This is a genomic window from Streptomyces sp. NPDC002853 (genome assembly GCF_053591915.1).
This window is the reverse complement of the sequence record NZ_JBSFUS010000004.1, coordinates 163,943-219,718: the sequence shown is the minus strand read 5'-3', so window position 1 is coordinate 219,718 and position 55,776 is coordinate 163,943. Positions and strand designations below refer to the sequence as shown.

Sequence of the window (55,776 nt, the reverse complement as noted above, 5' to 3'; positions counted from 1 at the left end):
CGCCTCCGCAGCCGTATCCGTACCCGCCGCAGCCCGTCCGCCGACGGCGTTCCGGGTGCGCGCTCTTCTTCGTCTCCCCGCTCATCCCCTTCATCCGCTCTGCCCGCCGCCGCGCCGAGGCGATCTTCAACCAGCCCGGCGCCGGCCACGTCGCGGACCCGCTCGTGTCGAAGGTGCAGCTGGGGCGCGCGATCGTCGGTGCGGCCGCCAGCTTCGGCCTGATCTACGTCTACGGCGCTGACGACGGCTGGAGCGGCGTCGCCAACGACGGCGTCGCGAAGCTGATCCTCGCCCCGCTGCTGCTGATCTTCACCGGTCCGCTGGTCATCCTCGGCTTCATCCGCTACGCGCCCGCCGAGCAGCGGCGTGTGCTCCGCTCCCGGCTGCGTGCGCCGCTCAAGGCCGTGGCCTGGTACGTCGGCATTCTGGCGGGGGTGGGCCTCGTACTGGCGGGCAGCACCGTGGTACTCAAGCAGAACCACGGCACGCTCGTGAACGGCCTCATCGCGCTCGCGCTGCTCATCGGCCTCGTCTGGCTGCTGCCGTTCCTGCTCTTCGCCTCCGCGTACGCCGCCCGCTACGCCTTCAACACGTCCAACGTGCACGCCGCTCTCCCGGCCGCGCTCACCGTCGTACTCGTCTGGGAGCTGATGCTCTTCAGCATCGCGCTCGACGGCGGACTGCCGCACGGGCCGCCGGCCGCGCAGTGGTGCGCGGTCCTCGGCGGCCCCGTGACCGTGACCGCTGTGGCCCTGTGGGAACTGCGCCGCATGCGCGTCCGCCACGGCGTGCGCATCCGCCACTGAGGACGCGTCGGTCAACGGCCGTCCGGGTGGAGGACCATCTCGCGCTCCCTCTTGGAGGGATCGCCCTTCATCGGGACGGTCACCCCGGAGGGCACGAATCCGTAGCGCCGGTAGAAACGCTCGGCCCGCGCGTTGTCCTCATGCACGTACAGGCGCACCCGCGCAACGTCCGGCACCGACCATGCCCACTCGACCGCCGTCGTGAAGAGCGCGTCGATCACTCCGCTGCCGCGGTGCTCGGGGCGGACGAAGACTCCGATGACATGCGCCTGGCGCTGCTCGATCGCCCCGCCGAACACGTCCTCGCTGTCCGCGTCCTCGATCAGCACGGTCACCGTGCCGCCCCAGGTCCCGTCCCCGGCCTCGGCCACGAACTGGCGCAATCGCGTTCCGTCGGACGCCCCCTCGGCCCGCTTCCGCCAGTAGGAGTCCGGTTCGGCGGCGGCCTGTTCATACGTGTCGAGGAAGGCGATCGGAGCCACCGGGTCCTTGAGTGCTCGGAGCCGCAGCTCCTTGACCTTGGCCCACTCGTCGGCGCGTATCGGACGGACGGCGTCACCGGAAACCTGATTCATGTCGCCGCACCCTACGCGACCTCGCTCGGGCCGGCCTCTTTATTTCCGCAGGTCACCGCTTTGTGGGCACCGTTATCGGTTGGAGTTGCGAGGGCTGTCGTACTGCTCGTCGCTGACGGGTTCCGCCCACTGGGTCTCGGGGGTGTCGTCTCCGGTGCCCTCCCACATGGCGATGTGCTCCATGAACCGGTCGGGCGCCGAGCCGTGCCAGTGCTCCTCGTCGGGCGGGCAGCTGACCGTCTCCCCGGGGTGAGCCTCCAGGACGGTGCCGTCGCGGGTGCCGATCAGGGCGACACCGGAGACCACGTGCAGGGTCTGGCCCACGGCGTGGGAGTGCCAGTTCGTGCGGGCGCCGGGGGAGAAGCGGACAAGGTTCGCGCGCATTCGCGACGGTTCCTGACCGGCGACGATGACGTCCCACCAGACGTCTCCGGTGAACCACTCGGCCGGTGCCTTGCTGGTGGCCTGGGGCTTGATGAATTCCATGGGGCTTCCTGTCGATTCGATGGCGGCGTGACGGCGGAGAGAGGGCGCGGACGCGGCCGGCGTCACGGCTTGAGGAGTGCCTTGATCGCGCGACGCTCGTCCATGGCCTGGTAGCCCTCGGCGACCTGGTCGAGGGGGAGGGTGAGGTCGAAGACCTTGCCGGGGTCGATGCCGCCGGTCAGGACGCGGTCGATCAGGTCGGGCAGGTAGCGGCGCACGGGGGCGGGGCCGCCCCGCAGTCCGACGTGCGAGAAGAAGAGCTCCTGGCCGTCGACGGCGACGTCGTGCGGGACGCCGACGAATCCGACGTTGCCGCCGGGCCGGGCCGTGTGCAGGGCCTGCCGCATCGCCTGGGCGGTGCCGACGCACTCCAGGACGCTGTCGGCGCCGATGCCGTTCGTGAGATCCTTGACGCGGGCGACGCCCTCGTCGCCACGCTCGGTGACGATGTCGGTGGCGCCGAATTCCACGGCGAGCCTCTGCCGGGACTCATGGCGGCTCATCGCGATGATCCGCTCCGCGCCCATCTCCTTCGCGGCGATGACGCCGCACAGGCCGACCGCGCCGTCGCCGACGACGACGGCGGTGGAGCCGGGCCTGACCTCGGCCGCGTCGGCGGCCCACCAGCCGGTGCCCATGACGTCGGAGACGGCGAGCAGACCGGGCCAGAACGCCTCGTCGGGCGTCTCATCGGTGGCCACGAGGGTGCCCTGGGCGTTGGGGATGCGCACGTGGTCGGCCTGGCAGGTGCTCATGAACTCGCGGTGCAGGCAGTTGGACTGGAAGCCGTTCAGGCAGTTGGGGCAGGTGTTGTCCGAGGTGGCGAACGAGCCGACGACGAACTGGCCCGGCCGTACCGAGGTGACCTCGCTGCCGACCTCCTCCACGAAGCCGACGTACTCGTGACCCATCGGGTGCGGGTCACCGATCGGCTCCGCGCCGCGGTAGGGCCACAGGTCGGAGCCGCACACACAGGTGACGGCCGTGCGGATGATCGCGTCGGTGGGCTTGAGGATCTTCGGGTCGTCGAGCGTCTCGAAGCGTACGTCGCCGGGGGCGTGGATCACTGCGCCGCGCATGAGGGTGGTTCCTAACGTGCTGAGGGGCGGGCTGTTCGAGCCCGTCCGCGGTCGGCTCGGGCCGACCCCGGGTCGCCGGGGTGTGCCACGTCTTCCAGGGAACCCCGCATTCCGGCGCGCAGCGAGTTACGGACGAGAGGTGTACCGGCAGTACATCGCTCTGGCGACCCCCGCGCCGTACGGTCGGTGCATGGACAACCGTGATGAGGTCCGCGAGTTCCTGACCTCGCGGCGGGCCAAGATCAGCCCGGAGCGGGCGGGGCTGCCCGCGGGCCCGCGGCGCCGTGTGCCGGGCCTGCGGCGCAGCGAGGTCGCGGCCCTGGCAGACATGAGCGTCGAGTACTACGCCAAACTCGAGCGCGGCAACCTCGCGGGCGTCTCTCCGGGCGTCCTCGAAGCGGTGGCCCGGGTGTTGCAACTGGACGAGGCCGAACGCGCCCACCTGCAGAATCTGGCGCAGGCCGCCGACGGCTCCGACGCCCTGGCCCGCCCACGGCGCCGCCGGGGAGCCAAGGACCAGTGGAAGCCGCACCGCAGCCTGCAGTGGACGCTGGACGCGATCACGGCGGGGCCCGCGTTCGTACGCAACGGCCGCACGGACATCGTCGCGAGCAACCGCCTTGCCCGCGTTTTCTACCGCGACCTCTACGCCGCTCCGGGGAACCAGGTGAATCTCGCACGCTTCCAGTTCCTCGATCCCGCTTCGCGGCGCTTCTACCCCGACTGGGAGCGGTTCGCCGACGTGTCCGTCGCCATTCTGCGCACCGAGGCCGGGCGCAATCCGTACGACAAGGACCTGCACGACCTGGTCGGTGAACTGTCCACCCGCAGCGAGGAGTTCCGCACCCGCTGGGGCGCCCACGACGTCCGCCACCACGGAACCGGCACCAAGCGCTTCCGCCACGAGATGGTCGGCGAGCTCACCCTTGCCTTCGAGGGCCTGGAGTTGGCCGCCGAACCAGGTCTGACCCTGACCATCTACGCCGCCGAGCCCGGCTCCCCGTCCGAAGAGGGCCTGCGGCTACTGGCCTCCTGGACCGCAACGGACGGGACCCCGACCCCTTCACAACAGCCCACGCCAAGCTGACGCCCTCGCGATGACGCGGCGAACCTCGGTGCGAGACTGGGGCCATGTTCGTTCAGCTTCTCGCGGCGACCGGTGTGCTCGCCGTGCTGACCATGGTTCCCGGCCCGGACATGGCCGTAGTGACGAAACGGGCCATCGCCGCCGGGTGGCGGGACGGCCTGCGTACGGTCGGGGGCATCACCGCGGGGCTGCTCATCTGGGGCGTGCTGACCGTGGTCGGCCTGGCCGCGGTCCTGGCGGCGTCCGCCACGGCGTACACGATCGTCAAGCTCGCCGGCGCCCTCTACCTCGGGTTCCTGGGCGTCCAGGCGCTTCTGCAGAGTCGGCGCAACCGGTCGGCGGCTTCGGCGGCAACCGACTCCTCGCTTCCGTCCCCGTCCGGCAATCCCTGGCGCACGGGGCTGGTCAGCAATGTCTTCAACCCGAAGATCGCGGTCTTCTACACCGGCCTGCTGCCCACGCTCGCGCCGTCCGACGTATCGCCGCACCTCGGGATGGCCCTGCTTGTCCTGATCCACGCGGTCCTCACGCTCGTCTGGCTCGGCAGCTACGTGCTCGTGCTTGCCAAGGCGCGGGCGTTCTTCGAGAAGCCTGCCGTGCGGCGCGGAATGGACCGTGTCACCGGTGTCGTCCTGATCGGTTTCGGGGTCAAGGTCGCCACTTCGCACCCCTGAGGCGCGGCCCGCCCGACGCCAGGTGATCGCCTGACCCCGGAATCAGGCGACCTTCCAGGCCGCCTCGATCATCCGGAAGATCTCGTCCACCGCGGCCTCCGGCTCGGCCGCCTCGCGGGCCACCGCGTGGGCGTCGATCACGAACCTCGCGATCGCCCTGCAGGCCGTCGTGGTCCGTGCCAGGTCGGGATCCGCGGCGATGGCCGTCGCCAGCGACTCCGCGTGGCGCAGCCTCATCGACTCCTCGTACTCCCGCAGGGCGGGCGATCCCTCGATCATGCGCCACAAGGTGGCGGAACCGTCCGCCGTGCAATGCCGCACCAGGGCCAGGACCTCGCGGCGCAGTGCGGGGATCAGCGGGTCGTTCGGCGCCCGGTCGGTGACCGCGCGCGTGAGGCGCTGCTCGAAGTCCTCGTCCTGCTCGAACACCAGGGCCTCTTTCGAGGCGAAGTGGGAGAAGAGCGTGGTGACGGCCACGTCGGCCTCGGCTGCCACGTCACGGATGCCCACCGCGTCGTATCCGCGCTCCAGGAACAGCCGCAGGGCGGCGTCAGCGATCTTCTGGCGGGTCGCTGCTTTCTTGCGCTCACGGCGTCCGGACGGCTCGGTCATGACCTGACGCTATCAAATACAAAGCCGTAATCGCTTCTAAAAGCTAACAGTGCTGAAACACTAACGGTTAGTGTTACGGTCTGCCGCATGAAGAAAGTGAGCTTCGCCGAGTTCGGCGGCCCCGAGGTCCTGCAACTCCTGGATGCCGAGGAGCCCCACGCGGGCCCCGGCCAGATACGTGTCGCCGTGCGCGCGGCGGGGGTGAACCCCGTCGACTGGAGGATTCGCGAGGGCCAGGTCCTGGGGGCGCATCCGACCGCGTTGCCCTCCGGCGTTGGGCTCGACGCGGCGGGGGTGGTGGACGAGGTCGGTGAGGGAGTCGAAGAGGTCGCGGTCGGCGACCATGTGTTCGGCGAAGGATCGAGCACATACGCCGAATTCGCCGTCCTTTCGGCCTGGGCCCGTATGCCCGAGGGCCTGACCTTCGAGGAAGCGGTCGGGTATCCCTCCGTCGTGGAGACCGCGCTGCGCGTCGTCAGCGAGGTCGGCGTGCGGCCCGGTCAGACGCTGCTGGTCAGCGGCGCGTCCGGGGGAGTCGGCTCAGCGGTCCTGCAGATCGCCCGCGAGCGCGGCATCACGGTGATCGGCACGGCTGGAGCCGCGAACCAGGACTATCTGCGTGGCCTGGGTGCGCACGCCACGACGTACGGCGCCGGCTGGGTCGAGCGGGTGCGGCAGCTCGGCCCGGTCGACGCGGCACTCGATCTGGCGGGCTCCGGCGTGCTCCGGGAACTCGTCGAGCTGACCGGAGACCCGGACAGGGTGATCTCCATCGCGGATCTCGGTGCGCCCGCGTTCGGTGTCCGGTTCTCCGGCGTGGCAGGCAGCGTGCCGGAAGCGCTGGCCGAGGCCGCCGCCCTCATCTCGGGAGGCAAGCTGCACATCCCGGTCGAGAAGTCGTACACGCTCGCCGAGGCCGCTGCGGCGCACATCGACAGCCGCGCGGGGCATTCGCGGGGGCGGCGGGTCATCGTCATCTGACCCGCGACCCTCTGGCCCTCTGGCCCCGCGATTTTTCAGGTGATGGTCAACGCGGTCAGAGAACCCCCGGTGCGGGCGGTGACCCGCAGGGCCACATAGCGTGCCGTGCGGTCGACGCGCAGGGTGCCGCGCGTCGACAGCCGGGCGGAGCCGTCGTACGTACGGCCGTCCAGGCTGAACTCCACCTGGGAGGCCGGGGCGTGGCCTCCGCGCCACCGGCTGCGGATCTCGCTGACGCGCCGCTCGGCGCCGAGGTCGACGACCATGCGGTCGTCCTGCCCGGCCTGCCACGCGCTCGTCTCGTCGCCGTCCACCGCGGCCCGCGGGTCCGTCATGCCGGGTGGCAGCGGCGAGGTGGGGAAGGTGTCGCGGCCCAGCGCCAGGTCGAGGCGAGGATACGGCGTGGCGCGAGGCACGGTGACCGTGGTCGTTCGCCCGGCCCGTACCGTGGCGCCGACCCGTCTGCCCTGCGCCGAGACCGTGACCCGGCAGGCGGGACCGCTCAGTCGCACGGTGCCGCCGTCGACGACCTCGGCCCGCAGGCCCACGGGAAGGCGGTGCGCGGACAGGGTGATGCGGGGCGGCGCCAACACGGCTGAGGCGGCGGGGAGTTCGATGCGCAGGGCCGTGCCGGAATTCGTGAGGGTCTGCGTGCCCTCGTAGAGCCGGACCTCCCGGGACAAGGGTGCGCGAGCGATCTGCACCGTTGTGCTCACGGCCTCGGCGGAGAGGTTGAAGAGGCTCAGGTGGTGCTCGGTGAGGGCCACCTTGACGTCCGCGGAGTCCGTCGAGGGCGACGTGCGGGCGGCCGCCGCGCGCAGTTGGTCCGTCGTCGCGCCCGGGAGCCCTTCGATCAGCAGGCTTTCGGCCGGGCCGTCCGAGAGGACGACCGTGTCGCCGTAGACCGCGATGGGGTGGGCTCCGCCGCGCACGACGAGTCCGGCGCGGCCGTCGATGTCCAGCCACTGCCCGCGGCTGGTCAGATCCGGTCGCGGCCAGGCGATCAGGTCACTCCACTCCTGTCCGTCGGCCGACCCCTGGAGCCGGTAGGCACGCCCCGCCGCGGCCTCCCAGCGCAGCGTCACGCGGTCCACGGACCGGGAGGAACCGAGATCTACGGCGATCCAGCTGTCGGCCCGTGGCCGATCCGCGCGCGACACCGCCCAGCGGCTCGTACCGTCGCCGTCGATCGTGCGCGCGGGCTCCCTGCCCGGCTCGAAGGAGGAGGCGGACGCCTTGGCCCCACCGCTGCGGGCCAGGTTGTCGCCCGAGGCCCCGTCGCGTATCTCGAAGGCGTACAGCGAGTATCCGTACGAGGGATCGGGGCGCACCCCCAGCATGCGCAAGTGCCGGAACTGCCCGCGCGGGAAGCTGAGTTCGTCGGTACGCGCCCCGGCCGGCGACTGGTCCCCGGTCTTCGCCTTGACGGTGGTGCTTCCCTCGGCGGCGCGATAGGTACGGCTGCCGTCAAGACCCGGTACGCCGTCCATGGACAGGTTGCGCACCTCCAGGTGGCCCTCGCCGTCCGCGGTGCCGGACGTCGCGTAGACCACGGCGCCCGACGGCAGCGTGGTGAACCCCGCGAAGCCGTGGTCCAGCGTCAGCAGGCTCGCGCTGCCGTCGAAGCCGTCCCGCAGGCGCGTGTAGGTGACCGCGGAGCGTTCGACGACCTTCGCCCGCGTGCTGGGCAGGAACATGGGTGTCGGGCCGCTGAGTGCGAACAGCCAGTCGTCGTGGGCCGGTTGCCAGGCGAACTTCACGAAGCCCGGTTTGGTGACGGTGCCGGCCCAGGCGCCGGGGGACTGGTGCGAGACCAAGCCGGGGCCCACGCCGTGGTCGGTGACCCCGGCGGCGTGCTCGAAGAGCTCGGCCGGGGAAAGGGGGCGGGTGCGGCCCTGCCCGGACCGGTCCCGCCACTCGTGCAGGAGGTAGCTGATGGCCAGCTCGGCACGTGCCTCGGGCTCGTACTTTGGCTCGCCGGAGAACTTCGCGATGCGGTACTGCGGCGGATACTGCTGATACCCCTCGAGGCGTTCGGCGAGCGCGCGTTCGCAGGCGGCCGCGGCCCGGTCGCCGACGACCTGGGCCAGGAAGGCGAGGGGGATGATGTCGCGGCCGTAGAGGTGTTCGCGGTCCGCGACCATCGGCATCAGGGGCTCACCCGCGTCGCTCATCACGCCGAGCAGCGTGCGCCACAGCGGGGCGGCGTTGGGCTGGGCGGTCAGCACTTCGGGCAGGTCCTGACCCGCCGCGAGGAAGTGGGCGGAGTTGCGGCCGGACGTGCGCCAGAGCTCTTCCTGGTAGTGAGGGCCGAAGGACCCGTGGTTCTCGACGATGAAGGTGTCGTACAGGTTCTGCGCGGTGTTCTCGCTGACGGCGACGCCGTCCACCCGGGCGGGGTTCGCGAGATCGGCCGCGGGCAGCCCCGCCTCGTTGCGGCTCCACCGGCCGAAGGCCGCGCGCCACGCGTCCTGCCGCCGGTCGTCGCTCGCCCAGGCCAGGGCCGGGGCGAGCGCCTGGGCGTAGATGCCCATCTCCTCGAGTTTGGTGTCGCCCTTGAAGCCGCCGGTGAGCCCGTGCGGAGACCAGTCGCCGGAGTCAGGGTCGTCGTCCGTGCCCAACGCCTCGGTGTACTGGGCCTGTTCGCGGACGATCGTGTCGACGTTCTGCCGCGTCGCCTCGTCGAGGTCGTCCCAGAGCAGACGCGCCGCCAGGACGAAGTAGGACTGGAAGGTGGTGTCGAAGAACAGCTTTCGACCCCACTGGGCGCCGCCCGTCAACCGGTTCGAGGCCGCGAAGTGCTTCAGCGTGGCGAGCGTACGGGTGCGCAGCGTGTCCTTGGAGACTCCGGCGCGCTGGGCGTCGTAGGGGCCGCGGGTCAACAGCACCGCGTTGCCGAGCACGACGGCGAAGCCGAAGTCCTTGCTGGTGTAGTGGCCTTGGGCGGCGTCCCACTGGGTCTCGGACCAGCGCGTGTGGGAGAGCAGGACACGGTAGTACGTGTCCGCGACGGCGTTCGCCTCCGCCTTTGCCGGACCCTCCGCGGCAGCCGCCGCCGGTCCCGGGCCGAGGCTGAGCGGGAAGGCCGCCGCGGCACCGGACACCCCGAGCAGCTGCAGAGCTTGACGGCGTGTGGTTCCCCAGGCGTGCTGCGGCATCGTGCGCGACCTTCCCGTCGACAACGTTGTCAGAGTGCGCTCATTCTTCGGGCGCCCCACGGGCACGTCAAGGGTTGTGCTGCGAGCTGCCGGCTGGGAGCTGATAGCTGCGAGCTGGTAGCTGTTGAGGAACCGAGCTGTTCAGGAACCGAGTTGCTCAGTAGCCGAGCTGCTCAGTAACCGAGGGGCGGCGAATCGGTAGGCGCGCCGTCCGAGCGGGGTGCGGGCGTGGGTGGCCACGTCGGGCGGTGCGCGGGCGGCAGGGTCGACAGGGCCTGGCCCACCGTGAGGTAGCGGGGGAAGATCTCCGTGCTGCCGGTCGCCGTCAGCAGGTCGGCGAGATGCCGCCCAGCTCCGGCCAGCAGCAGCTGCCCCTCACGGCGCCGCAGCAGCCACCGCACCCCGAGCAGACAGTTGAGCCCACGGGAGTCGCAGAACACCAATGCCGTCACATCGAGCACGAGATGTCGATGACCCGCCATGACGGAAGCGCCGAGGGTGCGCAGGAAGAACTTCTCGCCGCTCCGGTCGAGTTCACCGCTCACACGCAGCACAGCACATTCCTCGCACCGTGCCAGCTCGTGGATGATGAGGCGATGGGTCTGCGTCGACATCGCGCCTCCCTGAGGTCGTCGCGGAGGCCCGTGTGCATGCCGGCACACAATCTGCCTCGGTCCCGAGTCCCCCGTCCATCCCTCTCTACGCCTGGCCGCTCGCCTCATTGGCCTGACGGACCGTGTCCCAGCAGGGCGAGCACACGTCGAGCACGCGGTCGCCCGCGGGGGAGTGGACGATGACGGCGCAGTTCGCCGGGCGGCCGCAGGCCAGGCAGGGGTGGTGTTCGTCGCGGGCCCGGTGCAGCAGGATCTCGTCGGGGGTGCCGGGCGGCGCGACGGCGAGCAAGGTCGGCTCGGCGGCGATCAGGTGGAGCAGGCCGGTGGCGGCGTCGGTGTTCACGGCTGTGCCTCCCGGGCCACGTCGGTGTGCGGGGCTCTCGCCGTGGCGCCATGGCGCACCCGGCACGGCGACGCGACCTGCGTGCGGCACGGCTCCCGGCAGGGTCGATCGTAACCAGCCGGACTCGGTCACAAGGTGCGGGCCTGCTGATACGGCAGTACGGGGTGAGAAGGGTCGTCCTCGGGCCGGATCTGCCCAGAGCTCCTCGCGAAGCGGGAGCAGAACTCGACCGGCTCGTCGAAGTTGAGCGCCGTCACGGTATCCGCTCCCGGCAGGGGCGTCGCCGGTCCGACCGCGAAAGGGTGGCGGGTGACGTCGTTCACCTGCGTGGTCGACTCCACCAGGGAGAACGCCAGGGGGCCGGGTCCGTCGGCGAGTGTTCCTTCCACCATCCACTTCGCGCTCAGCTCGACGACTCCCGGCTCCGGGCACCTCCAGGCGAGGCGAGTGACACACAAAGCCTCGAAGTTGAACCACGCGCTCCAGCCCCGGCCGTCGCTGAGCAGGCCCAGTTCGGAGGCCTCCATGACGCCGTAGGAGAACGGGAGGCTGCTCCAGTGGCCGATGAGGGAGGGATCGGCGAGGGAGGGGTCGGCGAGCGAGTGGTCGACGCGTGCGTGGTCGGGGTCCATCCACGCATCTTCGCGCGACGGCTGCCGGTGTCAGCCGAGAGGGTTGTCCTTGTCGCGCAGGGCGGTCAGGGCCGGCGCGTACATACGGGCCTTGATGGTGCCGAGAGTGGGACCGGCCTTGCCGACCAGGGTCTGAGCCAACTCCATGGCGGTCCGGCGTACGGAGCCCTCGTCCACCGCCCGGTCGACCAGCGCGGCGGCCAGGGCGTCGTGGCCGCCGTACCGTCGGCCGGTCGTCATGGCCTCGTGTGCGGTCTGCGGGGTCAGCCTGGCCTGGATGAGTGCGGACATGCCCGGGGTGAAGGGGATGTTGATGTCGGCCTCCGGCAGGCACCAGAAGCCGCGGTCGGCGCGCATCACGCGGAAGTCGTGGGCCAGGGAGAGCATCGCCCCGGCCGCGAAGGTGTGCCCCTGCAGCGCGGCCACGGTGACGACCGGCAGGGACAGCACGCGCGCCAGCAGGGCTTGGACGGTGATGACGTAGTCCTGGTGCTGGTCGGCATGGGCGAAGAGCCAGTCCAGGTCGAGGCCGTTGGAGAAGAACTTCCCCGTCGCGGCGGTCACCAGGGCGCGTGGCCCGTCCGCCTTCTCCACCTCGTCGAGCGCGGCGTTGACGGAGGCGAGCCAGTCGGGGTGGAAGCGGTTCTCGCCGTCCCCGAGGTCGAGGATGAAGACGTCGTCCTGGCGGTCGAGTGTGGGCATGGTGGCTCCCTCGGGTCGATTGGGCCGACGAGCGCCGCTCTGGAGGCGGCGAAGGCGTGGCCGCGGACCGGACGACTGTCGATACTGGTCAGTAACTTATGGGTCCTGGCACCGAACAATCAAGGGGTTGCACCGCCCGGGTCCACGCGATCTCCTGCTGAGTACGTGTGACCAGGGGTGGGGCGGACTCGGCCCGCCCCACCCCGCCCCGTGCCCGCCCTGCGCCCGCCGCGCCAGGTGTCCGAAAGCAGCCGGATGATAAGATCTTCGGCGTTCGTGTGTTCCGGATCGAGGATGTAGGGAGTTGGGGCTGATGACCGCGCTCAAGGCCACTGCCAAGCGCACCGCCCGGACAGCCCTCACGTCCCGGGTCGTGGCCTGATCCCAGTCGGATTCGCCTCGCCGGGAGCGTGAGCTCGCGGGGCACCCACCCACACGAACTCACCATGAAATGGATCCTCATCCATCATGAGCAACAACACGAGCAACACCTGGATCACGCGCGCCGAGACCAGCGCTGACATCCCCGCCGTTCGCGCGGTCGTCCTCGCCGCGTTCGACACCCCCGCGGAAGCCGACCTCGTCGACGCGCTGCGCGCCGATCCCGCGTGGATCGACGGACTGTCCGTCGTGACCACCGACCAGGACGGCAGGATCGTCGGCCACGCCCTCCTGACCCGGTGTCACATCGGGGACACCCCGGCGCTGTGCCTGGCCCCCGTCGCCGTACTCCCCGAGCACCAGAAGACCGGGGCGGGTTCCGCCGCGATCCGTGCCGCGCTGGACGTGGCCAAGGACCGGGGCGAGCGCTTCGTCACCGTCCTCGGGCACCCGGTGTACTACCCGCGGTTCGGCTTCACCCGTGCCTCGGCGCACGGCATCGGCATCAGCATCGACGTCCCGGACGAGGCCATGATGGCCCTCGCCCTCGACGCCGGTCACCCGCTGCCCGCCGGCATGGTGCGTTACGCCGCGCCGTTCGGCATCTAGGGTCCTTCCCGAAGCCGGCCGTGCCGGGGCCGTCGCGGTCCCGGCACGGCCAGGCGGCCCGGAAAAGTCCGTTGCGGACCCACTCCCGGGCATCGGAGAGTGGCTTCATGACCACATCCGCCACCCTCCCGCCCGGCGTGACCGTCCGCCCCGCGACGCTCGATGACGCGGCGGCGGTGTGCGCGCTGCTCAATGAGATCGACCTCTTGCAGATCGGGCGTGCCGACACCGAACTCTCCGAGGTACAGGCCGACTTGAAGCACCCGGAAGTCGACCTGGAGCACGACTCCTGGCTGTTGTTCGATGACGGCCGGCTGATCGCGTACGGCCTGCTGTGGGATGAGTCGGGCGGCGAACAGATCGACACGGAGTACTTCACGCTGCCCGGCAGGAGCCAGGCCTCCCAGCATCTGTTCGAGCTGATGGAGGCGCGCGCCGCCGAGCGGGCCGCCGCCAACGGAGCCGGCCGGGCGGTGGTGCGCCTGCACCTCAACATCGCACCCACGGTGGACCTGGGCGCGCTGCGCGGGCGAGGCTGGACGCCGGTCCGGCGCTACAACTCGATGGTCCGCCCCCTGTCCAGGGACACGGATCAAATGCCCGAGCCGCCGCCCGGTGTGACCCTGCGGCCTTGTCTGGCCGAGGCGGACCGCAGGCGTGCCCACGCGCTGGTGCAGGAGACCTTCGCCGACCACTTCGACTTCCATCCGCGCACCTACGAGCAGTGGCTGGACGACATCGACGCCGAGCGCGCGGACTGGGCCCTGGCATGGATCGCGCATGTCGAGGGCCTGGGGGACGCTGCGGTGCTGCGCACGCGCAACGACCGCACCCCGATGGCCTGGATCGGCCACATCGGCGTGCTGCGCCAGGCTCGCGGCCACGGCCTGGGCAGCTATCTGCTGCGGCATGCCTTCGGTCACTACGCGGCGCTGGGGCGCGAGCGGATCGGTCTCGGCGTGGACACCGACAACAGCACAGGCGCGCTCGCCCTGTACGAGCGCCACGGCATGACCCTCGACTTCGCCCTCCAGGCCTGGGAGTTGATCCGCCCCAGCCACCGCTGACAAGGTGCTCCCGGATGGCTGGCTGACAAGGTGCTCCCGGACCTCTATACGGCGGCCGGGAACGTGAACCGTACGTCGGTGAGTTGCTCCGACAGCTCCCACAGGCGCCGCCCGGTCTCCTCGTCCGCCGCCACGGGGGCCAGTTGCACCCGGGTCGGCGCGCCGCGCAGCTCGGCCAGGCCGCCGGGGCCGATGAAGTGGCCGCTCTCCACGTCCGGTTCGGTCGCCGCGTACAGCTGGGGCAGCGCGCCGTCGGCCGGGCGCTGGGCGAACAGCGGGTTGCCGATGCGCCCGAGCAGCATCCGCCACAGGCCGGTCGGCGTGCCCATCTGGAGGTTGGTGGCGGTGTAGCCGGGGTGGGCGAGCACGCTGCGCACCGGGCTGCGGGACTCGGTGAGGCGGCGGTGGAGTTCCTTGCCGAAGACGGCGTTGGCGAGCTTCGACTGGTTGTAGTTGCCCATGGGCTTGTAGCCGCGCTCGCCGTGCAGGTCGTCGAAGCGGAGGCGCGCCTGGCGGTGGTTGATCGAACTCACCGTCACCACGCGGGGGTCGCTCCCGGCGGTCAGCAGGTCCAGCAGCAGGCCGGTGAGCGCGAAGTGGCCGAGGTGATTGCAGGCGAACTGCAGCTCGTGGCCCTGCTTGCTGAGCGTACGAGGCGGCGCCATCACGCCCGCGTTGTTGATGAGCACGTCGAGGCGTGGGTGGTCGGCGCGCAGTCCGTCGGCGAAGCCGCGGACCGAGTCGAGGTCGGCCAGGTCGAGGCGGCGTATCTCCAGGCTCGCGGCCGGGTGCGCGGCGGTGATCTCCGCGGCCGCCCGGCGGCCCTTCTCCTCGTCGCGCACCGCGAGGATCACGTGGCCGCCCCGCCGGGCGAGCGCCCGGGTGGTCGCCAGACCGAGGCCGCTGTTGGCTCCGGTGACGACGAACACCCGGCTGGTCTGGTCGGGGATCTGGTCGGCTGTCCAGCGCTGTTGCTGCGTCATGCGACACATGTTGTCGCTCGTGGCACTCAGTGTCAAGAGTGAATCTGAGTGCCATGCAAGGCATGGCGTGTACCATGGCTGGGTGAGTTCCCGCCCCGAAGTGACCATGGCCGAGCGCAAACGGCAGCTCGTCTCGAACGAGTTGACCGAAGCGGCGCTGCAACTCCTCGCCCGGAAGGGATTCGACGCGGTCACCATCGACGAGATCGTGACCACCGCGGGAGTCTCCCGGCGGACGTTCTTCCGGTACTTCGCGTCCAAGGAGGACGTGGTCGTCCAGTTCCTGGCCGACATGGGCGTCGGCATTCACGCGGAGCTGGCGGCTCGCCCCGCCGATGAGCGGCTCTCCGTGGCGCTGCGGCACGCGGTGTGGGTTCCGCTGGCCGCCTGTGGCGATCACGCCGAGCGGGTGCTGCCCGTGGTGCGGCTGATCCTGCGGACGCCGGCGCTGCGCGCACGCTTCCTGGAACACCAGGCGCAGTGGGGCGACGACCTGACGGGAGAGGTGGCGCGACGTGTGGGGCGTGACGCGGGCGTGGACCTTTACCCGCGGCTGGCCGCGAGCATGGCGCTGTCCGCCTTCGACGCCGTGCTGCGGCTCTGGAGCGACAGCGACGGAGTCGAGGACCCGGCCGAGCTGACCGACCGGGCCTTCGCCGTCGTCGCCCCGGCCTTGGATGCCCCGAAGGGGTAGGGCCCGATGCCGGAGGGGCGGTGGCCGCCGCGCCTCCCTAAGGCTGGCATCATCGAGGGATGTCTGACTTGATCATCGCCGCCTGTGACGGAGCCGCGAAGAAGAACCCCGGGCCCGCCGCCTGGGCCTGGGTGGTCGCCGACGCCGACGAGCGCCCGCAGCGGTGGGAGGCGGGACCGCTCGGGGACACGACCAACAACGTGGCCGAACTGACCGCTCTGGCCGAGCTGTTGGAGTCCACGGACGCCGCCGTGCCGCTGGAGGTCCGTATGGACAGCCAGTACGCGATGAACGCCGTCACCAAGTGGATCGCGTCCTGGAAGCGCAACGGCTGGCTGACCGCCGCGAAGAAGCCGGTCGCCAACAAGGAACTCGTCGTGCGCATCGACGCACTCCTGCAGGGCCGCGCGGTCACCTTCCGGCACGTCGCGGCCCACCAGGTCGACGGCGACCACCTCAACGCGATCGCCGACGTCGCGGCCAGTGACGCCGCCACGACACAGCAGCCCGCGGGAACCATCCACGGAGCGGTCGCGATCCCGGAGCCGCGCCCCGAGCGCATGACGGCCTCGCCTGCCGCCCGGCCGCGCAAGAGCTCCGGCGCGGGCAAGAGCTCCGGTGCGAAGGCGGGCAAGGGCGGCGCGGGCGGCGTCATCAAGGCCAAGTTCCCCGGCCGCTGCCACTGCCAGAAGCCCTACGCCGCCGGTGAGAAGATCGCGAAGAACCCGCACGGCTGGGGGCACGTGGAGTGTCGGGACGCCTGAAGCCCGAGGCAGAGGCCAGGGTGGGTGCGGTGAGCGTCAGGACGGATCGTCGGGCACCGCGCCGAGGAGACCGCGCACGACGGGTCCGGCCGACGCGCCGCCGGTGACGCCCTTCTCGACGACGCAGGCCATGGCGACATTGCCGCGGTAGGCGACGAACCAGCCGTTGTTGGGGGCGTCGTCGGAGACCTCGGCCGTACCCGTCTTCGCCCCCACCTCGCCGGGAAGGTCGGCAAGGACCGAGGCCGTGCCGTCGGTGACCGTGGCGCGCATCAACTCCCGCAGCTGCGTGACGACTTCTCGCGGCAACGGGGTGGTGCTTGTCGTGTCCTTGGCGCCGCCCGTCAGGCGGGGCTGATGAAAGGTGCCGGACACCGCCGTCGCGGTGACGGACGCCATGATCAGCGGGTTGGCCTGCACTCTGCCCTGCCCGATCATCGATGCGGCCTTCTCGGTCTGATCCCGCGGGGTCGGGACCGACCCGTCGTACGAGGGGATGCCGACGCCCCACTTCTGCCCGACCCCGAAGTACTTTCCGGCGACATCGCCCAGCTCCTGGTCACCGACCTTGTCGCGCAGGCTGATGAAGGCGGTGTTGCACGAGGTGGTGAAGTCCTTGCGGAAGGTGGCGCCCCGGTGCTCGGAGGTCTCCACGTTCTGGAACCGCTTGCCGACAGTGAGGTATTTGGGGCAGTCCACGACGTCGTCGGGTGCGACCGCGTCCTTGAGGAGCAGCGCGCTGGTGGTGACGATCTTCCAGGTGGAGCCCGGCGCGTAGGTGCCCGAGACGGCGCGATTGAACCCGGACGAGGGGGAGTTGGCTACGGCAAGGATCTCACCGTTGTCGATCCGCAGGGCCACGAGCGCGGCGTCCTTGCCGTCGGCCTTGGTGGCCAGGGCCTTCTCCGCCGCGGACTGCCAGGTGGCGTCGAGGGTGGTGGGCGCGGGCCGGTCGGCGGGGCGGCCGGACTTCTTGCCGAAGGAGGCCTCCGTGCCCTTGACCTCGCCGGTGGCCCGGTCGACGAGCCGCACCGCGCCGCGCGGGCCCGCGCCGCTGCCCCCGGCGATCTGGGGCAGGAGCGGGCCGAGCGAGGGGTTCGTCCTGCTCGACAGAGCGTTCCCCTCCCGGTCGTTGATCTCGGGCCCGGCGGTGTCCTCCCGCTCCAGGCGGAATTTCTCCGTGCTGCTCAGCTTCGGGTGCACCAGGGACAGCGCCCACTCCACCCTCCAGGTGCCGTCGTCCTGCTTGCGCAGAGGCACGGCGGAGGCGTATCTCCAGGTGCCGAGGCCGGTGACGGGCATCTTCGCGGTGAAGGCCACGGTCACGGTGCCGTCCTCACCGGCCTTGGCCGCACCCGGAGTCAGCTCCGGCTCACTGATGTCGAGCCCGGCGGTGAAGCTGTTCAGGACACGCTCCGCCTGCTCGGGGCGGGAGGTCAGCGCCGCCGCGCGTGACATGCGGCCCGCCTCCCAGCCGGCGAGGAACGCGTGTGCCTGCCGGGTCGCCTCCGGGTCGGGTGTCGCGGGCCCCGGGTCGAAGGGGCCGAGCTCCGCGGCGTACCCGATGCCCGCGGCCAGCGTGAGCGTCAGGCCCGCCACGACCACCACGCGGGTGGCCTTCCTGGCGGGACCTCGGCCGGGGCCGGCGGGTCTGCGTCCGTGGTCGGTGAGGGGTGCGACATCCGTCATCGAGGGCTCCTTGTGAGGGCTTTCCGCTGCGGGCAGCAGAGCGTTCGGAAGAGGGCGGGACGCGGGAGAGGGCCGGGGCGGCGGGTGGCTTCGCCGCGCCCGGCCGGCCCGGTGCTCGGTCGCCGGGGCACGCGTCGAGGGCGTACCTCTCCCGCGACCGCGAGGCGTGCTTTCGCTTACGAGCGCGAGGTGTGCGCCCCGCTAGCGCAGTGCATCGACGGTCACCGAGGCTGCTTCCGCGATCAGCTTGTCGGAGGGTTCGGCGCCCTTCGTGCCGCGGTTCGACAGGATCGCCATGACGATGGGGGCGCCGTCGGGGGGCCACACCACGGCGATGTCGTTGCGGGCGCCGTAGTAGCTTCCGGTCCCGGTCTTGTCGCCCACCACCCAGTTCTCGGGCACCCCGGCCTTGATGGTCTTGTCGCCGGTGGTGTTGGTCTTCAGCCACTTGGTGAGCTGCGCGCGTTCGCCCTTGCGCAGGACGTCCCCGAGCACGAACGCCCGCAGGTCCTTGGCCAGCGCCCGCGGTGTGGAGGTGTCCCGCTTCTCGCCGGGGACCCAGGTGCTCAGGTCGGGTTCGATGCGGTCCATCCGCGTGACGTCGTCGCCCATCCTCTCCAGTACGGCGTCCAGGCCCTTGGGGCCGCCGAGTCGGTCGAAGAGCAGGTTGGCCGCGGTGTTGTCGCTGTAGCGGACGGCGGCGTCGCACAGTTCGCCCAGCGTCATCCCGGTGTCGACGTGCTTCTCGGTCACGGGCGAATTGGCGACCAGATCGTCCTTGGAGTACGTGATCTTCTGGTCGAGGCCGCTGAGCGAGTACTTGCGCAGCACGGCTCCGGCGGCCAGTGCCTTGAACGTGGAGTTGTAGGCGAAGCGCTCCCCGGCGTTGTGGGTCACCTCGCGTCCGGTGCCGGTGTCGACGGCGTAGACGCCGAGCCGGGCGTCGAACTTGCGCTCAAGGGCCTTGAAATCGCGGGTGGCCGGCTTCGAGGCCCCAGCGGGTTCGGTTGTTCCGGCGGGCTTCGTGGTCGCCGTGGAAGGTGACGACGACGCCGAGGATTCACCGTCCGCGCAGGCCACGAGCGGGACTACGAAGAGCGTGGCGAGTGCTCCGAGAACGGAGCGACGGGCGCGGGCGCGCCGCAGACGGGCTCGGGTGTGCTGCATGGGCCAAACCTCCGGGCGCCCCGAGGGCAGGGCGCATAGGGGACGGGGCGGCACGGCTTCGTCCCGGTACGTGGTCGTGAGTGCCGCAGCCACCCTCGCCGTCGGATGCGTATGCGGTCCAATACGCTCATGCGTGGTTCCATGCTGATCTGGCATAGGATCCGGGGCGTGGATCTGGTGGGAGCGTGTCGCGCGTTCGTCAGCGTCAGCGAGTACGGCAGTTTCACCGACGGAGCGGCCGCGGCGCGGATGTCCCAGTCGGTGGCCAGCCGTCGCGTCGCCGCGCTGGAGGAACGCTTCGGCGAGCCGTTGTTCGAGCGCACGTCACGGCGCGCCGTCCTCACCCCCTTCGGGCGGGACATGCTGCCCACGGCCCGCCAGCTGGTGCAGGCGGCGGACGTGCTCATCGACGAGGCCGAGGCCGTCAAGCGCAAGCCCTGGCGGCTCGCGGTGCCCGGGATCTGCTCCACGGTCGGTCTCGCCCGCCTCGTCGCCGAGGCGCGCGGTCACGGTGTCACGCTCGACCTGCGGGTGGCCCCGCCGACGCAGCGCAGGGAACTCCTGCACGCACAGCAGGTGCGCGCCGCGCTGCTCGCGGTGCCCGCGGACGAGGCGACGTGGTCCGTGCCGCTCGGCCTCGCCGCCGCCCAGGATCCCGGCGTGCGGCGTGTCTACCTCGAGACGCTGCGGGTCGGCCGCGCCTCTCCGGGCCCGGCCCGGCGCGTCTGGATCCAGCCGGAGGACGACGTGCCGCACATCCGCGACCCCCTGACGCGCCTGCGCGACGCGCTCGGCCTGCGGCCCGCGCAGCTCGTCGCCGCGCCCGACCTGACGAGCGCGGCGGCCGAAGTCCTGTGCTCGGGCGACCTGTTGCTGTGCTCCCTCGCGCAGGCCGAGGAACTCGCCCTCACCTGGCGGCCCATCGGCGAGGTCGCGCTCGGCCGGGGGTTCGCCCTGGCCGCCGCCGCGGACGGCAATCCGCAGCACATGGAAACGCGCCTGGGCGAGGCCATCGCCCGCTGCCTGGGCGTGGGCGCTCAGGCCGGGGCCCTGGCAGGAGCGGCTCGATGATCGGGAGCGGCGCGATGATCAGGGGCGGCGCAATGATCAGGGGCGAAGGTCTCGGCATGGAGGGCGAAGGTCTCGGCATGGAGATGGGGGCGGCATGAACGGATACCTGCGCGGTGGTGTGAGCACCGAGGCCCTGCTGCGTGACCTGCGCCTGCAACTGCGCGACGGCGGCCTGCGCGGCTGTCTGCTCGTGCGGGACCTGCACACGGGGGACGAGCTGGGGATCGACGCGGACACCCACCTGCCGTCGGCCTCCCTGGTCAAGGTTCCGCTCGCGCTCGCGACGCTCGAGCGGATCCGGCGGGGCGAGCTCGACGGGGGAACGATGCTGGAGGTGCGGCCGGGGCGGGTCACCACGCCGGGCCCCACCGGGCTGAGCCGATTCCGTCACCCCGCCCGGATCGCGATCGACGATCTCCTCTACCTGAGCACCTGCCTCAGTGACGGGATGGCAGCCGACGCGCTGTTCGAACTCACCCCGCCCGCCCAAGTCGCCGCCATGCTGCAGGAGTTCGACATCCGCGGCATCGCCGTGCGGCACCGCGTGGACGAGCTGTCCGACACCCCGGTGGAACGCTTCGACGCCGACCAGGTCCACCTCGCCCACGCCCTCGCCATCGACGCGGGCACCAGCGGGCGTGGCCACCGGGTACCGCAGCTCGACACCACCCGGGCCAACACGGGCAGCGCCCGCACCTTCGTCGATCTGCTGCAGGCCCTGTGGACGCCGTCGAAGGTGCACCCCGACGTGGCCCAGCGGCTGCGCGACCTGATGGCCCACAACGTACTGAGGCACCGGCTCACCCCGGACTTCAGTTCCGACGCGAGCACCTGGTCCTCCAAGACCGGCAGTCTCCTCAATCTGCGTCACGAGATCGGCGTCGTCGAGCACTCCGACGGTCAGACCTTCGCCGTCGCGGCCCTGACCGAGTCCCTGGTGCCGGCCGGCGCGCAGCCCGGCGCCGACGCCCTCATGGCCCAGGTCGCGCGCAGCCTGCGCGACCACCTCCGGCAGCTCTGACCGCCACGCGGGTGTCTCCCTCACCTGCCGTGAGTAACTCTCCCACCAGCCAGAACAGTTGACCTCGTGACCTGTAGGGTCGGAAGATCCTTGCCGGTCGGCCCGGGGCAAGGGGCGCACCGCACGGTGAAACCGGTCAGACACGTAGGGGAGCCACGGATGACAGCAGACGACACACATGTCCCCATCGACACCAGCAGGCCGCACCCCGCGCGTGTCTACGACTGGCTTCTGGGCGGCAAGGACAACTACCTGGTCGATCAGGAGATGGGCCAGAAGCTGCCGCCCGAGGCACGTGCGAACGCGGCGCGGAACAGGGCGTTCATGCAGCGCGCCGCGGCCTGGCTCGCTGACAACGGTGTCAGGCAGTTCCTCGACATAGGCACCGGCATCCCCACGGCACCCAACCTCCACCAGATCGTGCAGGCGATCGCGCCGAGCTCCCGGGTCGTGTACGCCGACAACGACCCCATCGTGCTGCGCCACGCCGAGGCGCTGCTGGTCAGCAGCCCGGAAGGGGCCACGGACTATGTCCAGGCGGATGTGCGCCGGCCCGAGGCGATCCTGGACCACGCGCGCGAACTCCTGGACTTCGAGCAGCCCATCGCGCTCTCCCTCATCGCCCTGATGCACTTCATCACCGACGAGGAGGACCCGTACGGCCTCACGCGCACCCTGGTGAACGCTCTGCCGTCCGGGAGTTATCTGGTGCTGTCCCACGGCACCACCGACGAACACCCCAAGCTGGCGGACTCCGTCTCCGACACCTACAAGAAGGGCCAGGTGCCGCTGCGGATGCGGCGCCGCGCGGAGGTCGAGCGCTTCTTCGAGGGGTTGGAACTGGTCGAGCCCGGCCTGGTGACGGCGACGCACTGGTACAAGGGATCGCCGGCACCGAAGGCCGAGTTGAGCGGCTTCTACGTCGCGGTCGCCCGAGTGCCCTGAGCGTTGATCCAGCCCCGGCCCCAGCCCTAGGTGCGGCCCCAGATCCAGGATCAGGTCAGGAGAACAACACCGACCGCATCTTCAGTCGCTCGCTCGCGCCGCCGGTGTGGGGGCGCAGGGCGAACTGGTCGCCGGTGCAGTCGGCGTTCGTGAAGGCGATCGCGTACGAAGCGGTGCGGTTCCTGGGGGAGTGGGCCGGTGGCTGGTCGTACTCCCGGGCGGCCTCCTCGAGCATGACGCACTCGCCGCTGCGCGGGTCGTGGAGGGTGGCCTGCCCCTCTTCACCGGTGCTGTCGACGTACGTGTAGGTGAAGTCGCCCTCGGTGGCGTGCGCGGAGCCGGGCACGGTCATGAGCAGGGCGACGGCACCGGCCGCGGCGGCCAGTGAGTGACGAAGACGCATGGATCGTTTCCTTTTCTGAGCTTGCTGAGCTTCCCGGAGCTTTCCGGAACGGCGACCGGCACGTGAATGCATCCCGGCATTACCGTGCTGACCAGCAGTGATACCGGAATCGACCAGGATCGGCCGCCGTAACGACCCGCTCTCACCCGTTCGGCCCCGCCCGGGATCCGGTGCACGCCACTTGCGGCCCCCGAAACGGATTCAGCAAGCACGCAAACAGAACGCAAGAATTGCAGTATTCTTGCGCGCATGACGCGACGACTTGCTCAGGTGGCGCGGAAGGTCGGGGTCAGCGAGGCCACGGTCAGCCGGGTGCTCAACAACAAGCCGGGGGTCTCCGACGCGACCCGGCAGTCCGTGCTCTCGGCCCTGGACGTCCTCGGGTACGAGCGTCCCACGCAGCTGCGCGGCGAGCGGGCCCGGCTCGTGGGTCTGGTGCTCCCCGAGCTGCAGAACCCGATCTTCCCGGCGTTCGCGGAGGTGATCGGCGGCGCGCTCGCCCAGCAGGGGCTGACCCCCGTGCTGTGCACGCAGACCAAGGGCGGGGTCTCCGAGGCGGATTACGTCGAGTTGCTGCTGCAGCAGCAGGTGTCGGGCGTCGTGTTCGCCGGCGGGCTGTACGCGCAGGCGGACGCCCCGCACGAGCACTACAAGCGGCTCGCCGCGCGCAAGATCCCGGTGGTCCTGGTGAACGCGGCGATCGAGCGGCTCGGTTTCCCGGCGGTGTCCTGTGACGACGCGGTCGCGATCGAGCAGGCCTGGCGGCATCTGTCCACGCTCGGCCACCGCCGGATCGGCCTGGTGCTCGGTCCCGCGGACCACATGCCCTCGCAGCGCAAGCTCGCCGCCGCCCGTGCCCTCGCGGAGCAGGCCGGCGACGAGCTGCCCGAGCGGCATGTCTCGCGGGGGATGTTCTCGATCGAGGGCGGCCAGGCCGCCGCCGCGCGGCTGCTGGACGAGGGGGTCACCGGCATCGTCTGCGCGAGCGACCCCCTGGCGCTCGGCGCGGTGCGTGCCGCCCGCCGCCGCGGCCTGGGTGTCCCGCAGGACGTCTCGGTGGTCGGATACGACGACTCCGCTTTCATGACCTGCACCGATCCTCCGCTGACCACGGTGCGCCAGCCGATCGAGGCCATGGGTCGCGCGGCGGTCGAACTGCTCACGCTGCAGATCGCCGAAAGCGCGGTGCCCACCGAGGAGTTGCTCTTCGAGCCTGAGCTGGTGGTGCGGGGCTCGACGGGACAACCGCCACAGGAGTAAGCGCCCGCTCGCTCGCTCGCATGAGGGTCGGGGCCGGCCGACGGGAGATCATCGCCTTTTTCGTTGTCAATTTCTTTCAATCATCGCGCGAGATATTGCGCTGATCTGTCGACGGTGCTTGAGTAAGCGCCGCCACACAGTCCGCGCAGCTGTGGGCTTCCCAGCTCCTGCCATGCCGTCCCTGCCTCCACGGGCAGGCGGCGCTGTCCAAAGGGGTCCACCGATGAGCAGCTCCCGGATGCCACTTCGCCGTATCCGCCGCCGCACCACTCTCCGCACGACCGGCGCCCGCCGTCGTACGGGCACGATCGCCGTAGCCTCCGCGCTCGCCCTCACCGCCCTGGCCGCCTGCGGCACCAGCAGCAGCGGCGACGGCGACTCCGACGGGGACAGCGGCGCCAACGCGGCCAACGCCGCGGCCCCGCTGGACCCGAAGACCAAGGTGACGCTCACCATCGACTGCATGCCGCCGGCCGCCGAGAAGGCCGAGCTCAAGCAGTGGAAGGAGGACGTCAAGGCGTTCAACGAGAAGTACCCGAACGTCACGATCGAGGGAAAGCAGACCGACCCCTGCCTGGAGCCTCCCCGCTTCACGGCGATGCTGAAGGCGAAGTCCCAACCGGACGTCTTCTACACCTACTTCACCGATCTGCAGCAGGTCCTGGACAACGACGGAGCGCAGGACATCAGCGCGTACGTCAACGACAAGTCCATACCGGCGCTGAAGGACATGGACCCCAACGTCCTCGACGTCCTGAAGAAGGACGGCAAGCTCTACGGCCTGCCCTACAGCAACTACACGATGGGTTTGCTGATCAACCGCAAGCTCTTCGAGAAGGCCGGACTCGACCCCAACTCGCCCCCGCAGACCTGGGCCGAGGTCCGCTCGGCCGCCAAGAAGATCGCTGCCCTGGGCGACGGCGTCTCGGGATTCGGCGAGTACAGCGCGGGCAACAACGGCGGCTGGCACTTCACCGCCACCACCTACGGCCTCGGCGGCGACATCGTCAGCAAGGACGGCACCAAGGCCGCCTTCAACAACGCCACCGGCAAGCAGATCGTCGACAACCTCAAGGCCATGCGCTGGGAAGACAACAGCATGGGCAAGACCCAGCTGCTCAAGTGGGGAGACCTGCAGAAGCAGATGGCCTCCGACAAGCTCGGCATGTTCCTCGCCGCGCCCGACGACATCACGTACATGGTGCAGAACCTCGGCGCGAAGTACGACGACTTCGGGATGGGTCCGATACCCGGCCAGAAGGCCACGCTCTTCGGCGGCAACGACTACATGATCAAGAAGGGCAGCTCGCCCGACCAGATCAAGGCGGCCGTCGCGTGGATCAACTTCAAGTTCCTCAGCGTCGGAAAGGGGCAGTTCGACTGGGCCCGCACGAAGGCGGACGGCCTGCCCGTCGGCCTGCCGCAGCCGAACTTCTGGACCGGTGACAGCAAGGCCAAGGACGACAAGGCCCGCGAGGAAAGCTCGACGATGCCCGTCGAGAACTTCCAGGCCTTCACCGACAAGCCGGTCACGGGCAAGGCGGAGCCGCCCAAGGCGCAAGAGGTCTACAAGGTCCTCGACACGCTGATGTCGGCCGTCCTCACCAACGAGGACGCCGACGCGGACAAGCTCCTCAAGACCGCCGAACAGCAGGTCAACCAGGTCCTGGCCAACCAGTGATGTCCGCTCCCACCCTCTCCGAGAACAAGGCCCGGCCGTCCCTCCCGACGGACGGCCGGGCCTCCGGTCCCGAACACGGCGCGTTCCGCCGGGCGTTGAAGCGCAACCTCACCGCCCACGCGTTCCTGATCGGCGCTCTCCTGTGCTTCTCGGTCTTCTCCTGGTATCCGATGGTCAGGGAATTCATCCTGGCCTTCCAGAAGACCGAGAACGGCGAGACCGTCTGGGCCGGCTGGTCCAACCTCACCTACATCTTCAACGACCCGGCGTTCTGGCAGGCGTGGCGCAACACTCTCCTGTTCACCGGACTCGCGCTGCTCCTCGGCTTCGCCGTGCCCTTCGCCATCGCCCTGATACTCAACGAGTTCCGGCACGGACGCGGCTACCTGCGACTGCTCGTCTACCTCCCGGTGATGCTGCCGCCGGTGGCATCGGTACTGCTCTTCAAGTACTTCTACGACCCCGGACACGGCCTCTTCAACCGCATCCTGGAAGCCGTGGGCCTGCCCGGACAGGCGTGGCTGCAGGACACCGACACCGCGATGCTCTCCGTCGTCATCGCCGCCACCTGGATGAACATGGGCGGCGCGACGCTGATCTACCTGGCCGCGCTGCAGTCGATCCCCGGGGAGCTGTACGAGGCGGCCGAGCTGGACGGCGCGGGCATCTTCCGCCGGATCTGGCACGTCACCATCCCGCAGACCCGGCTGATCCTCTCGCTGATGCTGCTCATGCAGATCATCGCCACCATGCAGGTGTTCGTGGAGCCGTTCCTGCTCACCGGCGGCGCGGGTCCCGAGGGCGCGACCCTGACCGTCGTCCACCTCATCTATCAGTACGCGTTCACCTTCAACAACTACGGCAGCGCGGCGGCGCTCGGCCTGGTCCTGCTCGTACTGCTCGCCGGATTCTCGGCGGCGTACGCGCGACTGAGCCGCGCCGGCAGCGAAGACTAGCCGGGGGAGACGACGGACATGAGCACACGCACCCTGATCTCCCCGGCCCAACTGGCCCGCCCGCGCAGCAAGTTCCTGTACTGGACCGCCTTCACCGTGGTGACGGTCCTCTTCACCCTGGTCTTCATCGGCCCGCTGTACTGGATGGTCACCAGCGGCCTCAAGTCCCCGCAGGAGTTCGCCCAGACACCGCCCACCCTGGTCCCCGACGCCGTCCACCCGCAGAACTACGCGGACGCCTGGGGCGTGATGGACCTGGCCAGGCTCCTGTTCAACACCCTGTACTACGCGTTCGGCGCGCTCGCCTTCCAGCTGATCTTCGACGTCGCCGCCGCCTACTCGCTCTCCAAGCTGCGGCCGGTGTTCGGCAAGGCGATCCTCGGGGCGATGCTGCTCACCCTGATGATCCCGGCCACCGTCCTGGTCGTACCGCAGTACCTGACCGTCCTCGACGTGCCCGTCGTGGAGCGCAACCTCATCAACTCGCCCTGGGCGATCTGGCTTCCCTCGGTCACCAACGCCTTCAACATCTTTCTGCTCAAGCGGTTCTTCGACTCCATCCCGCGCGAGCTCCTGGACGCGGCCGCCATCGACGGCGCCTCGACCATGCGCACCCTGCGCTCGGTGGTCCTGCCGCTGTCCCGGCCGATCCTCGGCGTCGTGTCGATCTTCGCGGTGGTCGCGGTCTGGAAAGACTTCCTCTGGCCGATGCTCACGCTGCCCGACCCGGGCAAGCAGACCGTCAACGTCGGCATCTACTCCCTGGCCGCCAGCGTCTCCGAGAACTGGCTCCTGGCAGCCCTGGCCATCGCCTCGCTGCCGACCCTGATCATCTTCCTGATCTTCCAGCGCAACATCATGAGCGGCCTGACCGCCGGCGGCCTCAAGGGCTGAGACCCGGGCCCCGTCCCACGCACCCACCCCGCCACCGCTCCAAGCCACGGCGGCGGGGTCCCACCTGCCCGAAAGGAACCCTCACGTGGCAGTCACCTCCCCGACCGATGCCTCCTGGTGGCGCTCTGCCGCCATCTACCAGGTGTACGTACGCAGCTTCGCGGACGGTGACGGCGACGGCACCGGCGACCTCGCGGGCGTCCGGTCCAAGCTGCCCTACCTCGCCGAACTCGGCGTCGACGCGCTGTGGTTCAGCCCCTGGTACCTCTCGCCCATGGTCGACGGCGGCTACGACGTCGCCGACTACCGCGTCATCGACCCGGCCTTCGGCACCGTCGCCGAGGCCGAGAAGCTGATCGCCGAAGCCCGCGCGCTCGGTATCCGCACCATCGTCGACATCGTCCCCAACCACGTCTCCGACCAGCACGTCTGGTTCAAGGCGGCCCTCGCCGCGGGCCCCGGCGCGCCCGAACGCGAGCTGTTCCACTTTCGCCCCGGCCGCGGCGCCGACGGCGAACTGCCGCCCAACGACTGGCCCTCGCAGTTCTCGGCGACCGCATCGACCTGGACCCGCGTCGAGGACGGCGAGTGGTACCTCCACCTCTTCGCCCCCGAGCAGCCCGACCTCAACTGGGCGCACCCGGCGGTGCGCCAGGAGCACGAGGACGTCCTGCGGTTCTGGTTCGACAGGGGAGTGGCGGGCGTACGGATCGACTCCGCCGCGCTGCCCGCCAAGGACCCCGCCCTGCCCGACTTCACCGAGGGCGTGGACCCGCACCCCTTCATCGACCGCGACGAACTGCACGACATCTACCGCTCCTGGCGGGCCGTCGCCGACGAGTACGACGGCGTCTTCGTCGGCGAGGTCTGGCTGCCCGACGCCGAACGCTTCGCCCGCTACCTGCGCCCGGACGAAATGCACACCGCCTTCAACTTCAGCTTCCTGTCCTGCCCTTGGGACCCCGCGAAGCTGCGTGGCTCCATCGAGGACACGCTCGCCGAGCACGCTCCGGTCGGCGCCCCGGCGACCTGGGTGCTGTGCAACCACGACGTGACGCGGACGGTCACCCGCTACGGCCGCGCGGACACCGGCTTCGACTTCGCCACGAAGGTGTTCGGCACCCCCACCGACCTGGCGCTCGGCACCCGCCGTGCCCGCGCCGCGGCCCTGCTGGCCTTCGCCCTGCCCGGCGCGGTCTACATCTACCAGGGCGACGAACTGGGCCTGCCCGAGGCCGACATCCCCCGGGAGCACATCCAGGACCCCATGCACTTCCGCTCCGGCGGCATCGACCCGGGCCGCGACGGGTGCCGGGTGCCGCTGCCCTGGGCGGCCGCCGAACCGCACGCGGGCTTCGGGTCGATGACCGGCCCCTGGCTGCCCCAGCCCGACGGCTGGCCCTCGTACGCCGCCGACCTCCAGGCCGCGGACGCCGGTTCCATGCTCGCGCTCTACCGGGCCGCCCTGCGCCTGCGCCGCATCGAACCGGGCTTCGGCGACGGCCCGTTGACGTGGCTGGCGGTGGGCGACGGTGTGCTGGCCTTCGTACGCGAGCCGGGTCTGGCCTGCGTCGTCAACCTCGCCCCCACACCCTGCGAACTCCCCGCCCACTCACGTCTCCTGCTGGCCAGCGGCCCCCTGGACGAGTCGGGCCACCTGCCGCAGGACACGGCGGCCTGGCTGCGCCTCTGAACACCCGGGCCTCCCTCCCAGGGCCCGCCCCCCCCGACCGAGCACTGACCTCCCCACTCACAAGGAAGGTGCACCACCCCATGACCAGACCTGACAGGAGCACTACAAGAGCCGTCCGCAAGTGGTACGCCGCCGTGGCCACCGCGGGCCTCCTCGGCACCCTCGTCACCGGCCTCGCGGCTCCCGGCGCGCAAGCCGCCGAGAAGGCCGCGGGCGCCACCCTGCCCTTCACCTCCGTCGAGGCGGAGAGCGCGGCCACGAACGGCACCAAGATCGGCCCCGACTACACCCAGGGCACGGTCGCCTCCGAGGCCTCGGGCCGGCAGGCGGTACGGCTCGCGGCAGGCCAGAGCGTGGAGTTCACCCTCCCCAAGGCGGCCAACGCGCTGAACGTGGCCTACAGCGTGCCCGACGGCCAGTCGGGCACAATGGCCGTGTACGTCAACGGTCAGAAGATCTCCAAGACGCTCGCCGTCACGTCGAAGTACAGCTACGTCGACACCTCCTGGATCGCGGGATCCAAGACCCACCACCTCTTCGACAACGCACGGCTGCAGCTCGGCCAGAACCTGCAGTCGGGCGACAAGGTGAAACTGGAGGCCGTGTCCACCCAGGTCACCGTCGACGTGGCCGACTTCGAGCAGGCCGCGGCGGCCGCGGCCAAGCCATCGGGTGCGCTCCCGGTCACCGACAAGGGCGCTGACCCCACCGGCCAGGGCGACTCCACCCAGGCCTTCCGCGAGGCCATCGCGGCGGCCAAGGGCGGCACGGTCTGGATCCCACCGGGCGAGTACAGGCTCACCCAGTCGCTCAACAACGTCGACAACGTCACGATCCGCGGCGCGGGCAACTGGCATTCGGTCGTGCGCGGTTCACGCTTCATCGACCAGTCGAGCGCGCCCACCGGCAAGGTGGGGCTGCACGACTTCGCGGTGATCGGCGAGGTCACCGAGCGGGTCGACAACAACCCGGACAACTTCGTCAACGGATCGCTCGGCCCGAACTCCACCGTCTCCGGCATGTGGCTCCAGCACCTCAAGGTCGGTCTCTGGCTGACGGGCAACAACGACGACCTCGTCGTGGAGAAGAACCGCATCTACGACATGACCGCCGACGGCCTCAACCTCAACGGCACGGCCAAGGGCGTCGACGTACGCGACAACTTCCTGCGCAACACCGGCGACGACGCCCTGGCCATGTGGTCCCTCAACTCCACCAACAGTGACTCGACCTTCGAGCGCAACACCATCTCGCAGCCCAACCTCGCCAACGGCATCGCGATCTACGGCGGCCGTGACATCACCGTCAAGGACAACCTGATCCTCGACACCAACGCCCTGGGCAGCGGCATCGCCATCTCCAACCAGAAGTTCCTCGACCCGTTCTTCCCGCTGGCAGGCACCATCACCGTCTCCGGCAACACCCTCGTGCGCACCGGAGCCATGAACCCCAACTGGCAGCACCCGATGGGTGCGTTGCGCGTGGACGCGTACGACAGTGCCATCGAGGCCACCGTGAACATCACCGACACGACCATCACCGACAGCCCCTGGAGCGCGTACGAATTCGTGTCGGGCAGCGGCACCGGCAAGGCGGTGAAGAACGTCAGCGTCGACCGCTCGACCATCGACAAGGTGGGCACGGTCGTCGTCCAGGCCGAGACGCCAGGAGCGGTGAAGATGGCGAACGTCAAGGCCACCGGGGTAGGCGCGGTCGGCATCTACAACTGCCCCTACCCGACCGGCTCCGGTACCTTCACCCTCACCGACGGTGGCGGCAACTCCGGCTGGGACAGCACCTGGGACGACTGCTCGACGTGGCCCAAGCCCGGCGGCGGCAACCCGGACCCCGACCCGGACCGCAACCTCGCCAAGGGTCGGCCGGCGACCGCGACCGGCTCCGCCGACGTCTACACGCCCGCCAAGGCGGTCGACGGTGACCCGGCGACGTACTGGGAATCCACCAACCACGCCTTCCCCCAGTCGATCACCGTCGACCTCGGCAAGGCGGAACCGGTGCGCAGGGTCGTCCTGAAGCTGCCGCCGCCCGCTGTCTGGGCCGCGAGGACCCAGACCCTCTCCGTCCAGGGCAGCACCGACGGCACCGTCTTCAGCGCGCTGGCCGACTCGAAGGGCTACCGCTTCGACCCGGCGAGCGGCAACAAGGTGACCATCACGCTGCCCGCTTCCTCTCCCGACGTCCGTCATCTGCGGCTGCGCGTCACGGCCAACACCGGCTGGCCCGCCGCGCAGTTCAGCGAGGTGGAGGCCTACTTGTCCTGACCTGCCGACCCCGCGCGCCTCGCTCGCCCCCGGCTGCTGCCGACCCCGCGAGCGAGGCTTCGGTCATGCGGCCTCGGTCTCCCAACGGGGCTCGGCGGCGGGCCGGGAGCGCAGGATCCCGGCGGTGCAGGCGGCGAGGACGCAGAACGCCACGGGCAGAAAGAAGGTGAGGTTGAGCGGGACGACGTGGGTGAGCGGCCCGATGACGGCGGGCCCGGCGAGCATGCCGAGGTAGCCGAGGCCCGCGACACGGGAGACGTTGGCTCCCGCGGCGTCCTGATCCGCGTGGCCCGCGGCGCTGAAGAGCTGAGGGATGCAGCCGGAGAGGCCGATGCCGAACAGGGTCCAGCCGATCAGGGCCAGCGGTATCCAGGGGGAGAGCGCCGCCACCGTCATGCCGACGGCTGCCGCCGACGCACCGTGCCGGAGTACGGCCACCGAACCGTGGCGCGCGGCGACCCGGTCGGCGAGCAGGCGGCCGACGGTCATGGCCGTGGCGAAGGCGCCGTAGGCCAGGGCGGCGGTGGCGGCGGGGGCGTCGAGGGTGTCCCGCAGGTGCAGCACGCTCCAGTCGTTGGCGACGCCCTCGCAGAGCATGAGCATCAGGGCGAGCGCGGCCAGGATCCAGATCCGCCGGGGCGTCTCGCGCCTGACCGCCGGCTCGGTGGTGGCGGGCTGCCCGCTGGGGCGTGCCTCGGGCCGCAGCAGCGCGGGTGCGGCGAGCGCGGCCACGACGAGCCCGGTCAGCGCCACCACGCCGAGGGTCAGCGCCGGGCTCAGATCCCAGCTGAGGGTGCGGGCGCCGACCAGCGCGGCCAGGACACCGCCGATGGAGAAGGTCGCGTGGAAGGCGGACATGACGGGCCGTTCGTAGCCGCGCTCGACCTGGACGGCATGGGCGTTCATGCTGACGTCCAGACAGCCGTTGCCGAAGCCGAGCACCAGCAGGGCGGCGCCCAGTGTCCAGGTGCTCGACGCCAGGCCCGGCAGGACGACCGCCGCGCTGCACAGCGCCGCGCTGACCGGTACGACGGTGCGGGCGCCGAAGCGGTCGGTGAGCGGGCCGACCAATTGCATGCCGGTGAAGGCTCCGGCGCCCAGGAGCAGCAAGAGCCAGCCGAGCACGGCATGGCTGATGCCGGCGCGGTCCTCCACGGCCGGGATGTGGACGATCCACATCCCCATGAGGAAGCCGTTGAGGGTGAAGTAGACGAAGGTGGCCAGTCGGCCCAGACGCAGCGATCTTTCCATGTGAACGAACATAACGAACAAGGTCAGTGTTCGGAAGATTGCATGTCGCACATGAATCGTGTTCCATTGCGGCATGGCGAGCACAGACAGACTGAGGCGGATCACCGAAGCCGTACGCGAGGCGGGCCGCATGGGCGTCGCGGAGCTGGCGGATCTGACCGGCGCCTCGGAGATGACCATCCGTCGTGACCTGGAGAACCTCGCGGACCAAGGCGTCATCGAGCGCTATCGCGGCGGCGCGCGAAGCCTGCTGCTGCGCGGCGAGGAACCGCCCTTCGCACTCCGGGCCCAAGAGGGCCTGGAGGCCAAGCGGCGCATCGCCGCCGAGGTCGCGGGTCTGATCGCGGACGGCGAATCCGTCGTCCTCGACAGCGGCACCACCTGCCTGGAGGTGGCCCGCGCGCTCGACGACCGCCGCCTCACCGTGATGCCGCTGTCGCTGCACGCGGTGAACGCACTGACCGGAGCACCCAGGCTCACGCTCCTGGTCCCCGGCGGCCGACCGCGCCCCGGTGAACTGGCCCTGACCGGCCCCCTGACCGAGGCGTCGCTGGCCGCCCTGCGCTTCGACACCGCCGTCATCGGCTGCTGCGGCCTGAACACGGCACACGGCCTGACCGCCTACGACCTGGACGACGCCGCGGTCAAACGTGCCGCGATCGCCTCGGCCCGCCGCGTCATCGCCGTCGCCGAGGCACCCAAGCTCTCCCGCACGGCCCTCGCCTTCGTCGCCCCCGCCACGGCCCTGCACGCCGTCGTCACCGACGAGGACGCGGAGCAGGACGCGACCGACGCGCTGGCCGCCGCGGGCGTCACCGTTCGAAGGGTCTGACCCCCGTGTCCATACTCCCCGCCACGCCTGACGTCCTCCTCTTCGACCTGTTCGGCGTCATCGCGCGCCACCAGTCCGCCGAAGGCAAGGACCGCCTCGTCCGCACGGCCGCGATTCCCGCCCCGGAGTTCTGGGACGCGTACTGGACGCTCAGACAGCCGTACGACCAGGGCGAGTTGACCGGAGCAGCCTACTGGGGGCAAGTGGCTGATTCCCTCGCCACCCGCTTCGACGAGCGCAGGATCGCGGAGCTCATCGAGGCCGACGTGGCGAGCTGGAGCGCGGTGGACGAGGCCATGGTCGCCCTGATCGAAGAGCTCGCGGCAGCCGGCCGAGGCATCGCGCTCCTTTCCAACATCCCCGAGGACTTGGCCACTTACTACGAGAAGGAGCACCGCTGGCTCAAGCACTTCCCCCTTCGCGCCTTCTCGTGCCGGATCGGCCACGCCAAACCGGACCCGGGAGCCTACGCATGGTGCCTGAACGCCCTTGGCGCCGCGCCGGATCGCGTCCTGTTCGTCGACGACCGCGAGGACAACATCCGCGCCGCCATGGCCATGGGCATGCGGGGCCACCTCTTCACCACGCCTGAACGGCTGCGGCACGCGCTCTGAAGTGACGGACGTGCCCGACTGGCCAGAACCCGGTGGGTTGTTCGGATAAACCTCGCGCCGAACAAGATCACTGTTTCGAGTGCTGCCGACGGCCTTATCGGGCACGGCGGGCGCAACGGCCGTTAAATGGTCTGCGGATCTGGACGAAATCTTTGTGATTACGCCTCTGCTTCCACTTTCGCCGGTTGGCACGTCTATGCCGGTTACGACCCCCGCGAAGGAGAGCCCGCCCGATGACCGTTGAGACCGGCCCGGAAGCACGGCTGGAGCCGCCCCGGCAGACCAGCCTGGGCACCGCGGCAGCCAGGAACCTCGCCAACACGACCAAGTCCGCCCCGCAGATGCAGGAGATCACCTCTCGCTGGCTGCTGCGGATGCTCCCCTGGGTGGAGACCAAGGGCGGCGCCTATCGAGTGAACCGCCGCCTGAGTTACACCGTCGGAGACGGGCGCATCGAGTTCGTCCAGGACGGCGGCGACGTCCGCGTGATCCCCCGGGAACTGGGCGAACTGGCCCTGCTGCGCGGCTTCGACGACGTGGAGGTGCTGACCGCGATCGCCGGCCGGTGCGTCCAGCGCGACTTCCGTGCCGGAGAGGTCCTCGTCGAGCGCGGCACCCCCGCCGGGGAGCTCCACCTGATCGCCCACGGCAGGATCAGCCAGAAGTCCGTGGGCAAGTACGGGGACGAGGTAGCCGTCGCCGTACTCGCCGACGGCGACCGGTTCGGGGAGAACGCCCTTCTGGACACCGATGCCAGCTGGGACTCCACCGCGACCGCCGAGACCGCCGGCACCCTGCTCACCCTCTCCCGCGCCGACTTCGCCACCGTGCTGTCCACCGCGCCGAGCCTGCGGGAGCACCTGGACGCGTTCAGCAGAATCCCGCAGCAGCGCCAGAACAAGCACGGCGAGGCCGAGATCGCGATGTCGGCCGGCCACACCGGAGAGGTCGCCCTGCCCGGCGCCTTCGTCGACTACGAACTCAAGCCGCGTGAGTACGAACTCTCCGCCGCCCAGACCATCCTGCGGATCCACACCCGGGTCACCGACCTCTACAACGGCCCGATGAACCAGATGGAGGAGCAACTCCGGCTCACCATCGAGGCGTTGCGCGAACGCCAGGAGCACGAGCTCATCAACAACCGCGAGTTCGGTCTCCTGCACAACGCCGACTTCAAGCAGCGGATCCAGCCCCACTCCGGCCCGCCGACCCCGGACGACCTCGACGAGCTGCTCTGCCGCCGCCGCGGCACCAGGCTCCTCCTGGCCCACCCCAGGACGATCGCGGCGATCGGGCGCGAGCTCAACTCCCGCGGGATCTACCCCGATCACGTCGACCTCGGCGGCCAGCAGGTCCCGGCCTGGCGCGGGGTCCCGATCCTGCCCTGCAACAAGATCCCCATCACGAAGGAACAGACGAGCTCGATCCTGGCCATGCGCGTCGGCGAGGACAACCAAGGCGTCGTCGGTCTGCATCAGACCGGCCTGCCGGACGAGTACGAGCCGGGCCTGTCGGTGCGCTTCATGGGCATCAGCGAGCAGGCCATCACCTCGTACCTGGTCAGCACCTACTACTCCGCCGCCATCCTGGTGCCGAACGCCCTCGGCGTGCTGGAGAACGTGCAGATCGCCCGCAGGTCCTAGCGGAACCGCGGCACGGCCACGACAGCCCGGAACTCCCCGGGCCGGGCCCCCACGCCCTGATCCGGGAAAGCCCACTCATCTCATCAAGGAGCCACGGATGCCCGAACCCGGGTCTTCCCCTCTGCTGCCGAGCCCACCCGCCGTCGTGGCCCGCCTCGGGGCCCCTGCCACCCCGGCAGCCGACGAGGTGCGACAGGCGAGCCCGGCGCTGGAACGCATCCTGCGCGGCCCCAGCGGTCTGGGCACGGCGGGCCTGCACCTGGGCCGGCGCGAGGAGCCGCCGACTCCTCCGGAGAGCGAGGCGCCGGCGGAGAGACTGCAGATCCCCGGCCTCTACTACCACCCGGTGGCGGAGCCGGACCCGGCGCGGGTGGAGGAGGTCAGCCGCAGGATCAAGGACTGGGCGGTGGAGGAGGTCGGGCTGTACCCCGAGGAGTGGGAGGGCCAGTTCGACGGCTTCTCCGTCGGGCGCTACATGGTCGCCTGCCACCCGGACGCCCCGACCATCGAGCACCTGATGGTCGCCACCCGGCTCATGGTCGCCGAGAACGCCGTCGACGACTGCTACTGCGAGGACCACGGCGGCTCACCCATCGGCCTGGGAGGACGCCTTCTTCTGGCACACACGGCACTCGACCCCCTCCACGCCCCGAAGGAGTACCAACCGCAGTGGGCGCAGTCGCTGCACGCGGACGCCCCGCGGCGCGCCTACCGCTCCGCGATGGAGTACTTCGTCCAGCAGGCCACCCCCTCCCAGGCCGACCGCTTCCGGCACGACATGGCACGACTGCACCTGGGGTATCTCGCGGAGGGCGCCTGGGCCCAGACGGACCACACCCCCGAGGTGTGGGAGTACCTCGCGATGCGGCAGTTCAACAACTTTCGCCCGTGCCCCGCCATCACCGACACCGTCGGGGGCTATGAACTGCCGGCGGATCTGCACGCCCGGCCCGACGTGCAGCGGGTCCTGGCGCTCGCCGGAAATGCCAGCACCATCGTCAACGACCTGTACTCGTACACCAAGGAACTCGCCAGTCCGGGGCGGCACTTGAACCTGCCCGTGGTGATCGCCGATCGCGAGGACGTCTCCGACCAGGAGGGCTACCTCAAGGCGGTCGAGGTCCACAACGACCTCATGCGCGACTTCGAGGCCGAGGCCGCCGCCGTGGCCGCGGCCTGCCCCGTGCCCAGCGTGCTGCGCTTCCTGCGGGGCGTGGCCGTGTGGGTCGACGGCAACCACTACTGGCACCAGACCAACACCTACCGCTACAGCCTGCCCGATTTCTGGTAAGGACGGAATCATCTGTGACCAGCACTGAAATCTCCACCGTCAGCGGTGCCTCCGCGTTCGTCCCCGCCCCGGCGACGCCCTACCAAGACGACATCGCGCGCTACTGGAACAACGAGGCGCGGCCGGTGAACCTGCGCCTCGGTGACGTCGACGGGCTCTACCACCACCACTACGGAATCGGTGACATCGACCACGAGGCCCTGGGGGACGCCGACGACAGCGAGCACGAGAAGCGGCTGATCGCCGAGCTCCACCGCCTGGAGTCGGCGCAGGCCGAAGTGCTCCTGGACAACCTCGGCTCCCCAGGGGCCGACGGCACCCTCGTGGACGCCGGCTGCGGCCGGGGCGGTTCGATGGTGATGGCCCACCAGCGCTTCGGCTGCAAGGTCGAGGGCGTCACCCTGTCGGCCAAACAGGCCGACTTCGCCAATCAGCGCGCCGAGGAACTGCGGATCCAGGACCACGTGCGCGCCCGCGTGTGCAACATGCTCGACATGCCCTTCGAGTCCGGCCAGGCCGCGGGCTCGTGGAACAACGAGTCGAGCATGTACGTCGACCTGCACGACCTGTTCGCCGAGCACTCACGGGTCCTTGAGGTCGGCGGCCGCTACGTGACCATCACCGGCTGCTGGAACCCGCGGTACGGCCAGCCCTCGAAGTGGGTCTCCCAGATCAACGCGCACTTCGAGTGCAACATCCACTCCCGCCGCGAGTATCTGCGCGCCATGGCCGACAACCGTCTCGTGCCGCAGGCCGTCATCGACCTGACGCCCGAGACCCTGCCCTACTGGGAGTTGCGGGCCACGTCCTCACTGGTCACCGGCATCGAGGAGGCGTTCATCAACTCGTACAAGGACGGCTCGTTCCAGTACGTCCTGATCGCGGCCGACCGCGTCTGACCATCCGCAGGCAAAGGGCCGGGTCCGCCATCGGGGCGGACCCGGCCCCCGCGGCGTATCAACTGTGGCCGTGTGGCGCCCTGTTGCGTGCCGCTCCAGTTCGCCTACAGTGCGTGACGGCCGCCCCGCCCGAGATGACGGCCTACAGCAGCCGACCAGGAGCAGCCCTGTGGCCACCCGCCGCGTCCCCGAGCTCGACCCCGCCCTCGTCGCCCAGTGGCAGACCGGGGGAGGCGAACTCGTCGATCTCCTCACCCGGGCGCGCGAACAGCTCGGCGGGGTCGCCGCGTTCAGGCTGGGGCCGCACCCGACCGTCCTTGTCACCGACCCGGATGCCGTACAGCACGTGCTCGCGCTGCGACCCGGCCGGTACGTGAAGCGCTCACACCGGGCCCGCCTGCTGATCGGCGACGGAGTCCTGGCGGCGACGGGCGAGGCGTGGCAGCGTCAACGGCAGCTGCTGCAAGCGCAGTTCACCGGGCGGGGCATGCGCCGCTTCGAGCAGCGGATCACCGGCTCCGCGCGCACCGCTGCGGCGCGCTGGGCCGGATACGCCCGCACCGGCGAGGTCTTCGACGTGGGCGACGAGATGCGCCGCTTCGCCCTCGACACCATCTGGCGTTCCCTGACCGGGCACCCCCTCGACCCGGCGACGGAGCGTGACCTGGCCGCCGTACCCGCCGTGGTGGCCGCCCTGCCCAGCCTGCCCGCCGACAGTGCCGCGGCCCACCACGCGGTCGCCGCCGAGCTGGCCCGCATCGACGCCGTGGCGAGCCGCGCCATCGCCGCCGCACGCGACGGCGCGCCGGGGCCCGACGGCCCTGGGCTGCTGCACGTCCTGTTGGAAGCGTCCGCGACGCGCCCCGAGTACGGCGACGGACTGATCCGCGACGAACTCGTCACCCTCCTTGTCGCCGGGCACGAGACCACGGCCACGACCCTGACCTGGCTCTACCTCCTCCTGGACAGCAACCTGGAGGCGCGGGAACAGGCCCTCGCCGCGGGCGCCGAGGGCTCGCCCGAGCGGCGCCAGGCCATCCAGGCACTGGTCCATGAAGCTCTGCGGTTCTACCCGTCCGCCTGGATACTGCCGCGCAGCGCCGCACAGGACGACACCCTCGCCGGGTACGAGATCGACGCCGGCGCCGACGTACTGGTCTGCCCCTACCTCACGCACCGGGACCCCGAACTCTGGGCAGACCCGGACCGGTTCGACCCGACGCGCTTCACGGCCCCGGGGCGACGCCCCACCCACCCGGGAAGCTACTTCCCGTTCGGCATCGGCCCCCGTGCCTGCCTGGGCCTGCAGTTCGCCCTCCGCGAGTCGACCGCGCTCCTGGAACTCCTGCTACCGGCCCACACCCCGAGCTTCCGCTCCACCCCGAAGGGAGCAGTCCACAGCATCACCGTCCGCCCCGACGGCCCGACACCGGCGGTGCTGCGCGGCTAGAGGGCTGAGGCGACCTGCCGGTAGTGGTCGAACTGCGTCACCCCGCCGTAGCCATAGCCCTCGGGATGCAGTTCGTGCAGGGCGACGCCGCAGCGGGTGAGCGGTCCCAGGGCGGTGACCAGGAGTCGATGGGACCCGGCGATGAAAGCCGCCTTCTGGGCGGCGCTGTTGGTGCCCAGGGTGATGCTGACCTCGACATGCGCGTCGAGCGCGCCGGCCAGGGGTGTGCCGTCGACGAAGTACCGGGCGGCAGGGACCAGGTCGATGTGGACGATCGTGCGCGCACGGGACTTGTCCAGGGCCGAGACCGCGAGGCCGGTGAGTCCCTCTGCCAGCGCGCGCTGAGTTGTGGCGGGAAGGTCGGCGTCAGTGATGGTGACACGGATGTGCGGCATGGCTCTCCTCGGCGGCTCGGTGGATGCCGTCCGGAATCGGCGGCACGGAGCAAGCCTCGCCAACCTGGGACGATGGAGCCAACGCACCGAAGTCATAGCTCTATGAGGCCGCCGCATGACCGTGAATCTTCCCCAGCTGAGAGCCTTCCTTGCCGTGGTCGAAGCGGGCGGATTCAGCGCGGCCGCCGACGAGTTGGGCATGAGCCAGTCAGCCGTCTCGCACGCCGTCGCCTCCCTCGAACGCGAGCTGACGGCTCCGCTGCTGGTCCGCGCCGCGCCCGTGCGGACCACGGCGTTGGGCGAGCGGATCCTGCCGCATGCCCGCACCGCTTTGTCGGCGGCTCGCTCCGTTGAGCAGGTCGCGGCCGATGCCGCCAAGACGATGACCGGCACCGTGCGGCTGGCCTGTTCGCCGACGGTCTGCCGGGGGCTGATCCCGGGGCTGCTGCGGTACTGGGCCGATGACCAGCCCCGGGTGACGGTCAAGGCTTTCGAGGGTGACAGCGGAGAAGTGAGCACCTGGCTGGCGGACGGCGTGGCCGACGCGGCCATCCTCATCGATCCGCCACCCGGGCCGGGCATTCGCCTGGCCGAGGACCACTACCGTGCCGTACTGCCCCGGGATCACCCCCTGGCGGGCGAACCGCGTGTGGGCATAGGGGACTTGGCGGACGACCGGTTCCTGATCTCGCCCGACCACTGCGAGGCCCGCATCCGCACCCTCCACACCCAGGCCGGGCTGCCCTTCACGCCCACCCACCGGGCGCGCGACCTCACGACGCTGATCAGCATGGTGCAGGCGGGCGTCGGTGTGACGATCCTGTCCGAGGTCTCCCGCTCCCTGCTCCCCGCCGATCTGGCCCTGCTGCCGCTCAGGCCCGCGGTGTCCCGGCACCTCGTGCTGACCGGGCCCCGTGCCCGCCCCTGGCACCCGGCGGTTCGCACGCTGGCGGAGTCAGCCGCCGCCCACCTGGCGCGGTCTCACTTCTGAGCGCTCTCCATGTCGTCGTGGTGGTGGCGCAACCTGATGCTGACCATGCCCGCGGTGAGCAGCACGCTGCCTGCCGCGGTCAGCGGTATGGATACCACCAGAGCCGCCAGCGGCTGGGGCCAGCCGCGGTCGGATGCGCATTGCAACGCGTCCGTGTGGGCGTCACCGGAGTCCTCGTAGTAGAGGTCCCTGGGTTCGGTGTTGACCGGGGCGGGGCAGTCCACGTCGTTGTACGTGGAGTCGTACGACGTGAAGAGCTGCCAGGCGGCGTAGAGCCAGAGGAGCAGGGCGCAGGCCAGCAGCCCGATTCCCCAGTTCTGCAGCCGGGTGGCCCGTGCCCGGAAGTTCTGTTCGACCGCCAGTGGGTGCACGTGCGTCTCCTCGATTCGTCCGGACAGAGAAAAGCCCCGGTCCCTGACGGGGGACCGGGGCTGTCGCGAGCGCTGGGCAGGCCTTGCACCTACATTTCCCCACAGGAAGCGGGGTGTCTTTCCTTGGACGACCAACGCGGGGCCCACCGGCCGGAGTTCCGGCCGCAGGCACAAGATCGACTGTAGCGCATGGGGTGGGCCCGACGCACATCGCGCCCGCGTCCCCCGGTGCTGCGGTCGGTCACTGCACCCCGTGCGGCCGGAACTGGATGCTGATGCGGCCACCGGCGGCCCGGGCCGACTTGGGGATGGCGTGTTCCCAAGTGCGCTGGCAGGAGCCGCCCATCACGATCAGATCGCCGTGCCCGAGCGGCCGCCGGACGACGTCACCACCGCCGCGCGGACGGAGCACCAGATCACGCGGCGCCCCCACGGAGAGGATGGCGACCATCGTGTCCTCGCGGGCCCCCCGGCCGATGCGGTCGCCGTGCCAGGCCACGCTGTCGCGTCCGTCGCGGTAGTGGCACAGGCCGGCTGTGGTGAAGGCCTCGCCGAGCTCGGCGGCGTAGTGCTCGGAGAGGGCTTGGCGGGCCTCGTCGAGCACGGCGTGGGGGAGTGGCTCGCCGGCGCGGTAGAAGGCGAGCAGGCGTGGGACGTCCACGACCCTCTCGTACATCTGGCGGCGCTCGGCCTTCCACGGGACGTCCGCCGCCAGCCGCTCGAACAGGACGTCGGCGCCGTTGAGCCAGCCCGGCAGGAGGTCTATCCACGCACCGTCACCGAGGACCGTCCGGCGGATTCCCGCCAGTGAGCCCAGGCGCACGTCGTCGCCCTGATCGAAGAGCGATGCCTGGAGTTGGTGCGTTGCCATGGTGCCAGTGTACCCACTGATTCGAACATGCGAGCTAATTCAGCGGGACCGTTCTCCCGTGACCAGGCGATAGATGATCAGGACGACCACGGAACCGAGGATGGCGGCGATCCAGGTCGACAGGTGGAAGAACCCGTTGATCGAGTGAACGCCGAAGATCACCTTCCCCAGCCAGCCGCCGAGCAGCCCGCCCACGATGCCGATCAGCATCGTCACCAGGCAGCCCCCCGGGTCCTTGCCGGGGGTGAGGGCCTTGGCGATGGCCCCTGCGATCAGACCGATCAGGATCCAGGCGATGATGCCCACGAGCATGGTCCTTTCTCTTGTGCACCTTGGTGTACGTGTCGCGGCAACTGCTGTGCCGTCTGATACTGGGACCAATGTCCATCCGCGGACATCGCACTCGGGACCAAGGTCATCAACCATGGGACAAAGGTCATTCCTCTGCCAGCCGACCGGGTGAAGGCAGCCCGGTCGACGCCTGGCCGCCGCCCGGACGCAGCCCGGTCAGCTCTGGAGATGTGAAGAGAGCGTTGCAGGCTCTCCATACCTTCGGGGCCGTGGGCATGTCAGTCAGGGGCAGGCGAGAAGAGAAGCCGCGAGGAGGACGCTGTCGATGCTAGTTGTCGCTCTTTTGCTCCTGCCGGTCATGGGACTTCTGATCATCGCCATGGACCGCATCGAGGACCGTCTGAACGAGGAACCGGTGCCGAGAACCGATCGGCGCGTACGCCACCTGCGCCTCGTTCACGGGCATGGCCACGCGGGGCGTCATCGAGCGCCCGCCGCCGAGCGTCACGGCGACGCGGCCTGAGCCCGGTCCGACGCACCACGAAGGGTGCCGCGCACGCTGTTCAGCAGCGTGCGCGGCACCCTTTTCCCGTCTGCGGCACCCGCGGGGGCTAGTGCGCCGTCTTCTCGGCGATCTTCTGGAATTCACCCAGGTCGTAGTTGGCCAGGGTGGAGTCGAGATTGGTGAGAGCGCCAAGGTGTTCGATGAAGCCCTTGGGGTCGTACTCGATCTGGAGCGTCACCCGGCTCGTGGTGTCACTCAGCCGGTGAAAGGTCACCACACCGGCGTGATCCACACCCTCGACGGTGTGCCAGGCGATCCGCTTCTCGGGCACCACTTCGGTGAGCTCGGCCACGAAGTTCTTCTCCGCGCCGGGGAGCTCCAGCTGCCACGCGAAGCGTCGCTCGTCCATCGGCTCGACCAGCCGTACATGGCTGAGGAAGGAGGGCCAGCGGGCCACGTCGCTCCACAGCTGCCAGGCGACGGAAACCGGCGCCCGGACATCGACGGACTCGAGCAGGGACGCGGACATTACGTACCTCTTTCTGAACGGGAATGGCTACGGGGCGCGCCCGGCACCGGACTGCGCGGGCGTCACGCCTTCTGGCCGGACGCGGCAAGCTTCTGCAGGTCGACGGTCTCGCCGGGCGCGGGCGCCTCAGGGCTGACCGGCTTGCCGTAGTCACTGAAGGTGGCGGTGTTGGGTTCCTTGCCGCCCGTCGACGTGGAGCGCAGGATGTACGGCTTGCCCTCGGTGGCCACGTACAGGGTGAGGGTCTCGCCGCCGGACGTCTTCTTCGTCAGTTTGATCGTCTCGGTTCCGTCGACGTCCGCCGTCGAACCCTTCTTCATGCCCTTGCGTTCCGACTTGTTCTTGTCCATGGAGGCCATGAGCGCCTTCTTGTCGCACAGGCTCTTCGTCGTCTGGTCGTCGGCCGGTGCCTTCACCCACTTGTCGGCAATCTTCGGCACGATCTTGTCGCCGCCGGCCTGACCCTTCAGGGCGGTCTGCCAGTACTTCTCGTCGCCCCGCAGGTAGAACGTCCCCTTGGTGTTGCGTACGTCCGCCGATGTGCCGTCCGCCTCGATGCTGCCGTCACAGTTCTTGTTGTTGTCGACGGACAGATCGACGGTCATCTTGGAACCCGCCGACTGCTGCACGGTTCCCTTCATGTGCATCGAGTCGGCCTGCTCGGTGGCCTTGACCGCGTCAGCCGCGATCTGGTCGGCGCTCTTGCCCGCGAACGGCTTGTCACCCGATTTCGAGTCCGAGTCGTCGCCGCCACATCCGGCCAGGGCCACCAGTGCCGCCCCGGTGACCACGGCCGCCATCTTTCTGCTGCCCTTCACCACGTCTGCTCCCTCCCTGGGACGCGCCCGCGTCCCGTGCTCCGTCCCGCGGCCGTCGGGGCCGCGGAACACCCGGATACCCCATTGCCCGGAGAGATCACCGGAAGGTCGATCTCCACTTTCGGCGGGGCGCGAGCGCCGCGCGCCCGGGGCTCGTGGCGCTTATGGTGACCGTGCGGCATACGGAGACAGCCATGACCTCAGCCAAGAAGTCACACTTCGATCCGGAACAGTTCCTGCACCTGACCGGCATGGGCAGTTTCGACTGGGACCTGGACAGCGGTGAGCTCGGACTCGACGCCGGTGCGCTCATGCTGCTCGACCTGCGGCCCGACGAGTTCCACGGCGCGGTGACTTCCCTGCGCGGACGCGTGCCTCCCGAGGAGATGGTGCGGATCACCTTCGCCGTCACGGAGGCGACCGCCGCGGGAGAGGACCTCTACGGTGTCTACTTCCGCATCCGCCGCCGCGACGGTTCCCTGCACCTCAGTCACGCCCGTGGACGCATCCTGCGCAACGACGCGGGCCGGGCCGTGCGCGTCATCGGAGTCCTGCGTACGGCCGCGGACGACGGCTCCCAGCTCGCCGCCACCGATCCCAGGGAGGAGCGCAGGCAGGGCGTCGCCCTGATGGTGCAGGGCACCACGCAGGCCCTCTCCCGGGCCGTGACGGTCGACGACGTGGTGGCCGTGCTCTCCGGCGCGAGCGGCCTCGACCGGTTCGCCGCCGACGGCCTGGTCCTCGGTCTGGTCGACGGGGAGAACCTGAAGATGATCGCCCTGGTGGGCCAGACGATGCAGGCCCTCGACGAGCTCAAGCTGCACAAGGTCGACGAATCGCTGCCGCTGGCGGAGGCCGTCATGACGCGCCAGCCCCGCTTCGTGGGTTCCCTGCCCGACCTCGGTCGGCGCTTCACCCGCCTCAGGCCCTACATCGAGGACATGAAGCTCGACTCGGCGGCGTTCCTGCCCCTGGTGGCGCAGGACCGGGCCATCGGCGGCCTCGCCCTCTTCTACCGCGGCCGCAAGGACTTCACCGACGCGGACCGCAACCTCTGCATCGGTCTCTCCGGCATCGTCGCCCAGTCGTTGCAGCGGGCCATGCTGTTCGACGAGGAGAGGGACCTCGCCAAGAGCCTGCAGGCGACGATGTTGCCGCGCGGGATCCCCGACGTCCCGGACTGCGAGGTCGCCGTGCGCTATCACGCCGCCTGGGGCGGCCGCGACGTCGGAGGCGACTTCTACGACGTCATCACCCTGCCCCGCGGGCGTATCGGCGTGGTCGTCGGCGACGTACAGGGACACGACACCCACGCCGCGGCCATCATGGGGCAGCTCCGCATCGCCCTGCGGGCGTTCGCGGGTGAGGGGCACGCGCCCGCGACGGTGCTCTCGCGCGCCTCCCGCTTCCTGGCCGAACTGGACACCGAGCGCTTCGCCACGTGCACCTACGCCCAGTTCGACCCGACCACCGGCATCCTGCGCGCCGTGCGGGCCGGGCATCTGCCGCCTCTCGTGCGGCATGTCGACGGCCGGGTGGGCGTGCCACGGGTCCGTGGCGGACTGCCGCTGGGCCTGGCCACCGAGTTCGGTATGGAGGACTACCCCGAGGTACGGCTCGACCTGGTGCCCGGCGAGACGATGGTCCTGTGCACGGACGGGCTGGTGGAGGATGCCGGTCTCGATCTCGACACCGGGATCCAGAATCTCGCCGAGGTGCTGTCCTCCGGCCCCGAGGGCGCGGAGGATCTCGCGGACCACCTCTCCCGCGGACTGTGGAAGAGATGGGGCAGCAGCGACGACGTGGCGCTCCTGGTCCTGCGCCGGCTCCCCGACCCCGGGACGCTCCAGGAGCCGCGCATCCACCGGTACGTCCACCAGGCCGACCCGGAGGGGCTCGCCGACGCGCGTGCGGCGCTGCGGGAACACCTCGCGTCGTGGGGCCTTGGCGCGGTCGCGGACGACGTCGAGGTGGCGGCGGGTGAACTCCTCGTCAATGCCCTGGTCCACACCGACGGGGGCGCCATCCTCACCCTGGAGGTGCTCACGGGGCCGCCCCGCCGTGTCCGTCTCTGGGTGAAGGACCGCTCCAGCACCCGGCCCCACATGAGGTCTCCGGTGGAGACAGCGACCTCAGGCCGCGGCCTGCTCCTGGTGGAGGCGGTCGCCACGCGCTGGGGCATCGAGCCGCGGGGCGAGGGCAAGGCGGTCTGGTGCGACTTCGCGGTGCCGCCGAACTGATCGCATACAAAGGCCCGTCGGCCGCTGTCCCCCACGGGCAGCGGCCGACGGGCCGGCCTTGCGCAGTCGTTCAGGCCCGCTCGCTCAGGCCTTGTGTTGCATGCTGCTGCGAGCCGGGTTGGCCTGCTCGGCGGCCTTGGGGTCCTTTTCGCTCGCCTTGGCGCGCACACCCTGTTCGATGCGCTCACCGATCGACTTGTCGATGTTCGACCAGTACTCGAAGGCCCTGACCAGCACGGGCTCGGTCACGCCGTTGAGCAGGTGACCGACGACGTTGTCCACGAGGCGGTCGCGCTCTTCGTCGTTGAGGACCTCGCGCACCATCGTGCCCGGCTGGCCCCAGTCGTCGTCCTCGGCGTGGTCGACGTACGCGGCGCGGGTGATGTCACCGTCCGCGTACCAACTGGGCGGGGAGCCGTAGCGGGCCGTGTCGGCGGCCGGGCCGCCCTTGGAGTTCGGCGCGTAGACCGGGTCCACCGTGTTGCGGATGGCCATGGCACCGTCCTTGGAGTACGTGTGGACGGGCACGATCGGCTGGTTGACCGGCACCTGCTGGTAGTTGCCGCCGATGCGGTGACGGTGTGCGTCGGCGTAGGAGAACAGCCGCGCGAGGAGCATGCGGTCGGGGCTCGGGCCGATGCCGGGAACCAGGTTGTTCGGCTGGAAGGCCGCCTGCTCGATCTCGGCGTGGTTGTCCGTGGGGTTGCGGTCCAGCGTCATCTTGCCGACCTCGATCAGCGGGTAGTCGCCGTGCGGCCACACCTTGGTCAGGTCGAACGGGTTGAAGCGGTACGTCGCCGCGTCCTCGTACGGCATGACCTGGACGTACAGGGTCCAGCTCGGGTACTCCCCGTCACGGATGTGCTCGAAGAGATCACGGGTGTGGAAATCCGTGTCGGCCGCGGCCATCTGGTCGCCCTCGTGCTGCGTGAAGCACTCGACGCCCTGGTCGGTCTTGAAGTGGTACTTCACCCAGAACCGCTCGCCCTGTGCGTTGATCCACATGTAGGTGTGCGAGGTGTAGCCGTTCATGTGGCGCCAGGTGCGCGGGATGCCTCGGTCACCCATCAGCCAGGTGACCTGGTGGGCCGACTCGGGGGAGAGGGTCCAGAAGTCCCACTGCATGTCGTGGTCGCGCAGGTTGTTGTCCGCCCTGCGTTTCTGGGACCGGATGAAGTGCTGGAACTTCATCGGGTCCTTCACGAAGAAGACCGGGGTGTTGTTCCCGACCATGTCGTAGTTGCCCTCGGTGGTGTAGAACTTCACCGCGAATCCGCGCGGGTCACGCCAGGTGTCCGGGCTGCCGCGCTCGCCGGCGACGGTGGAGAAGCGGATCACCAGGTCCGTGCGGGTGCCGGGCTGGAAGAGGGCGGCCTTCGTGTAGGCGCTGACGTCTCCGGTGGTCTCGAAGAAGCCGAAGGCGCCGCTGCCCTTGGCGTGCGGCTGCCGCTCGGGAATCCGCTCGCGGTTGAACTGCGCCATCTGTTCGATCAGATAGGAGTCCTGCAGAAGGATCGGCCCACCGGCCCCGACGGTGAGCGAATGCTCATCGCTTTCGACCGGCGCGCCGGCGTCGTTGGTTGTCGCCTTACCTGTGACGTCGCTCATGAGGTACGAGTGCCTTTCGGTGGGTGAAGTTATCTGCGCCGCGACGGCCTGGGCCGGCAGCTGCGAAGGGCTGTGTGTCGAGGGCTGTCTTTGGCGTGGCGGATTCGGCGGCGTGCTGGCGTCGAGTCCATCTTGCGGCTTTTCTGCCGGTGTGGCCATTTGTTCGGGCCTGTGGATCTTTCACCGGACAGACTCCGAGTGCCCGACTTGGCGCAGCCAATACGTGGCGGGCCCCTCCATTTCCCGATGCGTGTCAGTGGCCGCCGGGGCTGGTGAGGTTCTCGCGGATCTTGGCGATGGCGAAGCCCCAGCCCTGCTGGATCGTCGGCTTGCCCGGCACGGCGATCTCCTCGGGGTTGGTGAGGACGTCCAGGAGGACAGGACCCGGCGTGGCGAAGGCCTTGCCGACCCCCTCGGCGAGGTCCTCGGGCCGGGTGACCCGAATGCCGGTGATGCCGAGGGCTTCGGCCACCGCGGCGAAGTCCGGGTTGTCGAGGTCGGTGCCGAACTCCGCGAGCCCCGCCTGCTCCTGCTCCAGCTTGACCATCCCGAGCCGCTGGTTGTCGAAGACGACGAGCTTCACCGGCAGCTGCCGGCTGCGGATGGTCATGAGGTCGCCCAAAAGCATCCCGAGACCGCCGTCACCACAGAAGGCGACGACCTGCCGCTCGGGGTCGAGAAGCTGCGCGCCGATTGCCTGCGGCATCGCGTTGGCCATCGACCCGAGGTTGTACGAGCCGAGCAGGCGGCGGGACCCGCGCATCTCCACGAAGCGCGAGAGCCACACGGTGGCCATGCCCGTGTCCGAGGTGAACACGGCGTCGTCGGCCGCCAGCGCGTCCACCGCCGCGGCCAGCGCTTCCGGGCGTACCAGGTGATCCCGGTTGTCGAGGGCCGAGCGCATCTTGCCGACGAGACCGTGGTCATGGCCGGGCGCGGCAAGGCGCTGCTGTCCCTCCTGCCACTTGGTGAACTTCTCCCGCGCCTCGTCCAGGTGCTTGCGCTCGGAGCGCCGGTCAAGACGCTGAAGCAGCCCGCGCACGGTGGGGCCGACGTCAGCGGCCAGGGCCACGTCGACCGGAACGCGCCGGCCGATGTGCTCGGCGACCCGGTCGACCTGCACGACCTTCTTGCCCTGGGGGTACCAGTCCCGGTACGGGAAGTCGGTGCCGAGCAGCAACAGGGTGTCGGCGTGGTCCATCGCGTGCGCGGCGGCCGGATTGCCGATCAGCCCGGTCTGGCCCACCTGGTAGGGGTTGTCGCCCTCGAAGCCCTCCTTGGCCTTGAGCGTGAGCACCATGGGCGCCGCCAGCCGCTCCGCGAGGGCCAGGACGTCCTCACGGGCACCGCGCGCCCCGCGGCCGACCAGCATGGTGACCTTGCCGCCGTCGGAGAGCGCGGAGGCCGCCTCGTCGAGGATCGGGTCGTCGGGCCGGTTGGCGGACTCCGCGACGGAGAGCCGGACCGGCCGGTCCGCGGGCAGCTCCAGGTCTCCGATGTCGCCGGGCACCGTCAGGACGGCCACACCGCGGCGCCCGATCGCGTTGCGCACGGCTATCTCCAGCAGGCCCGGCATCTGCTCGGGGGAGGTGACGGTGGCGCGGAAGACGGCGACGTCACGGAAGAGGAGGTCGTTGTCGACCTCCTGGAAGTAGTCGGTGCCGACCTCCGAGAGGGGCACCTGACCTGCGATGGCGAGGACCGGGGTGCCGCTCTTGGCGGCGTCGTAGAGACCGTTGAGCAGATGTACGGAGCCCGGGCCCACGGTGCCCATGCAGACCCCGAGGGTGTCGGTGAGCTGCGACTGGGCGCCTGCGGCGAAAGAGGCGGCCTCCTCGTGGCGGCAGCCCACCCATTCGACGGAGTCGCTGGCACGGATGGCGTCGGTGAAGGGGTTGAGGGCGTCCCCCACCACGCCGAAGACATGGCGCACCCCGAGTTCTTCCAGGGCGTCGATCGTCACGCGGGCAACAGTGCGGGACATCAGGTTTTCCTCTCGATACGACTTGTCAGGGGGTAGTGGCGTCGGCGGGCGGGTCCGGACGTTGCTCCGGCCATCCGTCCGGCGGTCAGACGGCGAAGGTGTCCGGATCCGCCGCCTTCCAGTCGGCGGCCCAGCTCGCGGGCGGTGCGGTGAGCAGTTCGCCCGGGGACAGCCACTCGTACAGCTCGGCGTAGGACCGGAAATCGCCGTGGTCCTCGCGGCGGCGCAGGAGATGCGGGCCAAGGCCCGCGGCGTCGCGTATGCCCATCGCGGCCATGATCTGCAGCGCGCTCTGCACGGTGGCCCGCTGGTAGCGCGTGACGCGCGCTGCCTTGTCGATGACGTCGAGTGCGCGGGCCCGGCGCGGGTCCTGGGTGGTGACGCCGGTCGGACAGCGGTTGGTGTGGCAGCGCTGGGCCTGTATGCAGCCGACGGCGAACATCATCGCGCGGGCCGCGTTGGTGTAGTCGGCGCCCAGCAGGAGGCACTTGACGATGTCGGAACCCGTCGCCACCTTCCCGCTGGCGCCGAGACGGATCCGGTCCCGCAGGCCCGCTCCCGTCAGGGCGCTGTGCACGGTGAACAGGCCCTCCCGCAGCGGCATGCCGAGGTGGTCGGCGAACTCGAGCGGCGCCGCTCCCGTGCCGCCCTCCGCGCCGTCCACGACGATGAAGTCCGGGGTGATGCCTTCCTCGACCATGGCCTTGCACACGGCGAGGAACTGGGTCCGGGACCCGGGGCACAGCTTGAAGCCCACCGGCTTGCCGCGCGTCAGTTCCCGCATCCGGGCGATGAACCGGACGAGTTCGCGAGGGGTGGAGAAGACGCGGTGGTACGGCGGCGAGACCACGGTCTCGCCCTCGGGAACGCCCCGGACCGAGGCGATCTCGGCGTTGACCTTGCTGCCGGGCAGTACGCCGCCGATCCCCGGCTTCGCACCCTGCGACAGCTTGAGCGACACGCAGCGCACGGAGGGATGGGCGGCCTTCTCGGCGAACTGCCGCGGGTCGAAGTTCCCGTCACGGGTGCGGCAGCCGAAGTAGCCGGTGCCTATCTCCCAGACGAGGTCGCCGCCGGGCCGCAGGTGGTGGGAGGAGAGGCCGCCCTCGCCGGTGTCGTGGGCGAAACCGCCGCGCGCCGCACCCGTGTTCAGCGCCACGACGGCGTTGGAGGAGAGCGAGCCGAAGCTCATCGCCGAGACGTTGAGGAGCGCCATGTCGTACGGCTGGGTGCAGTCGGGGCCGCCGATCCGGATGCGGGGCGGCTCGTCGGGTACGGCCACCGGTGCCATGGACGGCACGAGGAACTCGTAGCCGCGGGCGTCCATGTCGCGCTCGCTGCCGAACGGTTCCTCGGCGGCGACCCCCTTGGCCCGCTCGTAGACGATGCTGCGGGTGTCGCGGTCGTAGGGCCTGCCGTCGTAGTTGCGTTCCACGAAGTACTGCTGCAGCTCCGGGCGCAGTGTTTCCATCAGGAACCGCAGATGGCCGAGCACGGGGTAGTTGCGCAGCACGGAGTGCCGCCTTTGCACCAGGTCGTACACACCGGTCAGTGCCACGCACAGGAGAGGCACCGCGGCCGCCCACCACCACGGCGATGCCAGGAGGGCGAGAAGCACACCGCCCACTGCGCAGGCCATCAGCAGGCCCACTGTCACGAAACGCGTCATGCACGTCGTGTGACCTGATTTCAGCTGGTCACACGTTCCTCGTGATCCAGAAACGCGGCCGTGGCCGACACGAAGCGCCCGGCGTCGTCGAGCCAGGGGTAGTGCCCGGCCGCCGGCTGCACCACGAAACTCGCGTCGCGGAACAGTGCCGCGAACTCGGACACCGCCCGCGGGGGGACTGTTCATGTCGAACTCCCCGGTGAGCAGCAACACCGGCATCTCACAGCCCGCGAGCCCCGCACGAGTGGCCTCCGCCTCGAAGGCGCCCTCTGCCGCGAACCAGTCGACGGCTTCCTTGTTGTCCGGCCGGCTTGTGGCGCAGTGCTGCTGGGCGGCGGCGTCCCATCTGCCGTAGAAGAAGGGGCTGATGGCGTCCCAGTCGGAGCCGGTGCCCTCGGTGATCGCTTCAAGTGCGGCGAACGCCGAGGGGAACCACGGCTCGCCCTTGCGCGCCGAGGCGAGCTCACGTCGCATCGCAGCGGGGACGGCGATGCCGACGGCTCGGGTGCCGGGGCCGATCAGGGCGAGCTTGCGGACGTTGTGGGGGTGGCGGGCCACGTATTGCGCGGCGACGTTGGCACCGCCGGAGTGGCCGAGCAGGTCCATCTTGTGGAGCCCGAGGTGTTGGCGCAGGGCCTCGACGTCATCGACGAGACGGTCGCACCGGTAGGAGGAGGGGTCTTCGGGGATCGCGGACCGGCCGGTGCCGCGACTGTCCATGACGATGAGTCGCCGATGCTCGGACAAGCCGCCGAGATCGCCGAGATAGCGGGAGTCCGCGGGACCGCCGGGAATGCATACGAGAGGGACGTCGGCCACGTGCACGTCTTTGTGCGGGCCGCCGGACACGTCTCCGTGTACGCGGTAGGCGAGCTGGGTTCCGTCAGGCGCGGAGTAGGTGGGCATGGGTCGGATCCTGGCACTCATAACCAGGTTATACAACCCGGTTATGCCGACGGTTGTGCCGAGCTGTATAACCGAGCCATGGCAGCTGAAGAGGGCACGCGCGCGGTCTTCCCCGAGGGCTCCGGGGCGCTGACCGAGGGACAGGCCGAGCGGATGCTCGCCGGCATGAACGAGGTCATCCGCGCGGGCGAGGAGATGCGCAGGCTCCGCGCCGAGATGATCAAGCTGTTCGCCGATCTCGGCTGGACGCAGGACAAGATCGCGGAGCTGGCGGACATGAGTCAGCCCGCCGTGTCCAAGCAGGTGGCGAAACGCGAGGCGGGCGACCGGCCGCCGCCGATGGAGCTCCACCTCGACCAGCGGGACCCGCCGTGGCTCGAAGGACGCCTGTGGGGCCTTGCTGAAGTGGTCTCGGAGGCCCTGGGCGAGGCCGCCCACTGCACACGGCACGTGAACGCACTCGGCCGCGGGCGTAAACGCTTCACGCCCCAGAGCGTCGACGAGCTGCGGCGGCTCCTCGAAGAGGACTTGAGGCGGCATCAGGCGCAACTGCCGGGCGCCCACCGGGACACGTACGACGAGATCGCTCGTCGGCTCGACATCCCCGCGGACGTCACCGCCACCGGATCGGCCTCCGTGCGCCGGACTCTCGCCCATGCGATCCAGCGCGATCGGCTCGGAAATTGACCCTTGATTTCGGCACTGAATTGCACTCAAGGGAGGGTCTATCGGGCTCATAGAGTGGTGATCACAACGACGCGAGCAAGCGCCGCAGAACCGAAGGGACACCACCATGAGCAGCAAGAACGCCGACTTCGCCGCCATCCTCACCCGCGCGGCGGAGGCCGAGACCAGCGCCGACCCGAGCAGCGTCATGACCCTGCTGGCCGACACGGAAGGACCGGGCGGCGGCTTCACCACCTACCGCTCCACCTTCACCGAAGGGGCCGTCGGCGCCCCCGCGCACTTCCACACCAAGGCCACGGAGCTCTTCTTCGTGATCAGCGGCTCCCTCCAGGTCCTGGTGGGCGAAGAGATCACCGTCCTGCAGGCAGGTGACTTCCTCGCCGTGCCCCCGCACACCCCGCACGCCTTCGCCGCGGCCCCCGGCTGTGAGGCGGACGTCCTCTTCGTCTTCACCCCCGGCATGGCCCGCTTCGACTACCTGCGCCTGCTCGGCAGCGTGATGCGCGGCGAGACCGACCCGAAGAAGATCGCGGAGTCCTCGGAGCGCTACGACAACCACTACGTGGACAGCCCCGTCTGGCGCGAGGCGCTCGCCGCGGCCCAGGCATGACGGCATGATTCCCGGCGTGCATGAGGATGAAAATGCCCGCGGGCACGGGCGATACACGCTCACGGAGACCGAGCATGACCGCGCCTGGGGTGTGTGCGCCGCTGTGGACGGGCTCTTCGGGGAGCCACGGCGTGGGACGTACGAACTGTTCGGCTGGGTTCCGGAAGGCGTCGAGGCGAGGGGGTGGCTCGGCGCCACGGTGTGGCTGGTGCCCGAGGACCGGACACTCGATCCCTGGCTGCTGGAGGACGCGGAGAGTCTGCGGCAACCGCGCGGGACGGACAGCCTCGTACTGACGGGCCTTGACGACTACGAGGGCCCACCCGAGGGATATCGGGGTCCCGTCCGCGTGCACGACGGGTCCCGGTGGCTTGGCTCCTGCCGTGAGTTCGCCCTGGTTCTGCCACCCGAGCGGGCGGCGCCCCCGCTCGTCCTGCGGGGGCTCGCGCCGAGCGAGCAGCTGCGGGCGGCACTGACGAAGGGCACCCGGCGGGCGCTGGACCTGGCAGAGGCTGCCCTGGAAGTACGTGACGACCAGGGGGAGTTGCTTACCGAGCGACTGCTGTGGACCGAGGTCAGATCGTGGTGCGTCTCTTCTTACGGCCCGGACCTGATCGACCTGGAACTCGACGCGGAGCACCTCGCGCCCGTTCCCGAGTACGCCCGTCCCATCTGGGAACGGTGGTACGCCGGGCCCCCTGACACCCCGGGTGCCTGGACCGCCCTGGACACCCGGCACCGAGGTGCCTGGCTCGATCTGGTCCGGGAGCGGGGCTGCCGGCGCGTCCACCAGGCCAGGCCGTCCGGGCACGCCTACGCACTGGACGGCAGGCACATCACCGACGAACCGAGCATCTACCTGGCACTCGGCGAGGCGGTGAACGGTCCTGGCGGCTACTTCGGCGGCTGCCTCGCGGCCCTCGACGACTGCCTGCGCGGCGCCTTCGGCCACACGTCCCCCGCAACGCTGCTCTGGAGGAACGCCGCGACGGCCCGCGCGCACCTGTCGCATTCCCTGACACCCGATGGCCGCCGCTACGACCTGTTCGCCGAGGTACTCGCCGTCTTGGCGGAAGGTGGCGTGCGGGTCACTTTGGCGTGAGCGGGGCCTCGGCAGACGCGCGGACCCGTACTCATACCTCAGGGCGCTCCCAAGGCGTCCCGCAGCTGGGCCAGGACCGGTGCCAGCCTCTCGGGGCTGACCGGCACGGTCCGCTGAAGATCCGCCAGGTCGTCCAGGGCCTCCACGATCTGGTGAGGTGAGGGGGCGTACGACAAGAACGCCCGCAGCTGCTCCTCGGCGCGGTCCCAGTCGGGCATGGCACAGCACAGCACCAGGAGGTTGCTGCGCGCCAGGTCGGCGAAGTCGGGCCAACTGCGCACTTCGGCCTGGTAAATGTCCACGGCCCGTTGCCAATGATCTGCTTCGCCGGGCTCTCCCGACAGCCGCATGGTCAGAGCGCGCTGGTAGGGGAACCAACCGCAGCTGGGGAGGAGCTCGATGGCACGGTCGAAGTCGGCGAGAGCTTTCTCGTAGCGGCCCAGGACCACGTCCACCACGCGCGCGTCGGACACGCCGCGGGCGGCGAGCAGCGCACGGGCCTCGTCCTCGGAGAACGGCTCGAGGGCAACCTCGGTGACCAGGTCGAGGCTGTCACCCCAGCACGCGGGGTTCAAGGGCCCCTGGCCGGCCAGCGCCGCCTGCACGTTGACCGGCACCGCCCCGTACGCCTCGCCGACCAACATGTCCCGCAGCCAGACGTCCAGCAGCGGCGCCGTACGTTCATAGGTGTCGAAGAACAGCACCACCCATGGCCGACGTCCCGCGACGTCACGCAGGTCGGCCAGGAACTGCGGTGTCAGCACTTTGAGTGGTGACAACAGAAACTGCACGTCCTCGTGGCTGCGCAGGCGTGAACTGAGCGCCGTACGCGCCCGGTCGAGGCCGGAGGCGACGTGTTCCGGGCGGACCGCACCGCTCAACGCGCCGATCCCCGACACCAGGCCGAGGC

At 70.1% G+C, this 55,776-nt stretch carries 53 protein-coding genes and 1 pseudogene (2 of these 54 only partly in view); 29 read left to right on the top strand and 25 right to left on the bottom strand.

Features of this window, described 5'->3' with window-relative positions:
• Positions 1-806 carry the 3' portion of a hypothetical protein gene (locus ACWD02_RS12210; RefSeq protein WP_451208081.1) on the top strand. The gene continues 130 nt to the left of window position 1, outside the view, so the window shows 806 of its 936 coding nt (coding positions 131-936); its start codon lies off the left edge, out of view; it ends in the stop codon at positions 804-806.
• Positions 807-817: 11 nt separating this feature from the next.
• On the opposite strand, the gene ACWD02_RS12205 is transcribed toward ACWD02_RS12210, so the two are convergent.
• From ACWD02_RS12205 to ACWD02_RS12195, 3 genes are all read right to left on the bottom strand, one after another.
• On the bottom strand, positions 818-1,381 hold the full coding sequence (locus tag ACWD02_RS12205; RefSeq protein ID WP_451208078.1) for a GNAT family N-acetyltransferase: 564 nt from the start codon (positions 1,379-1,381) through the stop codon (positions 818-820).
• A gap of 72 nt (positions 1,382-1,453) precedes the next feature.
• The gene (locus ACWD02_RS12200) at positions 1,454-1,867 is read right to left on the bottom strand and encodes a (R)-mandelonitrile lyase (RefSeq protein ID WP_451208075.1); all 414 of its coding nucleotides are present in this window, start codon (positions 1,865-1,867) and stop codon (positions 1,454-1,456) included.
• Between the two features lie 62 nt (positions 1,868-1,929).
• On the bottom strand, positions 1,930-2,946 hold the full coding sequence (locus ACWD02_RS12195; protein WP_451208072.1) for a zinc-dependent alcohol dehydrogenase family protein: 1,017 nt from the start codon (positions 2,944-2,946) through the stop codon (positions 1,930-1,932).
• 190 nt (positions 2,947-3,136) lie between these two features.
• Here ACWD02_RS12195 and ACWD02_RS12190 point away from each other — a divergent pair, with 190 nt between their 5' ends.
• Complete coding sequence (locus tag ACWD02_RS12190; RefSeq protein ID WP_451208069.1) at positions 3,137-4,033, top strand: helix-turn-helix transcriptional regulator; 897 nt, start codon at positions 3,137-3,139, stop codon at positions 4,031-4,033.
• A 44-nt stretch (positions 4,034-4,077) separates the two neighbouring features.
• Entirely contained in the window at positions 4,078-4,707 is a 630-nt protein-coding gene (locus tag ACWD02_RS12185; RefSeq protein ID WP_451208067.1) for a LysE family translocator, read from the top strand.
• A gap of 42 nt (positions 4,708-4,749) precedes the next feature.
• On the opposite strand, the gene ACWD02_RS12180 is transcribed toward ACWD02_RS12185, so the two are convergent.
• Entirely contained in the window at positions 4,750-5,319 is a 570-nt protein-coding gene (locus ACWD02_RS12180) for a TetR/AcrR family transcriptional regulator (protein ID WP_451208065.1), read from the bottom strand.
• 87 nt (positions 5,320-5,406) lie between these two features.
• On the opposite strand from ACWD02_RS12180, the gene ACWD02_RS12175 reads away from it, so the two are divergent.
• Positions 5,407-6,300 (top strand): NADP-dependent oxidoreductase, encoded by an 894-nt coding sequence (locus ACWD02_RS12175; RefSeq protein WP_451208063.1) that lies wholly within the window; start codon positions 5,407-5,409, stop codon positions 6,298-6,300.
• 35 nt (positions 6,301-6,335) lie between these two features.
• On the opposite strand, the gene ACWD02_RS12170 is transcribed toward ACWD02_RS12175, so the two are convergent.
• The 5 genes from ACWD02_RS12170 to ACWD02_RS12150 all read right to left on the bottom strand — a co-directional run bounded on the left by ACWD02_RS12170 (position 6,336) and on the right by ACWD02_RS12150 (position 11,749).
• Entirely contained in the window at positions 6,336-9,458 is a 3,123-nt protein-coding gene (locus ACWD02_RS12170) for a discoidin domain-containing protein (RefSeq protein WP_451208060.1), read from the bottom strand.
• 173 nt (positions 9,459-9,631) lie between these two features.
• Positions 9,632-10,072, bottom strand: coding sequence for an STAS domain-containing protein (locus tag ACWD02_RS12165; protein ID WP_451208057.1), 441 nt, complete (start codon positions 10,070-10,072; stop codon positions 9,632-9,634).
• Positions 10,073-10,157: 85 nt separating this feature from the next.
• A complete protein-coding gene (locus tag ACWD02_RS12160) occupies positions 10,158-10,415 on the bottom strand; it encodes a hypothetical protein (RefSeq protein ID WP_451208054.1) in 258 nt (85 codons plus the stop codon).
• A gap of 128 nt (positions 10,416-10,543) precedes the next feature.
• Positions 10,544-11,047, bottom strand: a complete 504-nt coding sequence (locus ACWD02_RS12155) for a hypothetical protein (protein ID WP_451208050.1) — start codon at positions 11,045-11,047, stop codon at positions 10,544-10,546.
• Positions 11,048-11,077: 30 nt separating this feature from the next.
• Positions 11,078-11,749 (bottom strand): enoyl-CoA hydratase-related protein, encoded by a 672-nt coding sequence (locus ACWD02_RS12150; protein ID WP_451208047.1) that lies wholly within the window; start codon positions 11,747-11,749, stop codon positions 11,078-11,080.
• A 468-nt stretch (positions 11,750-12,217) separates the two neighbouring features.
• On the opposite strand from ACWD02_RS12150, the gene ACWD02_RS12145 reads away from it, so the two are divergent.
• A complete protein-coding gene (locus ACWD02_RS12145) occupies positions 12,218-12,739 on the top strand; it encodes a GNAT family N-acetyltransferase (RefSeq protein ID WP_451208044.1) in 522 nt (173 codons plus the stop codon).
• Positions 12,740-12,846: 107 nt separating this feature from the next.
• Complete coding sequence (locus ACWD02_RS12140) at positions 12,847-13,806, top strand: GNAT family N-acetyltransferase (protein WP_451208041.1); 960 nt, start codon at positions 12,847-12,849, stop codon at positions 13,804-13,806.
• Between the two features lie 44 nt (positions 13,807-13,850).
• On the opposite strand, the gene ACWD02_RS12135 is transcribed toward ACWD02_RS12140, so the two are convergent.
• Positions 13,851-14,789 (bottom strand): oxidoreductase, encoded by a 939-nt coding sequence (locus ACWD02_RS12135; protein ID WP_451208038.1) that lies wholly within the window; start codon positions 14,787-14,789, stop codon positions 13,851-13,853.
• Between the two features lie 106 nt (positions 14,790-14,895).
• Between ACWD02_RS12135 and ACWD02_RS12130 the strand changes: the two genes are divergently transcribed.
• Both ACWD02_RS12130 and ACWD02_RS12125 read left to right on the top strand, forming a co-directional pair.
• Entirely contained in the window at positions 14,896-15,483 is a 588-nt protein-coding gene (locus ACWD02_RS12130; RefSeq protein WP_451209168.1) for a TetR family transcriptional regulator, read from the top strand.
• 59 nt (positions 15,484-15,542) lie between these two features.
• A complete protein-coding gene (locus ACWD02_RS12125; RefSeq protein WP_451208036.1) occupies positions 15,543-16,247 on the top strand; it encodes a ribonuclease H family protein in 705 nt (234 codons plus the stop codon).
• Between the two features lie 36 nt (positions 16,248-16,283).
• Here the strand turns inward: ACWD02_RS12125 and ACWD02_RS12120 are convergent, their stop codons facing one another.
• Both ACWD02_RS12120 and bla read right to left on the bottom strand, forming a co-directional pair.
• Positions 16,284-17,936, bottom strand: a complete 1,653-nt coding sequence (locus tag ACWD02_RS12120) for a penicillin-binding transpeptidase domain-containing protein (protein WP_451208033.1) — start codon at positions 17,934-17,936, stop codon at positions 16,284-16,286.
• A gap of 201 nt (positions 17,937-18,137) precedes the next feature.
• A complete protein-coding gene (gene bla, locus ACWD02_RS12115; protein WP_451209165.1) occupies positions 18,138-19,082 on the bottom strand; it encodes a class A beta-lactamase in 945 nt (314 codons plus the stop codon).
• 189 nt (positions 19,083-19,271) lie between these two features.
• Here bla and ACWD02_RS12110 point away from each other — a divergent pair, with 189 nt between their 5' ends.
• The 3 genes from ACWD02_RS12110 to ACWD02_RS12100 all read left to right on the top strand — a co-directional run bounded on the left by ACWD02_RS12110 (position 19,272) and on the right by ACWD02_RS12100 (position 22,140).
• A complete protein-coding gene (locus tag ACWD02_RS12110; protein ID WP_451208030.1) occupies positions 19,272-20,174 on the top strand; it encodes a LysR family transcriptional regulator in 903 nt (300 codons plus the stop codon).
• Between the two features lie 118 nt (positions 20,175-20,292).
• On the top strand, positions 20,293-21,195 hold the full coding sequence (locus ACWD02_RS12105) for a serine hydrolase (RefSeq protein ID WP_451209162.1): 903 nt from the start codon (positions 20,293-20,295) through the stop codon (positions 21,193-21,195).
• 159 nt (positions 21,196-21,354) lie between these two features.
• Positions 21,355-22,140, top strand: coding sequence for an SAM-dependent methyltransferase (locus ACWD02_RS12100; protein WP_451208027.1), 786 nt, complete (start codon positions 21,355-21,357; stop codon positions 22,138-22,140).
• Positions 22,141-22,195: 55 nt separating this feature from the next.
• Here ACWD02_RS12100 and ACWD02_RS12095 read toward each other — a convergent pair whose 3' ends face one another.
• On the bottom strand, positions 22,196-22,543 hold the full coding sequence (locus ACWD02_RS12095; RefSeq protein ID WP_451208024.1) for a hypothetical protein: 348 nt from the start codon (positions 22,541-22,543) through the stop codon (positions 22,196-22,198).
• A 249-nt stretch (positions 22,544-22,792) separates the two neighbouring features.
• Between ACWD02_RS12095 and ACWD02_RS12090 the strand changes: the two genes are divergently transcribed.
• The 6 genes from ACWD02_RS12090 to ACWD02_RS12065 all read left to right on the top strand — a co-directional run bounded on the left by ACWD02_RS12090 (position 22,793) and on the right by ACWD02_RS12065 (position 31,309).
• Positions 22,793-23,803: a LacI family DNA-binding transcriptional regulator gene (locus ACWD02_RS12090; protein WP_451208021.1), complete on the top strand. Its 1,011-nt coding sequence runs from the start codon at positions 22,793-22,795 to the stop codon at positions 23,801-23,803.
• Between the two features lie 223 nt (positions 23,804-24,026).
• Positions 24,027-25,484, top strand: a complete 1,458-nt coding sequence (locus tag ACWD02_RS12085) for an extracellular solute-binding protein (protein ID WP_451208019.1) — start codon at positions 24,027-24,029, stop codon at positions 25,482-25,484.
• A complete protein-coding gene (locus tag ACWD02_RS12080; RefSeq protein ID WP_451208016.1) occupies positions 25,484-26,440 on the top strand; it encodes a carbohydrate ABC transporter permease in 957 nt (318 codons plus the stop codon). Before ACWD02_RS12085 ends, ACWD02_RS12080 begins: the two co-directional genes overlap by 1 nt.
• A gap of 18 nt (positions 26,441-26,458) precedes the next feature.
• A complete protein-coding gene (locus ACWD02_RS12075) occupies positions 26,459-27,334 on the top strand; it encodes a carbohydrate ABC transporter permease (RefSeq protein WP_451208013.1) in 876 nt (291 codons plus the stop codon).
• Between the two features lie 85 nt (positions 27,335-27,419).
• Positions 27,420-29,027 carry a glycoside hydrolase family 13 protein gene (locus ACWD02_RS12070; RefSeq protein WP_451208011.1) on the top strand — a complete coding sequence of 536 codons (1,608 nt, stop codon included), beginning with the start codon at positions 27,420-27,422 and terminating at the stop codon, positions 29,025-29,027.
• Positions 29,028-29,107: 80 nt separating this feature from the next.
• Positions 29,108-31,309: a discoidin domain-containing protein gene (locus tag ACWD02_RS12065; protein ID WP_451208008.1), complete on the top strand. Its 2,202-nt coding sequence runs from the start codon at positions 29,108-29,110 to the stop codon at positions 31,307-31,309.
• 63 nt (positions 31,310-31,372) lie between these two features.
• Here ACWD02_RS12065 and ACWD02_RS12060 read toward each other — a convergent pair whose 3' ends face one another.
• Positions 31,373-32,560 carry an MFS transporter gene (locus ACWD02_RS12060; RefSeq protein ID WP_451208005.1) on the bottom strand — a complete coding sequence of 396 codons (1,188 nt, stop codon included), beginning with the start codon at positions 32,558-32,560 and terminating at the stop codon, positions 31,373-31,375.
• A 73-nt stretch (positions 32,561-32,633) separates the two neighbouring features.
• On the opposite strand from ACWD02_RS12060, the gene ACWD02_RS12055 reads away from it, so the two are divergent.
• The 6 genes from ACWD02_RS12055 (at position 32,634) to ACWD02_RS12030 (ending at position 39,289) form a co-directional block, all read left to right on the top strand.
• On the top strand, positions 32,634-33,392 hold the full coding sequence (locus ACWD02_RS12055; RefSeq protein WP_451208002.1) for a DeoR/GlpR family DNA-binding transcription regulator: 759 nt from the start codon (positions 32,634-32,636) through the stop codon (positions 33,390-33,392).
• A gap of 5 nt (positions 33,393-33,397) precedes the next feature.
• On the top strand, positions 33,398-34,006 hold the full coding sequence (locus tag ACWD02_RS12050; RefSeq protein WP_451207999.1) for an HAD family hydrolase: 609 nt from the start codon (positions 33,398-33,400) through the stop codon (positions 34,004-34,006).
• Between the two features lie 233 nt (positions 34,007-34,239).
• The gene (locus ACWD02_RS12045) at positions 34,240-35,649 is read left to right on the top strand and encodes a family 2B encapsulin nanocompartment shell protein (protein WP_451207996.1); all 1,410 of its coding nucleotides are present in this window, start codon (positions 34,240-34,242) and stop codon (positions 35,647-35,649) included.
• A gap of 97 nt (positions 35,650-35,746) precedes the next feature.
• A complete protein-coding gene (locus ACWD02_RS12040) occupies positions 35,747-36,940 on the top strand; it encodes a family 2 encapsulin nanocompartment cargo protein terpene cyclase (RefSeq protein WP_451207993.1) in 1,194 nt (397 codons plus the stop codon).
• A 14-nt stretch (positions 36,941-36,954) separates the two neighbouring features.
• Positions 36,955-37,839 (top strand): geranyl diphosphate 2-C-methyltransferase, encoded by an 885-nt coding sequence (locus ACWD02_RS12035; RefSeq protein WP_451207990.1) that lies wholly within the window; start codon positions 36,955-36,957, stop codon positions 37,837-37,839.
• 169 nt (positions 37,840-38,008) lie between these two features.
• Positions 38,009-39,289, top strand: coding sequence for a cytochrome P450 (locus ACWD02_RS12030; protein WP_451207988.1), 1,281 nt, complete (start codon positions 38,009-38,011; stop codon positions 39,287-39,289).
• On the opposite strand, the gene ACWD02_RS12025 is transcribed toward ACWD02_RS12030, so the two are convergent.
• Entirely contained in the window at positions 39,286-39,684 is a 399-nt protein-coding gene (locus ACWD02_RS12025; protein WP_451207985.1) for a tautomerase family protein, read from the bottom strand. The genes ACWD02_RS12030 and ACWD02_RS12025 overlap by 4 nt on opposite strands.
• Before the next feature lie 115 nt (positions 39,685-39,799).
• On the opposite strand from ACWD02_RS12025, the gene ACWD02_RS12020 reads away from it, so the two are divergent.
• On the top strand, positions 39,800-40,675 hold the full coding sequence (locus ACWD02_RS12020; RefSeq protein ID WP_451207982.1) for a LysR family transcriptional regulator: 876 nt from the start codon (positions 39,800-39,802) through the stop codon (positions 40,673-40,675).
• On the opposite strand, the gene ACWD02_RS12015 is transcribed toward ACWD02_RS12020, so the two are convergent.
• The 3 genes from ACWD02_RS12015 to ACWD02_RS12005 all read right to left on the bottom strand — a co-directional run bounded on the left by ACWD02_RS12015 (position 40,666) and on the right by ACWD02_RS12005 (position 42,223).
• Positions 40,666-41,046 (bottom strand): hypothetical protein, encoded by a 381-nt coding sequence (locus ACWD02_RS12015; protein WP_451207979.1) that lies wholly within the window; start codon positions 41,044-41,046, stop codon positions 40,666-40,668. The two genes, ACWD02_RS12020 and ACWD02_RS12015, sit on opposite strands and share 10 nt — an antisense overlap.
• A 241-nt stretch (positions 41,047-41,287) precedes the next feature.
• A complete protein-coding gene (locus tag ACWD02_RS12010) occupies positions 41,288-41,917 on the bottom strand; it encodes an alpha-ketoglutarate-dependent dioxygenase AlkB (protein WP_451207976.1) in 630 nt (209 codons plus the stop codon).
• 39 nt (positions 41,918-41,956) lie between these two features.
• On the bottom strand, positions 41,957-42,223 hold the full coding sequence (locus ACWD02_RS12005; RefSeq protein WP_451209159.1) for a GlsB/YeaQ/YmgE family stress response membrane protein: 267 nt from the start codon (positions 42,221-42,223) through the stop codon (positions 41,957-41,959).
• 343 nt (positions 42,224-42,566) lie between these two features.
• Here ACWD02_RS12005 and ACWD02_RS12000 point away from each other — a divergent pair, with 343 nt between their 5' ends.
• Positions 42,567-42,731 (top strand): hypothetical protein, encoded by a 165-nt coding sequence (locus ACWD02_RS12000; RefSeq protein WP_451207973.1) that lies wholly within the window; start codon positions 42,567-42,569, stop codon positions 42,729-42,731.
• 88 nt (positions 42,732-42,819) lie between these two features.
• Here ACWD02_RS12000 and ACWD02_RS11995 read toward each other — a convergent pair whose 3' ends face one another.
• Both ACWD02_RS11995 and ACWD02_RS11990 read right to left on the bottom strand, forming a co-directional pair.
• A complete protein-coding gene (locus tag ACWD02_RS11995) occupies positions 42,820-43,242 on the bottom strand; it encodes an SRPBCC family protein (protein ID WP_451207970.1) in 423 nt (140 codons plus the stop codon).
• Positions 43,243-43,304: 62 nt separating this feature from the next.
• Positions 43,305-44,060 (bottom strand): hypothetical protein, encoded by a 756-nt coding sequence (locus ACWD02_RS11990; protein WP_451207967.1) that lies wholly within the window; start codon positions 44,058-44,060, stop codon positions 43,305-43,307.
• Between the two features lie 194 nt (positions 44,061-44,254).
• Here ACWD02_RS11990 and ACWD02_RS11985 point away from each other — a divergent pair, with 194 nt between their 5' ends.
• Positions 44,255-46,300: a SpoIIE family protein phosphatase gene (locus ACWD02_RS11985; protein ID WP_451207964.1), complete on the top strand. Its 2,046-nt coding sequence runs from the start codon at positions 44,255-44,257 to the stop codon at positions 46,298-46,300.
• Between the two features lie 84 nt (positions 46,301-46,384).
• Here ACWD02_RS11985 and ACWD02_RS11980 read toward each other — a convergent pair whose 3' ends face one another.
• The 4 genes and pseudogenes from ACWD02_RS11980 to ACWD02_RS11965 all read right to left on the bottom strand — a co-directional run bounded on the left by ACWD02_RS11980 (position 46,385) and on the right by ACWD02_RS11965 (position 52,467).
• Complete coding sequence (locus ACWD02_RS11980; RefSeq protein ID WP_451207961.1) at positions 46,385-47,908, bottom strand: catalase; 1,524 nt, start codon at positions 47,906-47,908, stop codon at positions 46,385-46,387.
• Positions 47,909-48,161: 253 nt separating this feature from the next.
• Positions 48,162-49,892 (bottom strand): thiamine pyrophosphate-dependent enzyme, encoded by a 1,731-nt coding sequence (locus tag ACWD02_RS11975; protein WP_451207958.1) that lies wholly within the window; start codon positions 49,890-49,892, stop codon positions 48,162-48,164.
• A gap of 85 nt (positions 49,893-49,977) precedes the next feature.
• Positions 49,978-51,561, bottom strand: a complete 1,584-nt coding sequence (locus ACWD02_RS11970; RefSeq protein WP_451207955.1) for an FMN-binding glutamate synthase family protein — start codon at positions 51,559-51,561, stop codon at positions 49,978-49,980.
• Positions 51,562-51,581: 20 nt separating this feature from the next.
• A pseudogene (locus tag ACWD02_RS11965) lies at positions 51,582-52,467 on the bottom strand (alpha/beta fold hydrolase).
• 78 nt (positions 52,468-52,545) lie between these two features.
• Between ACWD02_RS11965 and ACWD02_RS11960 the strand changes: the two are divergent.
• The 3 genes from ACWD02_RS11960 to ACWD02_RS11950 all read left to right on the top strand — a co-directional run bounded on the left by ACWD02_RS11960 (position 52,546) and on the right by ACWD02_RS11950 (position 54,866).
• On the top strand, positions 52,546-53,154 hold the full coding sequence (locus ACWD02_RS11960) for a sigma-70 family RNA polymerase sigma factor (RefSeq protein ID WP_451207952.1): 609 nt from the start codon (positions 52,546-52,548) through the stop codon (positions 53,152-53,154).
• 106 nt (positions 53,155-53,260) lie between these two features.
• The gene (locus tag ACWD02_RS11955; protein WP_451207949.1) at positions 53,261-53,764 is read left to right on the top strand and encodes a cupin domain-containing protein; all 504 of its coding nucleotides are present in this window, start codon (positions 53,261-53,263) and stop codon (positions 53,762-53,764) included.
• A gap of 4 nt (positions 53,765-53,768) precedes the next feature.
• Positions 53,769-54,866, top strand: a complete 1,098-nt coding sequence (locus tag ACWD02_RS11950) for a barstar family protein (RefSeq protein WP_451207946.1) — start codon at positions 53,769-53,771, stop codon at positions 54,864-54,866.
• 38 nt (positions 54,867-54,904) lie between these two features.
• Here the strand turns inward: ACWD02_RS11950 and ACWD02_RS11945 are convergent, their stop codons facing one another.
• A protein-coding gene (locus ACWD02_RS11945; RefSeq protein ID WP_451207944.1) for an AAA family ATPase crosses the window boundary here: on the bottom strand, positions 54,905-55,776 show its 3' portion. 472 nt of this gene lie beyond the right edge of the window; only the last 872 of its 1,344 coding nucleotides appear in the window; the start codon falls outside the window, past its right edge — the gene reads right to left on this strand; it ends in the stop codon at positions 54,905-54,907.

Excerpts from the sequence above, each read along its gene's own strand:
- ACWD02_RS12205 (WP_451208078.1), bottom strand. The coding sequence starts at position 1,381 with ATGAATCAGGTTTCCGGTGACGCCGTCCGTCCGATACGCGCCGACGAG.
- ACWD02_RS12200 (WP_451208075.1), bottom strand. The coding sequence starts at position 1,867 with ATGGAATTCATCAAGCCCCAGGCCACCAGCAAGGCACCGGCCGAGTGG.
- ACWD02_RS12195 (WP_451208072.1), bottom strand. The coding sequence starts at position 2,946 with ATGCGCGGCGCAGTGATCCACGCCCCCGGCGACGTACGCTTCGAGACG.
- ACWD02_RS12190 (WP_451208069.1), top strand. The coding sequence starts at position 3,137 with ATGGACAACCGTGATGAGGTCCGCGAGTTCCTGACCTCGCGGCGGGCC.
- ACWD02_RS12185 (WP_451208067.1), top strand. The coding sequence starts at position 4,078 with ATGTTCGTTCAGCTTCTCGCGGCGACCGGTGTGCTCGCCGTGCTGACC.
- ACWD02_RS12180 (WP_451208065.1), bottom strand. The coding sequence starts at position 5,319 with ATGACCGAGCCGTCCGGACGCCGTGAGCGCAAGAAAGCAGCGACCCGC.
- ACWD02_RS12175 (WP_451208063.1), top strand. The coding sequence starts at position 5,407 with ATGAAGAAAGTGAGCTTCGCCGAGTTCGGCGGCCCCGAGGTCCTGCAA.
- ACWD02_RS12170 (WP_451208060.1), bottom strand. The coding sequence starts at position 9,458 with ATGCCGCAGCACGCCTGGGGAACCACACGCCGTCAAGCTCTGCAGCTG.
- ACWD02_RS12165 (WP_451208057.1), bottom strand. The coding sequence starts at position 10,072 with ATGTCGACGCAGACCCATCGCCTCATCATCCACGAGCTGGCACGGTGC.
- ACWD02_RS12155 (WP_451208050.1), bottom strand. The coding sequence starts at position 11,047 with ATGGACCCCGACCACGCACGCGTCGACCACTCGCTCGCCGACCCCTCC.
- ACWD02_RS12150 (WP_451208047.1), bottom strand. The coding sequence starts at position 11,749 with ATGCCCACACTCGACCGCCAGGACGACGTCTTCATCCTCGACCTCGGG.
- ACWD02_RS12145 (WP_451208044.1), top strand. The coding sequence starts at position 12,218 with ATGAGCAACAACACGAGCAACACCTGGATCACGCGCGCCGAGACCAGC.
- ACWD02_RS12140 (WP_451208041.1), top strand. The coding sequence starts at position 12,847 with ATGACCACATCCGCCACCCTCCCGCCCGGCGTGACCGTCCGCCCCGCG.
- ACWD02_RS12135 (WP_451208038.1), bottom strand. The coding sequence starts at position 14,789 with ATGACGCAGCAACAGCGCTGGACAGCCGACCAGATCCCCGACCAGACC.
- ACWD02_RS12130 (WP_451209168.1), top strand. The coding sequence starts at position 14,896 with ATGGCCGAGCGCAAACGGCAGCTCGTCTCGAACGAGTTGACCGAAGCG.
- ACWD02_RS12125 (WP_451208036.1), top strand. The coding sequence starts at position 15,543 with ATGTCTGACTTGATCATCGCCGCCTGTGACGGAGCCGCGAAGAAGAAC.
- ACWD02_RS12120 (WP_451208033.1), bottom strand. The coding sequence starts at position 17,936 with ATGACGGATGTCGCACCCCTCACCGACCACGGACGCAGACCCGCCGGC.
- ACWD02_RS12100 (WP_451208027.1), top strand. The coding sequence starts at position 21,355 with ATGACAGCAGACGACACACATGTCCCCATCGACACCAGCAGGCCGCAC.
- ACWD02_RS12095 (WP_451208024.1), bottom strand. The coding sequence starts at position 22,543 with ATGCGTCTTCGTCACTCACTGGCCGCCGCGGCCGGTGCCGTCGCCCTG.
- ACWD02_RS12090 (WP_451208021.1), top strand. The coding sequence starts at position 22,793 with ATGACGCGACGACTTGCTCAGGTGGCGCGGAAGGTCGGGGTCAGCGAG.
- ACWD02_RS12085 (WP_451208019.1), top strand. The coding sequence starts at position 24,027 with ATGAGCAGCTCCCGGATGCCACTTCGCCGTATCCGCCGCCGCACCACT.
- ACWD02_RS12080 (WP_451208016.1), top strand. The coding sequence starts at position 25,484 with ATGTCCGCTCCCACCCTCTCCGAGAACAAGGCCCGGCCGTCCCTCCCG.
- ACWD02_RS12075 (WP_451208013.1), top strand. The coding sequence starts at position 26,459 with ATGAGCACACGCACCCTGATCTCCCCGGCCCAACTGGCCCGCCCGCGC.
- ACWD02_RS12065 (WP_451208008.1), top strand. The coding sequence starts at position 29,108 with ATGACCAGACCTGACAGGAGCACTACAAGAGCCGTCCGCAAGTGGTAC.
- ACWD02_RS12060 (WP_451208005.1), bottom strand. The coding sequence starts at position 32,560 with ATGGAAAGATCGCTGCGTCTGGGCCGACTGGCCACCTTCGTCTACTTC.
- ACWD02_RS12055 (WP_451208002.1), top strand. The coding sequence starts at position 32,634 with ATGGCGAGCACAGACAGACTGAGGCGGATCACCGAAGCCGTACGCGAG.
- ACWD02_RS12045 (WP_451207996.1), top strand. The coding sequence starts at position 34,240 with ATGACCGTTGAGACCGGCCCGGAAGCACGGCTGGAGCCGCCCCGGCAG.
- ACWD02_RS12040 (WP_451207993.1), top strand. The coding sequence starts at position 35,747 with ATGCCCGAACCCGGGTCTTCCCCTCTGCTGCCGAGCCCACCCGCCGTC.
- ACWD02_RS12025 (WP_451207985.1), bottom strand. The coding sequence starts at position 39,684 with ATGCCGCACATCCGTGTCACCATCACTGACGCCGACCTTCCCGCCACA.
- ACWD02_RS12020 (WP_451207982.1), top strand. The coding sequence starts at position 39,800 with ATGACCGTGAATCTTCCCCAGCTGAGAGCCTTCCTTGCCGTGGTCGAA.
- ACWD02_RS12010 (WP_451207976.1), bottom strand. The coding sequence starts at position 41,917 with ATGGCAACGCACCAACTCCAGGCATCGCTCTTCGATCAGGGCGACGAC.
- ACWD02_RS12000 (WP_451207973.1), top strand. The coding sequence starts at position 42,567 with ATGGGACTTCTGATCATCGCCATGGACCGCATCGAGGACCGTCTGAAC.
- ACWD02_RS11995 (WP_451207970.1), bottom strand. The coding sequence starts at position 43,242 with ATGTCCGCGTCCCTGCTCGAGTCCGTCGATGTCCGGGCGCCGGTTTCC.
- ACWD02_RS11985 (WP_451207964.1), top strand. The coding sequence starts at position 44,255 with ATGACCTCAGCCAAGAAGTCACACTTCGATCCGGAACAGTTCCTGCAC.
- ACWD02_RS11980 (WP_451207961.1), bottom strand. The coding sequence starts at position 47,908 with ATGAGCGACGTCACAGGTAAGGCGACAACCAACGACGCCGGCGCGCCG.
- ACWD02_RS11975 (WP_451207958.1), bottom strand. The coding sequence starts at position 49,892 with ATGTCCCGCACTGTTGCCCGCGTGACGATCGACGCCCTGGAAGAACTC.
- ACWD02_RS11970 (WP_451207955.1), bottom strand. The coding sequence starts at position 51,561 with ATGACGCGTTTCGTGACAGTGGGCCTGCTGATGGCCTGCGCAGTGGGC.
- ACWD02_RS11960 (WP_451207952.1), top strand. The coding sequence starts at position 52,546 with ATGGCAGCTGAAGAGGGCACGCGCGCGGTCTTCCCCGAGGGCTCCGGG.
- ACWD02_RS11955 (WP_451207949.1), top strand. The coding sequence starts at position 53,261 with ATGAGCAGCAAGAACGCCGACTTCGCCGCCATCCTCACCCGCGCGGCG.
- ACWD02_RS11950 (WP_451207946.1), top strand. The coding sequence starts at position 53,769 with ATGATTCCCGGCGTGCATGAGGATGAAAATGCCCGCGGGCACGGGCGA.